The sequence below is a fragment of the Mesorhizobium sp. CA8 genome, from assembly GCF_020164955.1.
Lineage (GTDB): Bacteria > Pseudomonadota > Alphaproteobacteria > Rhizobiales > Rhizobiaceae > Mesorhizobium.
Genome location: NZ_JAIUHG010000024.1, coordinates 54832 through 106554 on the forward strand (window position 1 = coordinate 54832; position 51723 = coordinate 106554).

Annotated in this window: 48 protein-coding genes and 1 tRNA gene; 27 read left to right on the forward strand and 22 right to left on the reverse strand. The window is 64.4% G+C overall.

Features of this window, described 5'->3' with window-relative positions; genetic code table 11:
- Positions 1-11 precede the first annotated feature (11 nt).
- Entirely contained in the window at positions 12-863 is an 852-nt protein-coding gene (locus LB553_RS23210; protein WP_095767497.1) for a YihY/virulence factor BrkB family protein, read from the forward strand.
- Here LB553_RS23210 and LB553_RS23215 read toward each other — a convergent pair.
- The gene (locus LB553_RS23215) at positions 833-1735 is read right to left on the reverse strand and encodes a DMT family transporter (protein WP_224516627.1); all 903 of its coding nucleotides are present in this window, start codon (positions 1733-1735) and stop codon (positions 833-835) included. The genes LB553_RS23210 and LB553_RS23215 overlap by 31 nt on opposite strands.
- Positions 1736-1762: 27 nt before the next feature.
- Between LB553_RS23215 and LB553_RS23220 the strand changes: the two genes are divergently transcribed.
- A complete protein-coding gene (locus LB553_RS23220) occupies positions 1763-2173 on the forward strand; it encodes a hypothetical protein (RefSeq protein WP_224516628.1) in 411 nt (136 codons plus the stop codon).
- A 4-nt stretch (positions 2174-2177) separates the two neighbouring features.
- Here LB553_RS23220 and gluQRS read toward each other — a convergent pair whose 3' ends face one another.
- Complete coding sequence (gluQRS, locus tag LB553_RS23225; RefSeq protein WP_224516629.1) at positions 2178-3047, reverse strand: tRNA glutamyl-Q(34) synthetase GluQRS; 870 nt, start codon at positions 3045-3047, stop codon at positions 2178-2180.
- Between the two features lie 91 nt (positions 3048-3138).
- On the opposite strand from gluQRS, the gene LB553_RS23230 reads away from it, so the two are divergent.
- Both LB553_RS23230 and LB553_RS23235 read left to right on the forward strand, forming a co-directional pair.
- Positions 3139-3798, forward strand: coding sequence for a DNA-3-methyladenine glycosylase family protein (locus LB553_RS23230; protein ID WP_224516630.1), 660 nt, complete (start codon positions 3139-3141; stop codon positions 3796-3798).
- 111 nt (positions 3799-3909) lie between these two features.
- Positions 3910-4467: an HNH endonuclease gene (locus LB553_RS23235; protein WP_027167440.1), complete on the forward strand. Its 558-nt coding sequence runs from the start codon at positions 3910-3912 to the stop codon at positions 4465-4467.
- Positions 4468-4623: 156 nt separating this feature from the next.
- Here the strand turns inward: LB553_RS23235 and LB553_RS23240 are convergent, their stop codons facing one another.
- Together LB553_RS23240 and LB553_RS23245 are read right to left on the reverse strand one after the other, a co-directional pair.
- Positions 4624-5142, reverse strand: a complete 519-nt coding sequence (locus LB553_RS23240; protein WP_224516631.1) for a disulfide bond formation protein B — start codon at positions 5140-5142, stop codon at positions 4624-4626.
- Positions 5143-5165: 23 nt separating this feature from the next.
- Positions 5166-5756, reverse strand: coding sequence for a YqaA family protein (locus LB553_RS23245; RefSeq protein ID WP_224516632.1), 591 nt, complete (start codon positions 5754-5756; stop codon positions 5166-5168).
- 337 nt (positions 5757-6093) lie between these two features.
- On the opposite strand from LB553_RS23245, the gene LB553_RS23250 reads away from it, so the two are divergent.
- Positions 6094-6178 (forward strand) — tRNA-Leu (locus LB553_RS23250).
- Positions 6179-6440: 262 nt separating this feature from the next.
- Here the strand turns inward: LB553_RS23250 and LB553_RS23255 are convergent.
- From LB553_RS23255 to LB553_RS23305, 11 genes are all read right to left on the reverse strand, one after another.
- Positions 6441-7589 (reverse strand): MFS transporter, encoded by a 1149-nt coding sequence (locus tag LB553_RS23255; RefSeq protein ID WP_224516633.1) that lies wholly within the window; start codon positions 7587-7589, stop codon positions 6441-6443.
- Positions 7590-7655: 66 nt separating this feature from the next.
- Positions 7656-9044, reverse strand: a complete 1389-nt coding sequence (locus LB553_RS23260) for an FAD-dependent oxidoreductase (RefSeq protein ID WP_224516634.1) — start codon at positions 9042-9044, stop codon at positions 7656-7658.
- Between the two features lie 50 nt (positions 9045-9094).
- Positions 9095-9415: an ArsR/SmtB family transcription factor gene (locus LB553_RS23265; protein WP_224516635.1), complete on the reverse strand. Its 321-nt coding sequence runs from the start codon at positions 9413-9415 to the stop codon at positions 9095-9097.
- Between the two features lie 64 nt (positions 9416-9479).
- The gene (gene arsC / locus LB553_RS23270) at positions 9480-9902 is read right to left on the reverse strand and encodes an arsenate reductase (glutaredoxin) (protein ID WP_224516636.1); all 423 of its coding nucleotides are present in this window, start codon (positions 9900-9902) and stop codon (positions 9480-9482) included.
- A complete protein-coding gene (locus tag LB553_RS23275) occupies positions 9899-10588 on the reverse strand; it encodes an aquaporin (protein ID WP_224516637.1) in 690 nt (229 codons plus the stop codon). The genes arsC and LB553_RS23275 overlap by 4 nt, the downstream gene beginning before the upstream one ends.
- A 24-nt stretch (positions 10589-10612) precedes the next feature.
- On the reverse strand, positions 10613-10945 hold the full coding sequence (locus LB553_RS23280) for an ArsR/SmtB family transcription factor (RefSeq protein WP_224516638.1): 333 nt from the start codon (positions 10943-10945) through the stop codon (positions 10613-10615).
- 204 nt (positions 10946-11149) lie between these two features.
- On the reverse strand, positions 11150-12310 hold the full coding sequence (locus LB553_RS23285) for a YncE family protein (RefSeq protein WP_224516639.1): 1161 nt from the start codon (positions 12308-12310) through the stop codon (positions 11150-11152).
- Positions 12311-12381: 71 nt separating this feature from the next.
- Entirely contained in the window at positions 12382-13662 is a 1281-nt protein-coding gene (locus LB553_RS23290) for a GNAT family N-acetyltransferase (protein WP_224516640.1), read from the reverse strand.
- Positions 13662-15065 carry a lipopolysaccharide biosynthesis protein gene (locus LB553_RS23295; RefSeq protein WP_224516641.1) on the reverse strand — a complete coding sequence of 468 codons (1404 nt, stop codon included), beginning with the start codon at positions 15063-15065 and terminating at the stop codon, positions 13662-13664. Before LB553_RS23295 ends, LB553_RS23290 begins: the two co-directional genes overlap by 1 nt.
- A gap of 315 nt (positions 15066-15380) precedes the next feature.
- Positions 15381-15833 (reverse strand): hypothetical protein, encoded by a 453-nt coding sequence (locus LB553_RS23300; protein ID WP_224516673.1) that lies wholly within the window; start codon positions 15831-15833, stop codon positions 15381-15383.
- Positions 15834-16350: 517 nt separating this feature from the next.
- The gene (locus tag LB553_RS23305) at positions 16351-16623 is read right to left on the reverse strand and encodes a DUF4242 domain-containing protein (RefSeq protein ID WP_095767571.1); all 273 of its coding nucleotides are present in this window, start codon (positions 16621-16623) and stop codon (positions 16351-16353) included.
- 243 nt (positions 16624-16866) lie between these two features.
- Here LB553_RS23305 and LB553_RS23310 point away from each other — a divergent pair, with 243 nt between their 5' ends.
- The gene (locus LB553_RS23310) at positions 16867-19452 is read left to right on the forward strand and encodes a helix-turn-helix transcriptional regulator (protein ID WP_224516642.1); all 2586 of its coding nucleotides are present in this window, start codon (positions 16867-16869) and stop codon (positions 19450-19452) included.
- 209 nt (positions 19453-19661) lie between these two features.
- Here the strand turns inward: LB553_RS23310 and secA are convergent, their stop codons facing one another.
- A complete protein-coding gene (gene secA / locus LB553_RS23315) occupies positions 19662-22394 on the reverse strand; it encodes a preprotein translocase subunit SecA (protein ID WP_224516643.1) in 2733 nt (910 codons plus the stop codon).
- A gap of 262 nt (positions 22395-22656) precedes the next feature.
- On the opposite strand from secA, the gene LB553_RS23320 reads away from it, so the two are divergent.
- Positions 22657-23574, forward strand: a complete 918-nt coding sequence (locus LB553_RS23320; RefSeq protein ID WP_224516644.1) for a peptidylprolyl isomerase — start codon at positions 22657-22659, stop codon at positions 23572-23574.
- 59 nt (positions 23575-23633) lie between these two features.
- Here LB553_RS23320 and LB553_RS23325 read toward each other — a convergent pair whose 3' ends face one another.
- A complete protein-coding gene (locus LB553_RS23325) occupies positions 23634-24227 on the reverse strand; it encodes a TetR/AcrR family transcriptional regulator (RefSeq protein ID WP_224516645.1) in 594 nt (197 codons plus the stop codon).
- 187 nt (positions 24228-24414) lie between these two features.
- Between LB553_RS23325 and argJ the strand changes: the two genes are divergently transcribed.
- From argJ to LB553_RS23350, 5 genes are all read left to right on the forward strand, one after another.
- Positions 24415-25656 (forward strand): bifunctional glutamate N-acetyltransferase/amino-acid acetyltransferase ArgJ, encoded by a 1242-nt coding sequence (gene argJ / locus LB553_RS23330; RefSeq protein WP_224516646.1) that lies wholly within the window; start codon positions 24415-24417, stop codon positions 25654-25656.
- Complete coding sequence (locus tag LB553_RS23335; RefSeq protein WP_224516647.1) at positions 25656-26435, forward strand: GNAT family N-acetyltransferase; 780 nt, start codon at positions 25656-25658, stop codon at positions 26433-26435. The genes argJ and LB553_RS23335 overlap by 1 nt, the downstream gene beginning before the upstream one ends.
- Entirely contained in the window at positions 26432-26854 is a 423-nt protein-coding gene (locus LB553_RS23340) for a (deoxy)nucleoside triphosphate pyrophosphohydrolase (protein WP_224516648.1), read from the forward strand. Before LB553_RS23335 ends, LB553_RS23340 begins: the two co-directional genes overlap by 4 nt.
- Positions 26855-27020: 166 nt before the next feature.
- Positions 27021-27341: a hypothetical protein gene (locus LB553_RS23345; protein ID WP_224516649.1), complete on the forward strand. Its 321-nt coding sequence runs from the start codon at positions 27021-27023 to the stop codon at positions 27339-27341.
- Positions 27342-27451: 110 nt separating this feature from the next.
- Positions 27452-27631 (forward strand): Flp family type IVb pilin, encoded by a 180-nt coding sequence (locus tag LB553_RS23350; protein WP_411962280.1) that lies wholly within the window; start codon positions 27452-27454, stop codon positions 27629-27631.
- Between the two features lie 30 nt (positions 27632-27661).
- On the opposite strand, the gene LB553_RS23355 is transcribed toward LB553_RS23350, so the two are convergent.
- Positions 27662-28534, reverse strand: a complete 873-nt coding sequence (locus LB553_RS23355; RefSeq protein ID WP_224516651.1) for a methyltransferase domain-containing protein — start codon at positions 28532-28534, stop codon at positions 27662-27664.
- A 64-nt stretch (positions 28535-28598) separates the two neighbouring features.
- On the opposite strand from LB553_RS23355, the gene LB553_RS23360 reads away from it, so the two are divergent.
- The 4 genes from LB553_RS23360 (at position 28599) to LB553_RS23375 (ending at position 31036) form a co-directional block, all read left to right on the forward strand.
- Entirely contained in the window at positions 28599-29399 is an 801-nt protein-coding gene (locus LB553_RS23360) for a ComF family protein (RefSeq protein ID WP_224516652.1), read from the forward strand.
- Positions 29400-29475: 76 nt separating this feature from the next.
- Complete coding sequence (gene grxC, locus LB553_RS23365; RefSeq protein ID WP_224516653.1) at positions 29476-29745, forward strand: glutaredoxin 3; 270 nt, start codon at positions 29476-29478, stop codon at positions 29743-29745.
- A gap of 2 nt (positions 29746-29747) precedes the next feature.
- On the forward strand, positions 29748-30614 hold the full coding sequence (locus tag LB553_RS23370; RefSeq protein ID WP_224516654.1) for a carbon-nitrogen hydrolase family protein: 867 nt from the start codon (positions 29748-29750) through the stop codon (positions 30612-30614).
- Complete coding sequence (locus LB553_RS23375) at positions 30611-31036, forward strand: DUF1178 family protein (protein WP_224516655.1); 426 nt, start codon at positions 30611-30613, stop codon at positions 31034-31036. The genes LB553_RS23370 and LB553_RS23375 overlap by 4 nt, the downstream gene beginning before the upstream one ends.
- Here LB553_RS23375 and LB553_RS23380 read toward each other — a convergent pair.
- On the reverse strand, positions 31033-31527 hold the full coding sequence (locus LB553_RS23380) for a MarR family winged helix-turn-helix transcriptional regulator (protein WP_224516656.1): 495 nt from the start codon (positions 31525-31527) through the stop codon (positions 31033-31035). The genes LB553_RS23375 and LB553_RS23380 overlap by 4 nt on opposite strands.
- 99 nt (positions 31528-31626) lie before the next feature.
- On the opposite strand from LB553_RS23380, the gene LB553_RS23385 reads away from it, so the two are divergent.
- The gene (locus LB553_RS23385) at positions 31627-32559 is read left to right on the forward strand and encodes a DMT family transporter (protein WP_224516657.1); all 933 of its coding nucleotides are present in this window, start codon (positions 31627-31629) and stop codon (positions 32557-32559) included.
- A gap of 70 nt (positions 32560-32629) precedes the next feature.
- On the opposite strand, the gene ubiG is transcribed toward LB553_RS23385, so the two are convergent.
- Positions 32630-33379, reverse strand: a complete 750-nt coding sequence (gene ubiG, locus LB553_RS23390; RefSeq protein WP_224516658.1) for a bifunctional 2-polyprenyl-6-hydroxyphenol methylase/3-demethylubiquinol 3-O-methyltransferase UbiG — start codon at positions 33377-33379, stop codon at positions 32630-32632.
- Positions 33380-33681: 302 nt separating this feature from the next.
- Here ubiG and LB553_RS23395 point away from each other — a divergent pair, with 302 nt between their 5' ends.
- The 9 genes from LB553_RS23395 (at position 33682) to LB553_RS23435 (ending at position 46826) form a co-directional block, all read left to right on the forward strand.
- Positions 33682-34239, forward strand: a complete 558-nt coding sequence (locus LB553_RS23395) for a putative glycolipid-binding domain-containing protein (protein ID WP_224516659.1) — start codon at positions 33682-33684, stop codon at positions 34237-34239.
- Positions 34240-34784: 545 nt separating this feature from the next.
- Positions 34785-36038 (forward strand): aspartate kinase, encoded by a 1254-nt coding sequence (locus tag LB553_RS23400; RefSeq protein ID WP_224516660.1) that lies wholly within the window; start codon positions 34785-34787, stop codon positions 36036-36038.
- An 83-nt stretch (positions 36039-36121) separates the two neighbouring features.
- Positions 36122-38392, forward strand: coding sequence for a phosphoenolpyruvate--protein phosphotransferase (gene ptsP / locus LB553_RS23405; RefSeq protein ID WP_224516661.1), 2271 nt, complete (start codon positions 36122-36124; stop codon positions 38390-38392).
- Between the two features lie 140 nt (positions 38393-38532).
- Positions 38533-39612: a peptide chain release factor 1 gene (gene prfA, locus LB553_RS23410; protein ID WP_224516662.1), complete on the forward strand. Its 1080-nt coding sequence runs from the start codon at positions 38533-38535 to the stop codon at positions 39610-39612.
- Positions 39605-40474: a peptide chain release factor N(5)-glutamine methyltransferase gene (gene prmC / locus LB553_RS23415; protein ID WP_224516663.1), complete on the forward strand. Its 870-nt coding sequence runs from the start codon at positions 39605-39607 to the stop codon at positions 40472-40474. Before prfA ends, prmC begins: the two co-directional genes overlap by 8 nt.
- 313 nt (positions 40475-40787) lie before the next feature.
- Entirely contained in the window at positions 40788-41795 is a 1008-nt protein-coding gene (locus tag LB553_RS23420) for a DUF4167 domain-containing protein (RefSeq protein ID WP_224516664.1), read from the forward strand.
- Between the two features lie 223 nt (positions 41796-42018).
- Positions 42019-44625, forward strand: coding sequence for an ATP-dependent chaperone ClpB (gene clpB, locus LB553_RS23425; RefSeq protein ID WP_224516665.1), 2607 nt, complete (start codon positions 42019-42021; stop codon positions 44623-44625).
- Between the two features lie 116 nt (positions 44626-44741).
- The gene (locus tag LB553_RS23430; RefSeq protein WP_224516666.1) at positions 44742-45107 is read left to right on the forward strand and encodes an MmcQ/YjbR family DNA-binding protein; all 366 of its coding nucleotides are present in this window, start codon (positions 44742-44744) and stop codon (positions 45105-45107) included.
- 186 nt (positions 45108-45293) lie between these two features.
- Positions 45294-46826, forward strand: coding sequence for a L,D-transpeptidase family protein (locus tag LB553_RS23435; protein WP_224516667.1), 1533 nt, complete (start codon positions 45294-45296; stop codon positions 46824-46826).
- Here the strand turns inward: LB553_RS23435 and LB553_RS23440 are convergent.
- Positions 46800-47432: a TMEM175 family protein gene (locus LB553_RS23440; RefSeq protein ID WP_224516668.1), complete on the reverse strand. Its 633-nt coding sequence runs from the start codon at positions 47430-47432 to the stop codon at positions 46800-46802. The two genes, LB553_RS23435 and LB553_RS23440, sit on opposite strands and share 27 nt — an antisense overlap.
- A 213-nt stretch (positions 47433-47645) precedes the next feature.
- On the opposite strand from LB553_RS23440, the gene LB553_RS23445 reads away from it, so the two are divergent.
- Positions 47646-49199, forward strand: coding sequence for an MFS transporter (locus LB553_RS23445; protein ID WP_224516669.1), 1554 nt, complete (start codon positions 47646-47648; stop codon positions 49197-49199).
- A gap of 103 nt (positions 49200-49302) precedes the next feature.
- Here the strand turns inward: LB553_RS23445 and LB553_RS23450 are convergent, their stop codons facing one another.
- On the reverse strand, positions 49303-51282 hold the full coding sequence (locus LB553_RS23450; protein WP_224516670.1) for a M23 family metallopeptidase: 1980 nt from the start codon (positions 51280-51282) through the stop codon (positions 49303-49305).
- Positions 51283-51723: the final 441 nt, after the last annotated feature.

Genomic DNA, 51723 nt, shown 5'->3' on the forward strand with positions numbered 1-51723 from the left:
AGCGCGGGCCCTTGCTGCGGAATATCGTCGCCCTCAAGCGCGTGCTCTACGATGCGATAGGCCACTTCAACACTGATGACGGCTGGGCGATGGCCAGCCATCTGGCGATCACCTCGCTGATGGCGCTGTTTCCGTTCCTGATCTTCGCCACCACGCTTGCTAGCTTCCTCGGCGCGCGCGCCTTCGCCGACACGGCCGTGCATCTGGTCTTCGACACATGGCCGGAGCAGATCGCCAAGCCGATCGCGCATGAGGTGCTGAACGTGCTCACGGTGCGCCGCACCGACCTTCTGACCTATGGCGTGCTGCTTGCGGCCTATTTCGCTTCCAACGGCATCGAAGCCCTGCGCACGTCGCTCAACCGCGCCTATCGGGTCACCGAGACGCGCGGCATCATCCACCGCCGGGTGCAAAGCATCATCTTCGTCCTGATCGCCACCGCCTGCTTTCTCGCCATCAGCGTGCTTCTTGTGTTCGCGCCGCTGCTCGCGCGGCTGGCGGAAGCGCATCTGGAATGGATCAAGCCCTATATGGGCACGATCACCATCTGGCGTTACGTGATCGCCTCGACGGTCATCGTCATCGGGCTGTTCTCGGTGCATATCTGGCTGCCCGCCGGCAAGCGCCGCTTCGTCTCGATCATACCCGGCATCGTCTTCACGCTGGTCGCCTGGCTGGTCGGGTCGACGATCTTTGCCACCTATCTCGACCATTTCTCGTCCTATGTGACGACCTATGCCGGGCTCGCCTCGATCATGATCGCGGTCGTCTTCCTCTACATCATCTCGGCGATCTTCATCCTCGGCGGCGAACTCAACGCCGCGATCAGCCGCTATCTTGAGGCGCGCGCCCGCGTCGGCTGAGTCCCATTGGATCGCGCGGTCGCCAAGGCGACGCCAAGCGTGGCGATCGCCATGCCGGCGATCTGCAGCAGGTTGAGCTGCTCATTGAAAAGCACCCAGGCGATGACCGCGGTTACGGCCGGGACCAGGTAGAACAGCGAGGCAACCTTCGACATCTCGCCGTCCCTGATCATCACCATCAGCAGGAATATGGCGCCGACTGACAGCACCAGGACCAGCCAGGCCATGGCGAAGATCAGCTCGCCATTGACGGTGAGGGCGCGCGTCTCGAAGGCGAGCGAGCCCAGGATCATCACGACGGAGCCGCCGACATATTGCCACATCGTCGCCGACACCAGATCGCCGCCGGAGGCATAACGCTTCTGCCAGATGGTGCCGGCGCTCATGCCGAGCACCGAGACGAGCGAGGCGGTCAGCGTCGCCGTCGTGACGCCGCCGCCCAGCATGCCGAGCTTCGGCCAGAGCACGATGATGACGCCAAGCAGGCCGACGGCAAGGCCGGCCCAATGGCGCGGCAGGATCGCTTCGCCCAGGAATTTTCCGGCGAGCACGGCGGTGATCAGCGGCTGCAGGCCGACGATCAGCGCCGAAAACCCGGCCGGCATGCCCCTGTGGATAGCCCAGAAGACGGCGCCGAGATAGACGCCGTGCATGAGGACGCCGGCCACCGTCGCGTGCAGCGCCTCATCGCGCGTTGCCTTGCGCGAGCCGAGCAGAATGGTGAGGCCGGCAAACAGGATCGCCGCGATCGCGAAGCGGATGGCAAGGAAGGTGAAGGGTTCTGCCCAGGGCATGGCGTAGCGCGCGCCGATGAAGCCTGTCGCCCACAGAACGACGAAGGAGGCGGGAATGAACCGCTTGATGCTCTGCATGGGGGGAAGCTGCCGGGTGAACGGTTGATGACGGCAATTGCTCTAATGCCGATCAATCCCGCAAGCAAAACGAAACGGTTGATCCATAAGCTAAATCGAATTCAACAAACCGTGCCAACAGGGGCATGGCGCATCGCCGCGCCATGGTGGGGCATGTTTTTGCATCTGGACACGACCTGGCTGTTGGCCTTCGCGATCATCGCCGCCTTCGGCTTCTTCTTCGGCACGGCGCTCGACGCAATCATGAGGGAGAGCGGCTTCGGCCCGACCGGCAACACGCTGCTGTTCATCTTCGGCTTTTTCGTTGCGGTTGCGGTCGCCAACAAACAAGGCATCAGCCTGAGCGATCTGAAGCTGGCGGTTGCCTGCGGGCTCGGCGGCGCCTTTGTCTTCATCAGCGTGCTGGCGCTGATCAAGGCCGGGATGGCGCGCCTCTAGCCAGCTAAAAGCCGATCGATCTTCTGACGTCCTGCGGCGGCATGCCCGCCGCCCGGAGGGAGGCAAGGCCTGTGTCCTTGAAGCTCTTGGACAGTTTCCTGCCGTACGGGCCGAGGATCAGGCGGTGGTGGAAATAGCGTGGCTGCGGCAGGCCAAGCAGTTGCTGCAACAGGCGCTGCACGCTTGTCGCCGAATAAAGATCCTGGCCGCGCACGACATGGCTGACACTCTGCAGAGCGTCGTCGACGACGACGGCGAGATGGTAGCTGGTCGGGATGTCGCGGCGGGCGACGATGACGTCGCCCCAGGCCCGCGGTTGCGCTTCGATCGCTCGCGTCGCCGACATCGTCTCGTCGGTGAACTCCACCCATGACAGGCCGGCCGTGACGCGCGCCATCGCCGCCTCGACATCGAGCCGCCAGGCGAAGGGCATGTTGTCCGCAATGCGCCGCTTGCGCTCCCTGGCCGAAAGGGCCTTGTCGAGCGGGGGGTAGAGCGGCACGCCGTCCGGATCGCGGGGCCAGTCGCGGCCGCCCGTCTCGGCGATGAAGGCGCGGATCTCGCCCCGGCTCATGAAGGCCGGATAGACGAGTTCCTCGGCGATCAGCCGCTCGAGCACGTCGCGGTATTCGGCGAAATGCTCGGACTGGCGACGCACCGGCAGTTCCCAACGCAACCCCAGCCATTCCAGATCGCGAAAAATGCCGGCCTCGAATTCGGGCGTGCAGCGCAGGACATCAATATCCTCGATGCGCAGCAGCAGGCGCCCGCCGGCCTGCGCCGCCATGCGCTGGTTGAGCAAGGCCGAGTAGGCATGGCCGAGATGCAATTCGCCATTGGGGCTCGGCGCGAAGCGGAATGTCAGGAGTGTCATCTCTCGGGCGGTATTCGGGTTGAAAGGCGCTTCCGTCGGTTGCTAGTTAGCCATCAATTGCCACTTCGCGGGCGCCCTGGGAACAAGCAACGTGCAACGCATCGCCTCGCTCGACGACATTGCGGCAGGGCTCGACGCGCTCTGCCGGATCGATCCGCGGCTGGCGACCGTGCGCGGCCGGGCGGGCGAAGTGCCGCTCCGGCTCTCGGAACCTGGCTTTCAAAGCCTGACCTCGATCATCGTTTCGCAGCAAGTTTCCCGCGCCAGCGCCGACGCCATTTTCGGGCGACTGGTGAAGCTCGTAGACCCGCTGACGCCGCAAGCAATCCTTGCCGCCGGCGAGGGCGTATTTCGCGAGGCCGGGCTGTCGCGGCCGAAACAGCGCGGGCTGCTCGCCGTCGCCGAAGCGGTGGCCGGCGGGCTCGATCTCGATCACCTGTGCACGCTTGACGCCGGCGACGCGATCGCGGCGATGACGGCCGTGCCCGGCATCGGTCCATGGACGGCCGAATGCTACCTTTTGTTTGCCGCCGGCCACCCGGATGTGTTTCCCGCGCGCGACGTCGCGCTGCAGACGGCGGTCGGTCATGCGCTGGGCATCGACCCGCGTCCGCCGGAAAAAATGCTTATCCGGCTGGCCGAATCATGGAGCCCGTGGCGGGGTGTCGCGTCGCGGCTTTTCTGGGCCTATTACCGGGAATTGAAGGGCAGGGACGCGGCGCCCTCCGCCGAAATGACCGAAAAAGCCTGAAAATCATGCGGTTTTGGCGATTTCGACGCGCGACAATCCGCTTCACATCCCTGTCATGTCAGGCTTACAGTATCCGCGCCGTTCGGTTCTAGAAGCAAGGAGGCGAAGGACGTGACGGTTGCCGTGTCTCCGGATGGGCTTCCCGCGCTGGTGCTGAATGCGGACTACCGCCCGCTCAGCTATTACCCCCTGTCGCTCTGGTCGTGGCAGGATGCCATCAAGGCTGTCTTCCTCGACCGGGTCAACATTGTCGCCGAATACGAGCACGCCGTCTCCTCGCCGACCTTCTCGATGAAGCTGCCGAGCGTAGTCAGCCTGAAAGCCTATGTGAAGCCGTCCAGGCATCCCGCCTTCACCCGCTTCAACGTCTTCCTGCGCGACCGCTTCCAGTGCCAATATTGCGGAACGCCCGAGGATCTGACGTTCGACCATGTCATCCCGCGCCATCGCGGCGGGGCGACGACCTGGGAGAATGTCGTCGCCGCCTGCTCGCCCTGCAATCTTCGCAAGGGCGGTATGATGCCGGCCCAGGCCAAGATGTGGCCGCTGCAGAAGCCCTATCAGCCGACGGTGCACGACCTGCACAACAACGGCCGCCTGTTCCCGCCCAACCATCTGCATGAAAGCTGGATGGATTATCTCTACTGGGATGTCGAACTCGAACCTTGAGATCGTTCGAGAATTCGTCAGGCTGGCCGTATGGAGCGATTGTCTGCGCTTCCGATGCTCACGGACCTGAATGTCCGCTGCGCTTCGGTTCTCGACAATCACTCCATACGGCCAGCCTGACGAATTCTTTGAACGATCTCGCGTCGTTTGCGTGGCTCAGTCGCGAGACAACGCGCTGCGGAAGGCGACGGCGGCGAGGATGAGGCTGGCGATGGCGTTCCAGCCGGCGAGCGACAGGCCGAGGATGCGAAGCGCCGCCTTGTCGCAGGAGGGCGGCACGAATTTGTCGAGCGCGTCGAGCACGCCCTTGCCGCCGGTGTCGACCGGGCCGGCGCCGGCGGTGCAGTCAGCCGGACCTTGCCACCATGCCCATTCGACGCCCGAATGATAGACGCCGAGATAGAGGCCGTAGAGCATCAGCAGGCCGCCGATCGCGAGCAGCCCGCGCGTCACCCAGGCCGGCGCACGCAGCATCGAGGCGATCGCCGCCAGCAGCATCAGCGGCGCGCCGATATAGTAGGGCGTGCGTTGCTCGAGGCAGAGATGGCAGGGGATGTAGCCGCCGATATATTGGAAGGCGAGCGCAGAGCCGACCGTCGCGGCCATGGCGACGGCGAGAAAGAGCGCCGCGCGCGTGCGCTGGCGTCCGGTGTCGGCATTCATAGTCGCGGTCATCTATCGGGTCCGTTGCTGCGTCGCTATCCGTGGGCGTATCTGACGAGGATATAGAGCAAAATCAGGGCGGCGGCGCCGGCGCCGACAATCAATCCCAAGCGCTTTTCGATGAATTCCCTGATCGGTTCGCCGTAGCGGCGCAGCAACCAGGCAAGCAGCAGGAAACGGGCGCCGCGCGCCACGATCGCCAGTCCGATGAAGAGCAGGAGATTGACGCCGATGACGCCGGACAGGATCGTCACCACCTTGATCGGCGGCAGATGGGCCGCGCCCGAGGTGACCAGCATCAGGATGATGAAGCCGACGCCGGACGAGGTGCGCAACTGCTCGAACTCGTCATATTTGCCGTAGAATTCGAGCACCGGCTTGGCGACCGCCTCATAGGCATAGTGGCCGATGAACCATCCGGCGACGCCGCCCAGGACCGAAGCGACGGTGGCGATCAATGCATAACGATAGGCCCGCTCGGGTTTGGACAGCGCCATCGGCAGGAAGAGCACGTCGGCCGGCACGAGGAAGACCGAGCTTTCGACGAAGGCGATGAAGGCCAGCCACCATTCGGCCGATTTCCTCGCCGCCAGCGACAGGGTCCAGTCGTAAAGTCCGCGAAGCATCGGCTCTCCTAATGCGGTTGACGCAATTGCAGACGGAAAACCGCTGCGCACTTTTCCTGGAATCACCTAATTCATGTCACCCCAAACGGCGCAGCGGTTTTCGGCCACCGGCATGCACGAAACAAGGACCCAAAGCGCCGCAGCCGCCATTATCGACCGGGCACCTTAAAACATTCGCCTCTCTAAAAAGATTTCTCGCGGCGCACAATGTCCGGCGGTCCTCACAAGACCGCCGGATGCGGGTTGACCGAAGCGGCGCCGGCAAATCCGCAACAGGCCAGTTGACGAAAGGCCGTCCAACCGTATAGTCCGCGCCCATCCAGGCCGCCCGGCCTGAGCCCCTATGGCGGAATTGGTAGACGCGCTCGACTCAAAATCGAGTTCCGCAAGGAGTGCTGGTTCGATCCCGGCTAGGGGCACCATTTGGTTGATTTGAAGTCAGTAATCCAGCAGCTTCAAGGGTTTGTCATTCCTCCGAGGTACAACGGAAGGAACAGAAATGGGCACAGTGTCAGACAAGCATTCTTCAACGTAGGCGAAGCAAAAAAGACGGGAAGCACGTCCTACCGCTACCGGCGCGCTGTCGATGAGCCTTATCGGTCGTCAAAGCTGTTCCAAAAAGGGCAGCCGGCCGGCAGGGCTCATGGGGTCCAAACTCGTAACAGCCCGGCCGATAACTATGCATTATTGCATCTGCACCTGTAGCGTTCGACGACGGAAGATCAGCCAGCCCAAGCTGCAAGCGAGCCCGACGTTCAGCAGCGCCAAACCGGCGAGAACTGCAAGGGTGCCGTGGGGGCCGACTTGCTCCAACAACAAAGCTCCTAAAGACGGCGCTGCCGCTTGGGCGATCAAGCTGGGCATAGCAAGACGTCCCATCAGTCTCGCGTACCCCGACGGACCGAACAGAGCGAGCGGCAGCGTGCCTCTCGCTATTGTTTCGAGGCCGATGCCTGCACCGTAGAATGCCAGCGCCACGGGCACCACCGGAACCCCGACCCAGAGCGCGCCAATGCCGATGGCAACGAAGCTCACCGACGCGAACTTGGTCCAGATGGGATGATGGTAGCGGGCGATGACCATCTCGACGGCACGCGCCGACACCTGGGCGGGGCCGACCAGTGCCCCGAGCCCAACGGCAGCGGCGAGCGCCATGCCGCTGGCCTGCAAGATGGTGAGCAGATGAACTGACATCGTCGACGAAATGACCGCCGCCAAGGTCAGCGTGGCGGCTAGGACGACCATGATCGGAACTGAGGCCGGCTGAACGGCGGTGCCAACCTGCGCCTTTCCCGGTCGGTCTGTGACGCTCGGCAGCGGCACCCCACGCGGCAACATTGCGAGATAGAGGGGCAGGGCGAACAACAACTGGACCGAAGCATAGACGAGGCATGCGCCGCGCCAGCCCGTCTCGCCCATGAGGAAGGCCGAGACCGGCCAACAGAACGTGCTGGCGAAGCCGCCGAACAGCGAAAGGGTTGTGATAGCCGAGCGCGCGCTATGCCCGTAGAGCCGGCCGAGGGTCGCGAAGGCGGCATCGTACAAGCCCGCCCCCATCCCAAGTCCAACAATGAGCCACGCTGCGATATAGGCGGCGAGGTTCGGCGAGGCAGCGAGCCCGATCTGGCCGACGCCGATGCAGCCGGCGCTGAACGCAAGAACGTTCCGGCCGCCGTGGCGCTCGATGGAAGAGCCGACACGAGGCGAGATCAAACCGGCGACGAGCAAGCCGAGCGACAATCCGCCAACGACCCAAGTCAGTGGCCAGCCAGAGTCAGCGGCTATCTTGGGTGCGATGACCGCCGGCAGGTAGTAGGTGGACCCCCAGGCCATGATCTGGGTAGTCCCAAGGACGGTTATGATCGTTCGCCGACTGTGCTCCATCGCGGTTTGATTCGTTCATGCTGCTGCGTTGCAGCCGCAGCCGCTCTTGCCAGCGGCTTCCGCTTCAGCGTCGGCGACACAACAGGCGTCTGCCTCGGAAGGAGCTGGGTCACCACAACACCCGCCACCCGCCGCGCGTATGGTCGAGGGAGGGACCGTGCAGACGCCTGTTTCGGGTAGCACCAGTTGCACCGCATCCGCAGCCGCCATCTCGCCAGCGAGAGCTGCCGCGACCGACCGCACCTGTTCATACCCGGTCATCAGCAAGAAGGTCGGAGCGCGGCCGTAGCTCTTGACGCCGACAGTGTAGAAGTCGGGCTCGGGGTGGCTCAGTTCGCGATGGCCGTGCGGGGGAACATCGCCGCAGGAGTGTTCGTTGGGGTCGATCAGAGGCCCCAGCGCCTTGACACTCTCAAGCCACGGGTCAAGGTCCAGCCTAAGTTCGCGCGTGAGGGAGAGGTCGGGCCGCTGGCCGGTTGCGGCGATGATACGGTCAACAGGTCCCAGCACTTGTAAGCCGTCCCGCGTTTGACCTTCGACGGTTAGGCGGCCCTTTGAGTTGCGGATGGCTAGCGTCGCGAAGCCGGTCACCATCGTTGTGCCGCCGCTTTCCACCAATTCGCGAGCATCAGAGCCCAACTCGCCACGCGCGGGAAGTTGGTCGGCGTCTCCACCGCCGTAGATGCGCACAAGATCGGTACTGCGTGTCACCCAGAGAGAAGTGGTGCCCGGCTCATCAGCACCCAATCTATCGAGTTCCAGCAGTGCGTTGGCGGCCGAAAGGCCGGACCCTGCCACCAGGGTTGTGCGACCTGCATAGAGGCTGCGGTCGCGCCCGAGAATGTCGGGGATGCCGTAGGCGATCTTGTCAGCGAACTCGGCTTCGCCCTCCGCCGCGATACCACCGCCACCAAGCGGATTTGGCGTCTGCCATGTCCCAGACGCATCAACGACGGCACGCGCGCCGTCGCGTTTGATCCCCTCGGCGGTCTTCACGACCAACATGAAGGGCCGCGCCTGTCGATCCTTGCTCAAGACCTTGTCCGCGCCCCAGCGGGAGATGCCAACTACGTTTGCATTGGTCTCGATAGATGTTGAGAGTTCAGGGAGCCTCGCGAGCGGTTCAAGGTAGTGCGCGACCAGCTCATCAGCGGTTGGGAACGCTTCCGGATCGGGCATCGTCCAGCCACTGCGCTCAAGCAGCTTTACCGCCGTCCGATCAACACAGTAGCGCCAAGGCGTGAACACCCGGACATGACCCCAATCCCTGAGATTGGTGGCGATGCCATCGCCGGCCTCATAGACCTTCACCCGGAGTCCCCTTTGGATAAGCTGGACGGCGGCCGCCAAGCCGACCGGGCCGGCTCCGATGACGGCGACAGGGAGGACGTCACGGTCATTCATTGACATTTTCCATCCTTCCGGGATCATCGAAATACGAAACAAAAAAGACGCTATGCTGCCGCTTCGCCCTCGACGGCACCGCAAGCCGCGTCAGCGCAGCACTCGTCAGCCAGGAAGCCGATCAGATCTCGCATGATAGGGTAGTTGGCCCGGCAGATGAGGGTCGTCGCCTGCCGCTCCTGCGTCACGAGACCGGTCAGAATAAGGCGATGCAAATGATGGGACAGCGTCGAGGCTGCGATGCCAAGGCTGTCCTGCAAATACCCCACGGGCCGACCTGCCTCGCCGGCTCTGACCAGAGTGCGATAGAGCTTGAGCCGTGTCGGGTTGCCGATGGCTTCGAGCTGTTTTGCGGCTTGTTCGAGTTTCATGGAAATAAACTGCGCCCGCAGCCGCCACAGGTCAACACCTATTTCGACAATGATCGAAATATAGTCAGCCGACCCGTTTGCCGCTCGCGTCGATCACGACCTCACCGTCTTCCTTGGTGAAGGGGCCGATGTCGGGATTGGGTAAGATCGGCAGGACCGCCTCAGATGGTCGCGCTAAGACCGCACCCAGCGGGGTCACCACGATTGGGCGGTTGATCAGGATCGGATGCTTGACCATGGCGTCGATCAAATCGTCGTCTGACCACTTTGGGTCAGCAAGCCCAAGCTCCTCATAGGGCGTTCCCTTTTCCCGCAGCAGGGCACGCGGAGTGATACCCATGGCTGCGATCAGCTCAACCAGCTTGGCGCGCGAGGGGGGCGTCTTGAGGTATTCGATGATCTCGGGCTCTTCGCCGCTCTGCCTGATCATGGCGAGCGTGTTTCGCGAGGTGCCGCACTGGGGGTTGTGATAGATCGTGACGGTCATCCGGCGGATTCCACTTTCGTGAGGGCTTGGGGTTCCGCGAGCAGCCACCCAGCTAGTGCCATAGCGACCAGAGCGCCGGCGAGCTGAGCTGCGATGAATGCGGGGACGTCGAGCGGCCGGATACCCGCGAAGGTGTTGGAGAGGGCGCGGGCCACGGCCACTGCTGGGTTCGCGAACGATGTCGATGCGGTGAACCAGTAGGCGGCCACGATGTAGAGCCCAACCAGCCACGGGATGGCATCCGCTCGGAAGCGAAGACCCGCAAGGATGGTGAAGACGAGCCCGAAGGTCGCGACCGCCTCGGCGATCCACAGGCCAGACCCCGAGCGCACCGTGGTCGAGAGACTGAAGAGCGGCATGTCGAACATGGCATGAGCGACCAGTGTGCCGAGAATGCCTCCAGCGAGCTGGGCTGCCACGTAGGTCAGAGCGACGTCGAGGCCGATCTGGTGCCGCAAGCTGAACACGAGCGTGACAGCCGGGTTGAAGTGCGCACCGGAAGTCGGGCCGAGGACGGTGATCAGCACGACCAGTATCGCGCCGGTCGGCAAGGTGTTGCAGAGCAAGGCGAGTGCCGCATCATGGGTCAGCCGATCAGCCATAATGCCCGAACCGACCACAGCGGCGACCAGCATCGCGGTTCCAAGGCCTTCGGCAGCGAGCCGTCGCGACAGGTCAGCGGACATGGTGCCGATCCTCCTCCGAGATCATCAGCATTTGCAGGTCGCCGCTTGGATGACTGGCTGGCAAAACTCTGGGGCCTCCCTGCAGCAGTCTTCCATCAGATAGGCCAGCAGATCGCGAAAGGCGTTCATGTCCACGAGATAACGTATGATCCGTCCCTCCCGTTCGGCCCGAACCAGCCCGGCGCGGTCGAGGACCTTCAGATGCGCAGACATGGTGTTCTGCACCGTTCCCAGTTGCGACGCGATCTCGCCAGCTGGAACACCTTCGGCACCCGCCCGCACGAGCAGCCGGAAAGCCCCTAACCTTGTGTCCTGGCCAAGCGCGGCCAGCGCGAGCAGGGCTGCTGTCTTGTCCATGCATCCATCCATCCAGATTTGCGGATGTGTAGGTCCCCAGCATGACGGTTGGACGACAGGCTGAAAAGGGCGGAATTTTTTGGCCAAAGATTTGCGCGCCCAATCCGATCATCAGCACGCGCCTCCTTTCCCCCGGCCGGGTCTTCGGCCCATCAGGAGCGCATCGCGGCCTTGGGCGTAGGTGGCGGGCCACCCCAAAAGTACCTACCGCATATTCCCCGTATGCCCCTGCGAGTAGCGCCCCGGCTGCGGCCACACGGTGAGGCCATGCGGCTCCGCGCCGACGCGGATCTTGATCACCGCGCCGCTCATCGTGTCGATCATATAGACCTCGCTGTCGAAGCGGCCGGAGAGCCATAGCTGCCTGCCGTCGGCGCTGACATTGCCCATGTCGGGGCTGCCGCCGCCGGGAATCGGCCATTGCGCGACCACCGCGCGGGTGGCGAAGTCGATGACCGTGACGCTGCCCGGGCCCCTGGCCTTGCCCTGCTCCATCCTGTGCGAGCCGCGGTTCGAGACGTAGAGCCGCTTGCCGTCGCGGCTGACGACGAAGCCATGCGTGCCGATGCCGGTCGCAATGAAGCCGATTTCCCGAAAATTGTCGCCGTCGACCAGGAACACGCCGTCATTCATCATGTCGGCCACGTAGAAGACCTTGCCGTCGGGCGACAGGCGGATGTCCTGCGGCATGCCCATTTTCGAGAGGTCGAGGTGGCCCAGCACCCTCTGGTTCTTCAGGTCGATCTTGGCCAGGCCGCCGTCGCCATATTCGCAGGTGAAGATCGCGTAGGAGCCGTCGGCAGAGAAGTCGGCGTGGTTGATGCCGGGGCAGGTCGGCGTCGGCAGGCTCGATTTCAAGGCCATGGTGTGCGGGTCGCGGAAATCGAGCTGCTTCATCGCCTCGTCGACGATGATGGCGGCGCTGCCGTCCGGCATGAAATACAGATTGTAGGGGTCGTCGACCGGGATCTGCTGGCCGGGCTTGGCCGTCATCGGGTCGATCGGCGTCAGGCTGCCGTTCCTGCCGGTGCCGTTGTTGGCGACCCACAGCGTCTTGAGGTCCCAGGACGGCACGACATGCTGCGGCTCGCTGCCGACCGGGAAGCGGCCGACCTCCTTTAAGGTGACAGTATCGATCACCGAGACGCTGTTGGAGGAACGGTTCGGCACATAGACGCGCGACAGCGCGCCGGCCGTGGCGGGACTCAGATGGCCGGCCTTGGTCTGGCTGTAGATGTTGACCGGGGGAGGCGCCGGATCGGAGCAATCCTCCGGGCAGGTATCGGCCACGGCTCGAGCCGGAAACATGGCGAGCAGGACAAGCGGCGCACAAAGGTGGGCGAAGCGCAGGACGATATCGATCATTTGGAGTGCTTTGTGGTGAAGGCCGGCCGGGTCCGGCCGCCGCAAGCCATAGCCGGTGTCTCGCCGCCCCTCTAGCGTCTTTTCAGCAGGCTCCGCATGCGATTGCGCAGGATGCGCGCCATGTTGCGAGTCTCGCGGTAGAGATGCAGTTGCGAGGCGGCCTGCCGGGCCAGCCGGTCGGCGTCCGGCGTCAACCCAATCACCAGCGTGCCCGTCGGCTTGCGCTCGCTCCACAGGCGGCTCATCACCGGATGGTCCGGAACCGCGCAGGAATCGGTCATGACGATGTTTGGATCGTCGAGATGCTGCCTGGTCACCTCGATCATCAAAAGCGTGCCCGGCGAATAGGCGGAGAGCGTCTCGTCATAGGCCGTCTTCCAGGTATAGGCGACGCCGGCTTCGACGAAGACGATCAGGCAGGCGATGGTGCGGCCATCGAGCGTCAAAAGGTGGATGCGGCACATGTCCTGCTCGGCCAGCCGGTGCACGGCCTCGCGGGCGAAGGCGGCGCGGTAGCGGTCGATCGCCATCGCGGTGCGCTCGCGGCCTTTCCAGCCGGCCGCTTCCAGCGTCAGGAAGCTTTCGATGGCGTGGCGGATCTCATCCGGCCCGCGCGCCACGACGTGCTCGAGCCTGCCTTGATCGGCAAGGCGCCGCTTCAGGCGGCGGAATTCGCGGTAGTGATGCGCCCGCAGCGACGCCTTGAGGTAGTCCTCGCCGTCGGCGTCGCTCTCCAGCACCGGACGTTCGACCTTGCCGGTGGTCACCATGGTCAAGCCACGGCTGTCGGCAAAGGAGGTGAGCAGGCTCGCCACCGGACCGTCGAGGCGCATATCGGGCAGCACCAAGACCCTGGGCAGCTTGAGATGCGGCCTCGACAGCATCGAGAAGAAATCCTCGATGACGCCGATGGGATCGTCGCGGTCGACCAGCGGCGTGCCGAGCGGGCCGAACGGGCTCGACCATGTGCGCATCACCGGAACGCCGAGCGGGATCGCCGGCCGCTCGACCGAGAAGGGCACCAGAAGGCGCAGCCGGTTGCGATACTCGTCGCCGTCGCGGATGACGGCCAGCCGCACCTCGCGGTCTTCCAGCCGCGGCATGGCCGGCGCCAGGAAACGCGGGTTGAAGAAGACATTGGGCTCGATCGTGCGGGCGCTGAGATAGTCGAGCTCCTCGACAAGGTCGAAGCCGGCCGAGGCCGGGTAGATGGCTAGCTTGCGTTCCGGCCTGTTGCTGGCGAAGAGCTCGATATGGGCCGGGTCGGCCTCGCGCGCCAAGCCGGCAAGGTTGGAGACCATGGCGCCGGCGGGGCCGCCGCTGGTCTCTTCGAGCAACGGGACGGCGGCCATCAGGCGATTTCCTTCTTTGCAGGCACGAAGATCGCCATCACGATGCCGAGCTTGCGCCAGACAGTGAAGGAGAGCGCGCTGGCCTCGAAGACCATGGCGAGGCTGGTGGCGATGGCCGCGCCCCAGAGGCCGAACAGCGGAATGAGGACCACGTTGAGGCCGATATTGAGGGCAAGCGTCATGGCATAGACGGCGGCGCAGATGTTCTGGTTGCCGCTCATGGTGAGCAGGCTCTCGCAGGGGCCGACGGCGGCGCGCGCCACGACGCCCAGCACCAGCAGGAAGAGCAGCGGATAGCCGGCGGTGAATTCGGGACCGAACAGCACCAGCATCGGCTCGCCCAGCGCCAGCACCAGTAGCGCCATCAGCAGCGAGGGCCAGAAGGTCCAGGAGACGGTCTCGCGGGCGAAGGCGGCAAGCCGATGCGGCTCGCCATGGGTGAATTGGGCGTAGCGCTGGGCAACGCCGGCCTTGACCGCGAAATAAACGAAATGCACCAGCGCCAGCGTCTTCACCGTGGCGAAATAGACGGCAACATCATTGGGATCGAGATAGGCGCCCACCATCAGCACGTCGGCGTTGGTGAGCAGGAAGAAGAAGCCCTCGACCAGGAAGATCGGCAGCGAAACGAGGATCCACTGGCCGAAATGCACGGTCATTGGCCCGGGCAGGATTCTTTTGTCCATGCGCGAGGTGACGGCCATCAACTGGCCGAGCGTGGTGACATAGGTTGCGGCGATCGACGCGAAGATCGCGGTCTTGGCGTCGGGCACATAGTGCAGGCCAAGCATCAGCGCCATGAACATCAGGATCAGCACCGGGCGCACCAGATAGGTGGGCGACAGCGCCAGCAGCGCCCAGGAATTGGCGCGCGCCAGCCCCTGAAGAAGATCGCCGAGCGCGATCATCGGCAGGCAGATGACGCCGAGGATGAAAGGGATGACGTAGTAGTTCTCGATCCAGTCCGAGGCGAGCCACACGCCAAGCGCGCCAAGGCCTGCCACCAGAGTCGAGGCGACGAGCACGAAAAGGCGGCTCGCCTGCACGATGCCGCGCAGCTCGGCCAGCATGCCGCGCTCGCGATATTCGGGAATGAAACGGATGACCGAGGTGTGGAAGCCGAGGCAGGCGAGATTGCCGACGATGACCATCGTTACCCAGACCAGCACCGAGATACCGTATTCGAACGAGCCCATCCAGCGTGCCATCAGCACCTGGCTGACGAAGGCGATGAAGGCACTGATGATACGGATGGAAAAGGCGATCAGCGACATGCGCCCGGCTTCGCCGCGCTCGTCGGCGGTGAACAGAACGGCATCGATGCGGCCAAGCAACGGCCGCATGCGCAGCGCCCAGCGCTGCGGCAGGAACCGCCCGGCAGTCGTTGCCGCGGAAAAGCGCACCCCGAATACTCTCCGTTTTCCAGCCTCTTTCCAAGGTTTCGGTCTATCCGAAACACCTTAAGAAAGGGTGGGTGGGGTGCTTCCTTCTCCCCGGTCACGGGGAGCGGTGGCGGCAGGCGGATGAGAGGCAGAGCCGGCTTCGGAAATTTGGGATGAACCGCGTGTCGAAAAGGTTCTTTGCGGGAGGGGTCCTAAACAGGGTGATCATCCTCTGTCAGATACGAGGGGGCGGCCGATCGCAATCGCCGGCGCCGCCCCTCATCCGACCCTTCGGGCCACCTTCTCCCCGTGAAACGGGGAGAAGGAAAGGGTGTCTCACATCCCCTGCATCGCCTCGCAGGAGACGTTCGGGTTCATGTCGGCGAAGGCGCCGGTGGGGTTCTGCTTCCAGGCCCAGACATGCAGCTCATAGAAGGGGCCGAGGCCGTAGCGGTTGGGCGCGGTGTTGAAGTTGAACAGATGGCCCTCGAGCGAGGCGGGGCCCTTTGCGGTGATGTATTCGACGGCGATCAGCTTCAGCTTGCCGCCGGCCATCGGCTCGTACATCACCGCTTCAGGCTTGGCGACGTCAACGGCGTCGTCCTTCAGATAGGCCGCGTTGACGTAGTGGATGCCCATCGCGCCGCCGGTGAGGCCGCTGGCGCAGGGGATCGGCGCGTAGCCTTCAGCTTTCGCCACGGCGACGTCCTCGAAGCGGCTGTCCAGCGCCCGCACCTTTTCGGCAAGCGGATTGACGGTTTCTGCCGTGGCCGCGCCCGCCATCAGCATGATGATCGAGGCAGAAGCGCCGATAACGCATTTGGTCAAGGTCTGAATGTTCATTTGTCTCCCCAATTGAGGCGCGCAAGCGGCGGCAATCGGCCAGTAAGGCCAACTCCGAACGCCGGCAGCGCCTGGCGATAAAAAGGATGGTCGCTGATCCCGACCAGAGCGGTTCACCAAACGAACCGCTCCAAGTCTTTGTTTTGCGCAATTCCGGACGGAAAACCGCTCCGCACTTTCCTGGAATTGCCCGGTGCGGGATCAGCGGTGATGCCACCAATATTCCCAGTACTCGCGCGGGTTTTCCCGCTCATGCAGGTCGATGTCGCGCTTCAGGTAATCGTCCTGCGGTGGGAGGAGACGGCGCCGGCTTCGCAGGGGCGAAAGCAACGCCGACACAGCCCGTCGCATGAAGCCGCGCCGTGGCGGGACATTATCCGCTGCGGCGGATACACTCTCGCTATCCGGCACGGCGTCAGGTCCGCCGGCGATGGGTACGGTCTGCCCAACATGGTCTGCCCGATCAGCGATAAAAGTAGGGGTCGAGGACCCGGACCTCCGTGATCTTGTCGACGGGAAGCGAATTCTTCTGCGCGGTGCTGCGGATCGCCTCCGGCGAGGGCGCATCGTAAATGCAGAAGCTCTTGCTCTTGTCGGGCGAGACGAAGGATTGCACCCAGGTGACGCCTTTCTCGGCGTTGCGGGCGATGACGCCGCCCATCGCGGTTGCGCCGGCATCGTTCATCGGCACGTGCAGCCCATCGGGGAAGGTACGTTCAATCAGGTAACGAGGCACGATCGGTTTCCTTTCATTGGTGAATTGCGCTCGGTTCAAGCGCGACCCAGCAGAAATCACCTTCGCGGAAGGCGCGCATCGGAGCCATTCCCCATATTGGCCGGGACGATTCCCTATCTTTGCGACGTTTTATGTGGAAGATAGCACCTCAATGTGTGGGAAGTCACATTTCTGTGCCGTTTCCCACGCTATCGCGGCGGCGGCCGCCACGATGGAAAATTCTGGTTTCGCGAGAGAGTGACGATGCTTCTGGAACGGCAGACGCAACTGCAGCAAATGGATGCCTTGCTGGCAGATGCAACAGGCGGGCGCGGCCGCGTCGTGGTCCTGTCGGGGGAAGCCGGCGCCGGCAAGACGGCGCTGGCCGAGGCGTTCGCAAGTCGCTTGGGCGAGGGGCTGATCGTGCTTCGCAGCGCCTGCGAGGACCTCTCTATTCCCGATCCGCTGGGGCCGCTTTACGATCTGGCCCGCGAGGCGCACTGGGAGCCGCCGCGGGCGATCGACGACCGCCAGGTGCAGCGCCTGCCATTGTTTTCCGAGGCGCTCGACGTCTTCGAGGCGAAAGGCCCATGCCTGCTCGTCATCGAGGATCTGCACTGGGCCGATGACGCGACACTCGATTTCGTGCGTTTCCTCGGCCGGCGTATTGCAAACACGCACATCCTGCTTCTGATCACGGCGCGCACCGACCGCAGCGAAGGACAGATGCGTGTGCGCCGGGCGCTCGGCGAGATACCGGCGGGCAATATCCAACGCATAGAAGTGCCGCTGCTCAGCGAAAGCGCGGTGCTCTCGCTCGCCGCGGCTGCCGAGCGCGACGGCGACGCGATCTACCGCGCAACGGCGGGCAACGCCTTCTTCGTCACCGAGCTGCTCGCCGCCGCAGGCGATGGCGCGTTGCCGGCGAGCGTCCGCGACGCCGTGCTGGCGCGCGCCGAAAGATTGTCGCCGGGCGCCCGTTCGATGCTCGACGCTGTCTCGGTGTTTCCGCGCCGCGCCGATGCCTGGGCGCTGAGCGGCCTTTGCGGAATTGCCGCCGCCGGCCAACTCGCCGAATGCGTGGCCCACGGCCTGCTCGAGGATTTCGGCGACGGCTATGCCTTCCGGCACGAGATCGCCCGCACGGCCATCGAGATGGCGCTGACGCCCAGCAAACGGCGGGAGTACAATGAGCGTGCCCTGGCAGCCTTGCGGGACAATCCGCAGGTCGCCACCGCAAGGTTGGTGCATCATGCCGTGGAAGCGCAAAACCTGGACGTGGTGCGCGAGCTCGCGCCGGTCGCCGCGCGGGAGGCATCTCGCGTCGGCGCGCATCGCGATGCGGCGGGCTATTACGAGGTCGCCCTGCGCTACGCGGATACTCTGCCGATCGAGAAGCAGGCGGAGCTTTACGAAGGCCATGCGTTCGAGTGCCACCTGATCGGCCGCGTCGACACGGCGATGGAAGCACAAGGCCGGGCGCGCCAGCTGCGCCAGGCGCTGGGGGATCGGCTGAAGGAAGGCGACAGCCTCAGGTGCTTGTCACGCTTGGCCTATCTGCTCGGCGATCGCGAGTCGGCGGACCGGTTCGGATCACAGGCCATGGAGCTTTTGGAAACGGCTCCCGACAGTCCCGAACTCGCCATGGCCTATTCCAATCTCTCGCAGCTGGCGATGCTGGCCGAGCGGCTCGAGGAGACGCTTAGGTTCGGCGGCAAGGCCGTCGAACTGGCGGAGCGGCTCAACCGACCGGACATCCTTTGCCACGCCCTCAACAATGTCGGGGCGGCCGGGCAATGGCTGGATTTCGCCAAGGGGCGGCGCGATCTCGCCCGCAGTCTTGGAATTGCGCTGTCGGGCAACTTTCAGGAGCACGCCGCGCGGGCCTTCACCAACTGCGCCTGCGTCGAGATGAACAGGCTTAACTTCGATGAAGCGGCGGCGTTCCTGGATCGCGGCATCGGCTATTGCGTCGAGAACGATCTCGCGACCTGGCGCGACTATATGCGCGGCGTGCAGGCGCAGCTCCTGCTCAGGCTCGGCCATTGGGACGATGCCGCGGCCATGGCGCATGAGGTTGTCGACGATGAAGCAACGACGCCGTTGGTGCGCTATCCCTCACTCGTCGCGCTGGCCCGCTTGCGCATCCGCAGGGGAGACCCGTCGGCCGAGCCGGTTCTCGACGAGATGAGGCTGTTTCTCGACAAGGGCATGGAGCTGCAACGACTTGTGCCCTTCGCCTCGGTGATGGCCGAACTGGCATGGCTGGGCGAGGGGAACAGGGACGAAGCGCTGCGCCTCATCGCCCTTGCCGAAAGCCTTGCGCCGACGCGGGCGGTGTTCGGCGAACTGGCGATATGGCGGCAGCTTTTGTTGCCTGAAAGCGATCCCGGCGACACCGACGGAATGGCTGAGCCGCATCGCCTGCAACTGCTTGGCGACTGGCGTGCCGCCGCCGCGCTCTGGACGAAAATGGATGCCCCCTTCGAGCGGGCGCTCGCGTTGCTGAGGGGCGACGAGGCAGCGCGGCGCGAGGCGCTCGATGGTTTCGAGGCGCTCGGCGCAAGGCCGGTGGCGCAGCATGTGCGCGGCCTCATGCGGCAGAGCGGGTTGATTCATATCGCAAGAGGGCCAAGACAAGCGACGCGCGCCAACCAGGCCGGCCTCACGCAGCGCCAGATGGAAGTGCTGGAACTTCTCGAGCGAGGCTTTTCCAACAAGAAGATCGCCGCGCATCTGACAATTTCGCCCAAGACGGTCGATCACCATGTCTCGGCAGTGCTGGAGAAGCTGGAAGTCATCTCGCGCGGCGAGGCGGCGGCCGCGGCGCGCGCGTCGGGGCTGGTGTGAAGGCGGGAAGCTGAAATAAATCCGGGGTGCTAGATCAGGATGACGTTTCGTTGAATCGCCTGATCTAACTCTCTTGTAAGAGCATGATCTTCTCCGAAAACCGGTTCCCACTTTTCGGGATCATGCAATAACATCGCCGAACGCAGGCGCTGCCCCTCATCCGCCCTCCTGGCAGCTTCTCCCCGTTCAACGGGAGAAGGAAAAAGTGCTCAGGCGAAGGCGCCGTGGCAGTGCTTGTACTTCTTGCCGGAGCCGCAGGGGCAGAGCTCGTTGCGGCCGACCTTGCCCCAGCTCGCGGGGTTCTTCGGGTCGCGGTTTTCCGGCGCGACGACGGCGCTGGTGTCCTGTCGCATCAGAAGCGCGGTCTCGCCGCCCTGGAAATCGTCCTCGCCGGTGGAGCCGTCGATATGGCTGCCGAACATCTCGGGAGCTTCGGGCGGCGGCGCGTCGGCCGCCTGGCGCACCAGCTCCACGCGCATCAATTGCGCGGTGACCGCCTGGCGCAGATTGCCGAGCATGGCCTGGAACAGCTCGAAGGCTTCGCTCTTGTATTCCTGCAGCGGGTCACGCTGGGCATAGCCGCGGAAGCCGACGACCGAGCGCAGATGATCGAGATTGACGATGTGCTCGCGCCACAGATGGTCGAGCGTCTGCAGCACCACCGAACGTTCGACATAGTTCATCACGTCCGGACCGAAGCGGTCGGCACGCTCCTTGGCGGCCGCGTCCGCCGCGGCGGTGATGCGTTCGCGGATGTCGTCCTCTGCGATGCCTTCTTCCTTGACCCATTCCTCGATCGGCAGGTCGAGATTGAGATACTGCGCCACTTCCTCCTTGAGCCCGGCGACGTTCCACTGCTCGGCATAGGCATTCTCGGGGATGTTCTTGGTGACGATCTCTTCGATGACACCTTCGCGCATCTCGGCGATCGTCTCCGACAGGCCTTCGCCGTCCATCAGCTCGATGCGCTGCTCAAACACAACTTTGCGCTGGTCGTTGGCAACGTCGTCATATTTCAGAAGGTTCTTGCGGATGTCGAAGTTGCGCGCCTCGACCTTCTTCTGCGCCTTCTCCAGCGCCTTGTTGATCCAGGGGTGGATGATCGCCTCGTCCTCCTTGAGGCCGAGCTTCTGCAGCATCCCGTCCATGCGTTCTGAGCCGAAGATGCGCATTAGGTCATCCTGCAGCGACAGGAAGAATTTCGAGCGGCCCGGATCGCCCTGGCGGCCGGAGCGGCCACGCAGCTGGTTGTCGATGCGGCGCGATTCGTGACGTTCGGTGGCCAGAACATAGAGGCCGCCGGCGGCCAGCGCCTTTTCTTTCAGGCGCTCGACATCGTCTTGGATTTCCTTTTCCCGCGCCTCGCGCTCCGGCCCGGCCGGCATGTCGCCGAGTTCCTCGGCGATGCGCATCTCGGCATTGCCGCCGAGCTTGATGTCGGTGCCGCGGCCGGCCATGTTGGTGGCGATGGTGATAGCGCCGGGCTTGCCGGCCTGGGCGACGATGGACGCCTCCCGTTCATGGTGACGGGCGTTCAGCACCTCGAAGTCCTTGATGCCTTCCTTGCGCAAGCGCTCGGCAAGCAGCTCGGATTTCTCGATCGAGGTGGTGCCGACCAGGATCGGCTGGCCACGGTCGCGCGCGTCTTTGATTTCCTTGACGATCGCCTTGTATTTCTCTTCCACCGTCCGGTAGACCTCGTCGTCCTCGTCCTTGCGGGCGACCGGCAGGTTGGTCGGGATCTCGGTGACTTCGAGATTGTAGATGTTGGCGAATTCCTCGGCCTCGGTGAGCGCCGTGCCGGTCATGCCGGCAAGCTTCTTGTAGAGGCGGAAATAGTTCTGGAAGGTGACGGAGGCCAGCGTCTGGTTCTCCGGCTGGATCTGCACATGCTCCTTGGCTTCAAGGGCCTGGTGCAGGCCTTCCGAATAACGGCGTCCAGGCATCATGCGGCCGGTGAACTCGTCGATGATGACGATCTCGCCGTTGCGCACGATGTAGTCCCTGTCCTTCTGGAACAACAGATGCGCCTTTAGCGCGTTGTTGACATGGTGGACGATGGCGACGTTCTCGACGTCGTAGAGCGACTCGCCCTTCAACAGGCCGGCGTCGCGCAGCATGTTTTCCAGCTTCTCGGTGCCGTCCTCAGTGAAGATCGTCGTCTTCTGCTTCTCGTCCACCTCGTAATCGGCCGGGCCGAGCTTCAGCATGAAGGCGTCGATGGTGTTGTACATTTCCGAGCGGTCTTCGAGAGGACCGGAAATGATCAGCGGCGTGCGCGCTTCGTCGACCAGGATGGAATCGACCTCGTCGACGATGGCGTAGGAATGACCACGCTGCACCATTTGCGAGCGCTCATACTTCATGTTGTCGCGCAGATAGTCGAAGCCGAGCTCGTTGTTGGTGGCATAGGTGACGTCGCAGGCGTAGGCGTCGCGGCGTTCCTCGTCGGAAAGGCCGTGGACGATGATGCCAACCGTCAGGCCGAGGAATTTGTAGACGCGGCCCATCCATTCGGCGTCGCGCTTGGCGAGATAGTCGTTGACGGTGACGACATGCACGCCCTTGCCGGCGAGCGCATTGAGGTAGACCGGCAAGGTGGCGACCAGCGTCTTGCCCTCGCCGGTGCGCATCTCGGCGATGCCGCCATTGTGAAGCACCATGCCGCCGATCAACTGGACGTCGAAAGGCCGCATGCCGAGCACGCGGCGGGCCGCTTCGCGCACCGTGGCGAAGGCCGGAACCAAGAGATCTTCGAGCGAAGCGCCGTTGGCCAGATCCTGGCGGAATTTCTCCGTGCGCCCGGCGAGCTCGGCGTCGGAAAGCGCCCGCATCTCGTTTTCCATCGCGTTGATGGCTTCGACCCTGGGCCGGGTCGACTTGACGCGGCGGTCGTTGGAAGAACCGAAAACCTTACGGGCGAGACCGCCGAGACTGACCATCCAATGGTCCCTTTCGATAGCAATTTTGGCCGTTTGCGACAGGCACCTGGCGGGCCCATCAAATCCGCGTGAATGCGGACAAACGCAAAAAGCGCCCGGAAAACGGTTCTGGACGCCAAGTCGTTGGACAGATAAGAGGGGGCTCAATCGATGTCAACGCCGCGTTAGCCCTATGGGCAGCGCCAAATTCCGCCACAATCCGACTGATCTGGAACCCTTTCGCTCACGCGATCCTTATTGGCAATCCCTTGGAGTTATCTCGATGTCCCTGTCGTTCCGCCGCGCCTCGCTCGCCAGTCTCGGTCTGGCCTTCGGGCTCTCGGCTCTTTGCCTGTCGCCGCTGATGGCGCAGGAGACCAAGCCGGATGCAGCCGCGCCCGCCGCTGCGCCCGCGAAGCCGGTCGATCCCAATGCGGTGGTCGCCACCATCAATGGCGAGAAGCTGACCGAGGCCGATCTTCAGCTCGCCGAAGGCGAACTGTCGCAGCAGTTCGCGCAACTGCCGCCCGACCAGCGCCGCGCGGCCGCCCTTTCGGCGGCGATCGAAATCCGCGTCATGGCCAAGAAGGCGGTCGATGCTGGCCTCGACAAGGATGCCGACTTCCAGCGCCGCATGGCTTTCCTGCAGGCGCGCGCCCTGCATGGCGAGGTGGTCGAGAAGGAAGTGGTCGACAAGGTGACCGATGCCGAAGTGCGCGCCCGCTACGACCAGGAGATCGCCAACACGCCGCCGGTCAATGAAGTGCATGCGCGTCACATCCTTGTGAAGACGAAGGAAGAGGCCGAGGCGATCATCAAGCAGCTCGACGGCGGCGCCGACTTCCAGAAGCTCGCCAACGAACACACCAATGACCCCTCGGGCAAAACCAATGGCGGCGATCTCGGCTGGTTCGGACCGGGCCAGATGGTGCCGGAATTCGACAAGGCGGCCTTGGCGCTCGACGTCGGCAAGTACACTAAGGAGCCGGTGCAGACGCAATTCGGCTGGCATGTCATCAAGCTCGAGGACAAGCGCGCCAAGCAGCCGCCGGCCTTCGACGACGTCAAGGACCAGGCCAAGCAGGCGGTGATCCGCGACAAGTATTTCGCCATGGTCAAGGACCTGCGCGGAGCCGCCAAGGTCGAGATTCCGGACGAGAAACTCAAGAAGGACGTCGACGCGCTGGAAGGCAGCAAGTAGTCCGCTACCCGCTGGGTATCCTCCAAAGGGCGCCTTCGGGCGCCCTTTGCTTTTCTGGTTCAGGCGGTCACTATTCCCCGCGCGATATAGCGCACGGCCGCGCGGATCGCCGCCACGTCCTCGTCGAGCCGTTCGGTCAGCAGATGCCGCCAGGCGAAGGAAGCGATCAGGTCGGCGACGATCCCGGCATCGACATCGGCCGCGACCTCGCCCCGCGCCTTGGCGCGCTCGATCATCCGGCCGGTGTGGCTGCGGCGTCCGTTCGAATATTCGGCAAGCGCTGCGGCCGCTGTCTCGTCCGACTGGGCCTCTGCGATGAGCGAACGGAAGATGTTGCCCGACGGGGTGTCGCGCCAATGCGCGAAAAGATTTTCAAGGAAGCCGGCCAGATCGTCCTCGATGTTCCCAGTGTCGGGCGTCTCGACGCGCTTCTGCCGCTGGTAGATCTCGATCAGCAGCGCCGCCTTGCTCGGCCACCAGCGGTAGATGGTCGGCTTGCCCGCCCGCGCCCGCCGGGCGACGGCCTCGATCGAGAAGCCGGCATAGCCAGCCTCGCGCAGCACCGCCTCGGCGGCGTTGATGATGGCATCGGCGCTTTCGGGATTGCGTTTCGCGCCGATCGACTTGCGCCCGCGAACGGCGGTTTCGCCCATCGAGGTCTTCCTTAGCCGGTGAATCTGCCGCCGATCATATTGGCTTCGGCGATGAAACGAAACGACGCGTTTCCAACCGCAAAGCCCCCGGCCACGCCGCGAAGGCACGGCCAGAACGCCCCTTGCGCCGGCGCGCGCTATCGGGCAAACCGGCCTTCCTTTCGTGTTCTGCCGCTCCGGGGTCTCGATGTCCGCTACGATTTCGCCGCTCGCACCGAAGAAATATCCGAAGATGCCGGCCATCGAAGGTGTGCGCATCGCGACCGCCGAAGCCGGCATCAAGTACCGGAACAGAACCGACCTGCTGGCCATGGTCTTCGATCCCGGCACGGCTGTCGCCGGCGTGTTCACCAAGTCGAAATGTCCGTCGGCGCCGGTCGATTTCTGCCGCCAGAACCTGCCTGCCGGCAAGGCGCGCGTGCTGGTGGTCAATTCCGGCAACGCCAACGCCTTCACCGGCAAGAAGGGCAAGGCTTCGACCGCGCTGACCGGTGAGGCGGCAGCCAAGGCCGCAGGATGTTCGCAGAGCGAAGTGTTTCTGGCCTCGACCGGTGTCATCGGCGAGCCGCTCGACACCACCAAGTTCAGCCATCTGCTGGCCGGCCTGGTCAAGGACGGCAAGCCGGATTTGTGGACCGAGGCGGCGAAGGCCATCATGACCACGGACACCTATCCGAAAGTGGCGACGGCGACGGTCAAACTCGGCGATACCGACGTCACCATCAACGGCATCGCCAAGGGCGCGGGCATGATCGCGCCCGACATGGCGACGATGCTTTCCTTCATCGCCACCGACGCGCCGATCGCAGCCCCCGTGCTGCAGGACCTGTTGTCGCGCGGTACGGCCAAGACCTTCAATGCGGTGACCGTCGACAGCGACACCTCGACCAGCGACACGCTGCTTTTCTTCGCCACCGGCAAGGCCGCCGCGCGCGGCGCGCCGGCGATCAGCGATCCGAAGGATGCGCGGCTCGGCGCGTTCCGCCGGGCGCTCGGCAAGGTGTTGAAGTCGCTGGCGCTGCAAGTGGTGCGCGACGGCGAGGGCGCGCGCAAGCAGGTCGAAGTTACCGTCACCGGCGCCAAATCGGCGCGTTCGGCCAAACGGATCGCACTCTCGATCGCCAATTCGCCGCTGGTCAAGACGGCGGTCGCGGGCGAGGACGCCAATTGGGGCCGCGTGGTGATGGCCGTCGGCAAGGCCGGCGAGCCGGCCGACCGCGACCGGCTGTCGATCTGGTTCGGCGACAACCGCCTGGCGCATGAGGGCGAGCGCGATCCGGCTTATTCGGAGGAAGCGACCTCGGCCTATATGAAGCGCGACGACATCCGCATCCGCGCCGATCTCGGCATCGGCCGCGGCAAGGCGACGGTGTGGACCTGCGACCTCACCAAGGAATATGTCGCCATCAACGGCGATTACCGGAGCTGATGGCGCCGGTGTCCAGGCATCCGGCAAGCGTGCTGGCGGTCGTGCGCCGCTACGAGGCGGCGGGTTTTCGCGCCTGGCCGGCGGCGGCGGTTCATTATGACGGGACCTGGGTGGTGCGGCTCACGGCCGGGCACCCAGCCAAACGCCTGAACTCGGTCAATCCGCTCGATCCGGGCGACACGCACGCGATCGAGGAGCGCATCGGCCGCGCCGCGAGGCGCTTCGATGCCTATGGCCGGCCGCTGACCTTTCGCATGTCGCCGCTGTCGGGGCAGGTGCTGTCCGCGCATCTCGACAAGGCCGGCTGGAACAGGTTTGACGAATCCCTGGTCATGCGGCTGCCGCTGAAGGAGCTTGAGCTTGGCGCAGCCATGGACCAGATACCGCTCAAGGACATCAGCCGCTTCATCGGCGCGTCGCTGAGGACGAGCGGCTCGGACGCCTCGCTGCGGCCCGGCCTGTCCGAGGTCATCGGCGCCATCCAGCCGGAGGCGGGGCTGTTCGCGCTCGAAGACGGCAACGAGCCGCTGGCGACGCTGATCTGCGTCCACGACGGCGACCTCGCAGGTCTGTTCGAGGTCGCCACCGAAAAGGCGGCGCGCAACAAGGGCCATGGCCGCAATCTCATCCTGTCGGCGCTGAAATGGGCGCGGCTGCGCGGCGCGCGCGAGGCCTGGCTGCAGGTCGAGGCCGGCAACCTACCGGCGCTTTCGCTCTACCGGTCGCTCGGCTTCGAGGAAGTCTATCGCTACCACTATCGACGGCCGCCGGGCGCATGAGCGAGGTCAAGCCAACCGGAAAGCGCCTGCTCCTGGTCGCCGCCTGCGCGCTGGTCGACACCGACCGGCGCGTGCTCCTGGCGCAGCGCCCGGAAGGCAAGCAGCTTGCCGGCCTGTGGGAGTTTCCAGGCGGCAAGGTCGAGCCCGGCGAGACGCCGGAGGAGTGCCTGATCCGCGAATTGCATGAGGAGCTCGGTATCGAGACCGAAATTCCGTGCCTTGCGCCGCTCACCTTCGCCAGCCACTCCTATGACGATTTTCATCTCCTGATGCCGCTCTACGTCTGCCGCCGCTTCCGCGGGATCGCGCAGCCCAGGGAAGGGCAGGGGCTCAAATGGGTCAGGCCGCGGCAGATGCGCGACTATCCGATGCCCCCGGCCGACGCGCCGCTGATCCAGTTCCTCATCGATCTTTTGTAGATTCACGGCCGACTTCGCCGCAGCTCGCCGTTGCCCGGAAACGGTGAATGTTTTCGCACGTTTGCCGGGGCTGCGTAGCCAGCGTTAATGCAAGATTTATCTCGACGTGAAAAATTGCCCGAGGCCGTTTCGCGCGGCGATATCGTCGATGATTGGGAAACACGGCATGAGCCTTGAAAGAGACTGGCACTCGATCCGGCCCGACCGAGGCTTCCGCGTCGTGGACGCCGGCATGGGTATCCTGCGGGTCACGCTTCTCTTCGGCTCGGCCGCGGTGGCGCTGGCGCTGATCGCAACGCCTTTCCTGGACAACCAGACCCGGCCGCAAAGCGCCCGCGATGGCTTCGCCGGCGGGCTCGATATGACGGCGACCGGATCGATCGGCCATCGCCTCAATACATATACGCTGCGCCGTAGCGTGCTGCAGCCATTGCCCAGTTCAATCTGCGTCATCCGCAATGATGGCAGCCGCAGCGGCGGGTGCTGACTTGGTTAATGATTTTTTGGCACAGCGGCATTTCATTCGCTGTTAAGCTTTTACCGTTAACCTTTCTTAACGGGTAGGACATTAGAATTTCTGCATAAGGGGTGATGGCCATGAAGAACCTGCTGCAGCAATTCATTAAAGATGAGACGGGCGCCACGGCTATCGAATATGGCCTAATCGTCACGGTGCTGTCGCTCGTGATCATCGGCGGGGTCGGCAAGGCGGCGGATGCGCTCCAGTGGTTGTTTAGCGATAACAACAGCAGACTGGTCCAAGCTTTCTCCCCCTGAGCGTGCCGGTCAGGCAATCAGAGGCGGCAGTCAACGCTTCCGCACGTCCTCCAGGACAGTTTTCAGCGAAACCTTGGCCGATCCTGGCCTGAGCGGTTTTTGCTGCGAGGCGTCGGGCGCCCAGCCGGACATCCAGACAACCGAAAAACTCGCGCGCACACGGCCGTCCGGGTCCGAGAACCGTTCCGCATAGATTTCCGCGGCGCGGGCAAAGAGCCGTCTGCCGGCCGGCCGGCGGCTGCGATCGACGAGAACGCTGGTTTCGCCCATCGCGCGCAGATCGGCAGCGAGATCGAACAGCGTGTCGTAGCGCACCGCGACCGTTTCGACATCGGCGACAGGCAAGGCCAGGCCGGCGCGCTGCAACAGCGCGCCCGCGTCGCGCACGTCGGTGAAGGGAAGGATGCGCGGGCTTGCGCCGCCGTACAGCTCCGTCTCGGCCGCAAGCATGCTTTCGCGCAATTCAGCCAACGTGCCCGCGCCGGCGAGAGCGCCCAGGAACAGGCCGTCCGGTTTCAGCGCCCGGCGGATTTGCGCGAGCACGCCGGGAATGTCGTTCATCGCGTGCAACGAGAGCAGGGAAACGACGAGATCGAGGCTGCCTTCCTCGAACGGCACGGTTTCCGGCGGCGCCACCAGGCCGGGGCTGCCGGCCAGAAGCGCGTCGTCCATCTCGACGCGCACGATCTCGCCGACCTTGCCGCTGTCGGCAAGCACGTCCGCCGCCCCCGACGTCTGACAGAACAGCGCGGCCGCCCTGTCGAAGCGGCGTTCGACGGCACCCAGCCGGTCGGCAAGATCCTCCGCGGCGCGGCGCATCAGGAAATCGGAGCCTTCGACGGGGCGCGAGAGCGCCCGGCGCTTGCGCGCGAGCCAGAGCTCAGTGTCAATCAAGGGCTGCAATGAAAAGCTTCCTGTTGTCCGCACATGCCGCAGTGGTGTTAAGGTAGCGCGGGTTTCCTTTCACGTGGCCGATCCGGTGCACAAGATCAAGACCATAGCGGTCCAGGATATGGCCCGGCAGGCGCTGGCCTGGCCGGCGCGTCTGTTGTTCCCGCCGGTTTGCGCAGGCTGCCGTCGCCATGTGTCGCAGCCCGGCGTCTTGTGCGGCGCCTGTTGGCCGAAGCTCAGACTGCTGGAAAAACCCTGGTGCCCGGTGATGGGCACGCCCTTCACCCACGACATGGGCGAAGGGTTTCTTTCCGCTGAGGCGATCGCCGATCCGCCGCCCTTCGAGCGGGCGCGGGCCGCTGTCATCTATTCGGGCGTCGCGCGGCAGATGGTGCAAGGGCTGAAATATCAGGATCGCACCGACCTCTCGCCCTGGATGGCGAAGTGGATGATGCGTGCCGGCGCGGAGCTGATCGCGGAGGCCGAGCTGGTCGTGCCGGTGCCGCTGCATTGGCGACGCTTCTTCCGGCGCCAGTTCAACCAATCGGCGGAGCTCGGACGGGCCGTTGCAAAACTCGGTGGGCTGCCCTTTTCGCCCTCCGCGATCAGGCGCGTGAGGCTGACGCGCCAGCAGGTGGGGCTCGAACGGCACGAGCGCGAGGAGAATGTGCGCGCCGCCTTTCGCGTGCCGCCGGAAGGTGAAATCGAGATAGCGGGCCGCCGGCTGCTGGTCGTGGACGATGTCTACACCACCGGCGCCACGGTGCGGGCTGTGGCCAAGGCGCTGAAGAGGGGCGGCGCCGGCGCGGTCGACGTGCTGACCTTCGCGCGCGTCCTGCCGGGGGACTTCCGGGCCGATGAGTCTGCAACTATATAGTGCTTAAGTTGTTGTTTTGGTGCATGTCGCCTTCGCGCAACTGATAAGCGATGTGCACAGGCAGGATTGCTGATCGATGGTCGATGTGACGATCTATACGCGTATGATGTGCGGTTATTGCACGGCCGCCAAGCGGTTGCTCGAGCGCAAGGGCGTGACCTATACTGAGCACGACGCTTCATTCTCGCCGGAATTGCGCCAGGAAATGATTTCACGGGCGCATGGGCGCACCACCTTTCCGCAGATATTCATCGGCGGCACGCATGTCGGCGGCTGCGATGACCTCCATGAATTGGAGTCGCAGGGCCGGCTGGACGCGCTGCTTGCAAACGGAGCGAGGGTTTGATCATGGGCGTTTTCAAGGCGGCGGCGGTGCAGATGCGTTCGGGGACCAGCCCGGAGCGCAATGCGGCCGGCATGGAAAAGCTGGTCCGCGATGCCGCACATCAGGGCGCCACCTATGTGCAGACGCCGGAAATGACCGGCGCGCTGATCCGCGACAAGCAGGCGGGGACAGCCGCCTTCACCACCGAGGACAAGGACGTGGTCGTCGCCACCGCGCGCAGGCTGGCGAAGGAGCTCGGCATCTATCTGCATATCGGCTCGACGGCGATCCGGCGCGCCGACGGCAAGCTCGCCAACCGGGCGTTCCTGTTTTCACCTGACGGCCAGCTGATCGCCGGCTACGACAAGATCCATATGTTCGATGTCGATCTCGACAATGGCGAGAGCTGGCGCGAATCCGCGTCTTACGAACCGGGAACGGAAGCGGCCGTGACCGAGATCAACGGAACGAGGCTGGGCTTTGCCGTCTGCTACGACCTGCGCTTTCCGCAGCTGTTCCGCGCCGAGGCGATGGCCGGGGCCGAGGTGCTGACGGTGCCCGCCGCTTTCACGCGCCAGACCGGGGAGGCGCATTGGCATGTGCTGCTGCGCGCCCGCGCCATCGAGAACGGCGCCTATGTCATCGCCGCCGCGCAAGGCGGCCTGCATGAGGACGGGCGCGAGACCTATGGCCATTCGCTGATCGTCGATCCGTGGGGGCGCATCGTCGCCGAGGCCGCGCATCACGAGCCAGGCGTGATCGTCGCCGAGATCGATCCGGCCCAGTCGCTTGCCGCGCGCCGCAAGATCCCCAATCTGAAGAATGCGCGGGATTTCACCGTGAATGCGGGGACAAGCGAAGCGCCGCGTCTCAGGGGTGCTGCCTCTTGATCCGTTTTTCCCTGATCTGCGAAAACGAGCATGAATTCGAAGCCTGGTTCCGCAGCAATGACGATTTCGATACCCAGAAGAAGCGCGGCTTTGTCGATTGCCCGAGCTGCGGCTCGCACAAGGTCGAGAAGGCGCTGATGGCGCCGGCCGTCTCCACGTCCCGCAGCCGAGAGAAGGTCGCCTTGGCCATGGGCGAGGCACAGAGGCAGGCGCTGGCTCAGTTGAAGGCGCTGGCCGAGAAGGTGCGCGAGAATGCCGACTATGTCGGCGACAAGTTCGCAGAGGAAGCGCGCAAGATCCATTTCGGCGAGACCGACCCGCGCGGCATCTATGGCGAAGCGACGCCGGAGGAGGCGCAAAGCCTTGTCGAGGACGGCATCGAGTTCATGCCGATCCCGAGCTTTCCGGACGACCGGAACTAGGACGGCGAGCTCAAGCTGACGATCAGTTTTTCCAGCAGTTTCGCCAGCACTTCCCGGTCTTCGCCCGTCAGACCTGAAAGGATCTGGTGCTCGTTGGCGACATGGGCCGCAAGGGCCTCGTCGGCGAGCTCGCGGCCTTTAGCAGTGAGCGCGACGACGACACCTCGCCTGTCGCTGGGGTGCGGCGCGCGCTGGATCAGTCCGGCCTTTTCCAGGCGGTCGAGCCGGGCGGTCATGGCGCCGGACGTGACCATCGTCGCCTCATAGAGCTCGGTCGGCGTCAGCGCGCAAGGCGCGCCGGAACGGCGCAATGTCGCCAGCACGTCGAATTCGCCGGATTGCAAACCGAAGCGGGCGAAGACCGGCGCCAGCCGGTCGCGCGCGATGAGCGCGGAGGCTTCGTTCAGGCGCCCGATGACGCCCATCGGCGACACGTCGAGATCCGGCCGCTCCCGCCGCCACTGTTCCATGGCCCTGCCCGCTCGATCCATATTGCTCACCGCAAAGTATCTTGACATAAAGAATCTTTACGCTATATTATCGCAAGAAGAACCGGCCGCCAAGCGGTCACGCAGCGACAGGACAGCCCGATGAAATTTCTCTGGGATTCCGCGATTGGCCTTCTGGTCGTGACCGGTAGTCTGCTCGGCATGACGCTGCCGTTCGGCAAGCTCGCCACCGCTGCCGGCGTACCGGCCATGGTCTGGGCCTTCGTCATCTCGCTGGGCGCCGGCGGCGTGCTGTTGCTTGCGCTTCTTCTGCGCGGCGAACGCATCCGGCTGACACCGCACAAGCTGCGCTACTTCTTTGTCACCGCGGCGATTTCCTACGCCATCCCTAATCTGTTGATGTTTTCGGCTATCCCGCATCTCGGCGCCGGCTACACCGGCATTATGTTCACGCTGTCGCCGGTCATCACACTGGTGTTTTCGATCCTGCTCGGTGTCAGGCGCCCCAATCTGCTTGGCGTTGTCGGCATCGCCGTCGGCTTCGTCGGCGCGGTGATGGTCGCGCTCACCCGCGGCGAGGCCGGTCAGCCGGCCGACTATTTCTGGGTCGCGGTCGGCTTGCTCATCCCGGTCAGCCTTGCCGCCGGCAACATCTACCGCACCGTCGACTGGCCGGAAGGCACCGGGCCTATCGAGTTGGCGGTCGGCAGCCATCTGGCCTCGGCCACGCTGCTTCTAATCGGCATCGTCGGCTTTTTGGGTACGCAAGCCTTCGCTCCGCTCGGCGCCGTGCCGCTTGTCGTCGTCGGCCAGGTTGCGTCGGCCTCGGCGATGTTCGCCTTCTTCTTTCGCCTGCAGGCGGTCGGCGGCCCGGTCTATCTCAGCCAGATCGGCTATGTCGCGGCGGCCGTCGGCCTGTTCGCCGGCACGCTGTTCCTGGGCGAGCATTACCGGCTTCTGACCTGGCTGGGGGCGGCCATCATCACCGCCGGCGTCTTCATCACGACCAAGGCGCAAAGCCAGGCCGGCGCGCCTGCGCCGGCTCGGATCGAGCCGGCGGCGTCGCGGGGCTGATCCTCCTTGCCGCCGGCTGGTCCTATTGGCGGGGTACCATCGGACCTTGGAAGCCTGAGGTCTGACGCGATCAGACCGAGGCTTTCTCGGCCAGCACCATGTAGTTAACGTCCATGTCCCTGGACTTCTGCCAGCGGTCGGCCAGCGGATGATAGATGACGCCGGTGCGGTCGATCACCCTGAGCCCGGCGGCGCCCAGCGCCTTTTCCAGTTCCTCCGGCCGCACCAGCTTGCCGAAGTGATGCGTGCCGCGCGGCAGCCAGCGCAGGATATATTCGGCGCCGATGATGGCAAGGCCGAGCGCTTTCAGCGTGCGGTTGATGGTGGCGACGAACATGATGCCGCCGGGACGGACCATCTGGGCGCATTTGGCGAGGAACAGGTCGACATCGGCGACATGCTCGACCACCTCCATGTTGAGGACGACGTCGAAGGTCTCGCCGGCATCGGCCAGCGCCTCGGCCGTGGTGGCGCGATAATCGACACTGACGCCGGCCTCCGCCGCGTGCAGCTTCGCCACTTCGATGTTGGTCGCGGAAGCGTCGGCGCCGACCACTTCGGCGCCAAGCCTGGCCATCGGCTCGCATAAAAGCCCGCCGCCGCAGCCGATGTCGAGGAAGCGCAGGCCTTCGAAAGGTCGCGCAGCGCGCGGATCGCGGCCGAAACGCGCCGCCACCTGGTCGCGGATATAGGCAAGCCGCACCGGATTGAGCTTGTGGAGCGGACGGAACTTGCCGTTCGGGTTCCACCATTCGGCGGCAAGGGCGGAAAAGCGCTCGACTTCTCCGGCATCGATGGTCGATCGGCGGGGCTCTGGCATAGGCGGCTCTCCAGCGCACGACCCCGAAAATCGGTGCCGATCATGCGCAAAGTCAAAGTGCCACAGCGTCCTCTGCGCGTCCCGAAGGACGCGCGGCGCTGTGGAACGCTAGGAAGTCGGGTCCTTGGCGCCAAAAGTCAAGGCAGGGTTTTCGGCTGCTGCCACACGCGTTGCCAGCAAGCATCCGCGCATGCCGGTTGTCGTCGGATGTCAGCACATGGCAGCTTGATCCGGCCGCCGCGGAAACGCGATCGCCATGTCGGACGAATGGAAGGCATGATGTCCAGGAAGGAGGCCCGATCATGCAACCCCACTCATCGATCCTCTGGCGCCGTCTCGATCTTGAGGGCCATGATGCCTGCCTGCTCAGCGCGACCGACCGGGGTTGGCGCCTCGAGGGCCATGCACTCTTCGCCCATGACGGTAGGGCCTGCAGCCTCGCCTATGCGGTGGAATGCGATGTCGGCTGGAGCACACGCTCCGCGTGCGTCGACGGTTTTGTCGGCGCGCAGGAGCTGCATTGCGAGATCGAGCGGCTTGCCGATGGCCAGTGGATGCTGAACGGCGTGGGCCACGCCGAGGTCGCGGGCCTCGTCGATATCGACCTTGGCTTCACGCCGGCCACGAACCTGGTAGCGGTCCGCCGCTTCAATCTTGGCATCGGCATGGCGACGCCGGCTCCCGCCGCCTACCTGGCTTTTCCCGAGCTCAGGCTCACGCGCCTCGACCAGACCTATCGGCGGCTTGACGAAAACCGCTACGCCTATGCCGCGCCGGCCTTTGGCTATGAGGCCATCCTGACGGTCTCGTCGGCCGGTTTCGTCCTCGATTGTCCGGGCCTATGGCAAAGCGCTGCCTGAGCCGGTTGCCCGCCGGAAGGTATGAGCGGGTGTCGGACCTCCGCGATAGGACAATTTTGGCATGGCTCATGGCGACGCTGGCCGGCTCGATCGCCTGCATGGCCTCGCTGTCGCCGATCTCGGCCATGATGCGGTCGGCCGCCGCCTGGGCCTGTTCCATGCTCTGCCAGCGCACGCCGTCCACCCAGCTTCCATCCTCACGCCGGCCGAGATGCCGGCTGAGGAAGCCCGGCTGCCGGGTGAGCCAGTCGGTCTGGCCCCGTCATTGGCGATAAAACCGGCTTCGGTGCCGGGCTTGAGGCGGAAGGTGACGATTTCCAGGATTTCGGTCATGACAATCTCCAACGGGCCGTTTCATCAATCGTGTGGCATATCGGCGACAAGATTCTGTCAGGATAGACGGTGCCGGACCGCTGACAGACGCGCTCGCTTGCGAAGCCTTGCTGTTTTGGCTAAGGAGGCCGCGCATTCCGGCGCCGGGCTTAAACCGGCGTTTCCTCTCGTTCCGGCCTCGAACCGGCTTCAGTCAAAGGCATTTCGCTTCCATGGCGCGCATCGTGATGAAATTCGGCGGAACCTCGGTCGCCGACATCGCCCGCATCCGCAATGTGGCGCGTCATGTCAAACGCGAGGTCGATGCCGGTCACGACGTTGCCGTGGTGGTCTCGGCCATGGCCGGCAAGACTAACGAGCTGGTCGCCTGGACACGCGAAGCCTCGCCGATGCACGACGCGCGCGAATATGACGCTGTTGTTGCTTCCGGCGAGCAGGTCACGGCCGGTCTTCTGGCGATCACGCTGCAGAATATGGGCATCCATGCACGGTCCTGGCAGGGCTGGCAGATCCCGATCAAGACCGACAATGCGCATGGCGCGGCGCGCATCCTCGACATCGACGGCTCCTTCCTGGTCAAGCGTTTCGGTGAGGGCCAGGTGGCGGTGATTGCCGGCTTCCAGGGCATCGGACCGGACAACCGCATCGCCACGCTCGGCCGCGGCGGCTCCGACACGAGCGCCGTGGCGATCGCCGCGGCGGTCAAGGCCGACCGCTGCGATATCTACACCGACGTCGACGGCGTCTATACCACCGATCCGCGCATCGAGCCGAAGGCGCGGCGGCTGGCCAAGATTTCGTTCGAGGAAATGCTCGAAATGGCCTCTCTCGGCGCCAAGGTGCTGCAGGTGCGCTCGGTCGAGCTTGCCATGGTACACAGGGTGCGTACCTTCGTGCGGTCGTCCTTCGACGATCCCGATGCGCCCGGAATGGGGGATTTGCTCAATCCGCCCGGAACGCTCATTTGCGACGAGGAAGAGATCGTGGAACAGCAGGTCGTCACCGGAATTGCTTACGCCAAGGACGAAGCGCAAATCTCGCTGCGCCGCGTTGGCGACCGCCCAGGCGTCGCCGCCGGCATCTTCGGCCCGCTGGCCGAGGCCAACATCAATGTCGACATGATCGTCCAGAACATCTCCGAGGACGGCAAGTTCACCGACATGACCTTCACCGTGCCGTCCGGCGATGTCGACAAGGCGCTTGCCGTTCTGGAGAAGCTGAAGCCGGAAGTCGGCTATGACGTCGTGCAGTCGGAAGCCGGCATGTCGAAGGTCTCGGTCATCGGCATCGGCATGAGGAGCCACGCCGGCGTCGCCGCCACCGCTTTCAAGGCGCTGGCCGACAAGGCGATCAACATCCGCGCCATCACCACTTCCGAGATCAAAATTTCGATATTGATCGACGGTCCCTATACGGAACTTGCAGTTCGTACTTTGCATTCCGTCTACGGGCTCGATAAGCAATAGCAAGAACTGAGTCAGTTGTTGCGTGAACGCCGGCCGCGGGAGAAACTGCGGCGGGCGGAATGCCCATTGGAGAACAAGCCGCGATGCGTGATACGGCCAGTGGCCCGCGCGTTCTGCTCAAACGGCTTCGCGAGCTCATGCAGGAGCCGCTGGAGCCGCAGGAGCGGCTCGACCGCATCGTGCGTGACATCGCCTCCAACATGGTCGCCGAAGTCTGCTCGCTCTATGTGCTGCGCGCGGACTCGGTGCTCGAACTCTACGCAACCGAAGGTCTGAACCCCAACGCCGTCCACCTGGCGCAGCTCAGGCTCGGGCAGGGCCTAGTCGGCACGATCGCCGCCAGCGCGCGGCCGCTCAACCTCTCCAACGCGCAGGAGCATCCGGCCTTCGCCTACCTGCCGGAGACGGGCGAAGAGATCTACAATTCCTTCCTCGGCGTGCCGGTGCTGAGGGCAGGGCGCACGCTGGGCGTGCTGGTGGTGCAGAACAAGACCATGCGCCACTATCGCGACGACGAGGTCGAGGCGCTTGAAACCACGGCGATGGTGATCGCCGAAATGATCGCCACCGGCGATCTCGCGCGCCTCACCCGGCCTGGGCTGGAGCTCGACCTGCGCCGCCCGGTGAGCTTCACCGGCCTTTCCTTCAACGAAGGCGTCGGGCTCGGCCATGTCGTGCTGCACGAGCCGCGCATCGTCGTCACCAACCTGTTCAACGAGGACAGCGAGGAGGAGGTGCGCCGGCTGCAGTCCTCGCTCGGCTCGCTCAGGCTCTCCATCGACGACATGCTGGAGCGGCGCGAGGTCGCCTTCGAAGGCGAGCACCGCGAGGTGCTCGAGGCCTATCGTATGTTCGCCAATGACAGCGGTTGGGTGCGCCGGCTGGAAGAGGCGATCCGCAACGGCCTGACGGCGGAAGCAGCGGTCGAGAAGGTGCAGAGCGACATGCGCGCCCGCATGCTGCACATGACAGACCCCTATCTGCGCGAGCGGATGAGCGATTTCGACGACCTCGCAAACCGATTGCTGCGCCAGCTGATGGGGCGTGGCCCGGAGGATGTCGCGACCTCGCTGCCCAAGGACGCCATCATCGTCGCCCGCTCGATGGGCGCGGCCGAACTGCTCGACTATCCGCGCGACAAGCTGCGTGGCCTGGTGCTGGAGGACGGCGCCGCCACCAGTCATGTCGTCATCGTCGCGCGCGCCATGGGCATTCCTGTCGCCGGCCAGATGAAGGGCGCGGTGTCGATGGCGGAAAACGGCGATGCTATCATCGTCGACGGCGAAGAAGGCATCATCCACCTGCGACCGCAGTCGGACCTCGAGGCCGCCTATGCCGAAAAAGTCCGCTTCCGGGCCAGGCGGCAGGAAGTCTACCGCGAGCTGCGCAAGAAGCCGTCGCTGACCAAGGACGGAGTTCCGGTCGATCTCCTGATGAATGCCGGTCTAGCCGTCGACCTGCCGCAGCTGACCGAGTCAGGCGCCGCTGGCATCGGACTCTTCCGCACCGAATTGCAGTTCATGGTTGCCTCGACCTTCCCGCGCGCCGAGGCTCAGGAGCGGCTTTACCGCGACGTGCTCGAGGCGGCGCGCGGCAAGCCGGTGACGTTCCGCACCATCGACATCGGCGGCGACAAGGTGCTGCCTTACTTTAAGGGCGCGATCCAGGAAGAGAACCCGGCGCTCGGCTGGCGGGCGATCCGGTTGACGCTCGACCGCCCCGGCCTGCTCAGAACTCAGATCCGGGCGCTGCTGAAGGCATGCGGCGGCCGCGAGCTGAAGCTGATGCTGCCGATGGTGACCGAGCTGTCGGAAATCGCGCAGGCGCGCGAGATCATCGACCGCGAGGTCCGGCATCTGTCGCGCTTCGCGCATCATCTGCCCACAAGCCTCAAGCTCGGCGCGATGCTGGAAGTGCCCTCACTCTTGTTCCAGCTCGACGAGTTGATGAAGGCGGTGGACTTCGTCTCGGTCGGCTCCAACGATCTCTTCCAGTTCGTCATGGCCGTCGATCGCGGCAACACCCAGCTCGCCGACCGCTTCGACACTCTGTCGACGCCGTTCCTACGGGTGCTGAAGACGATCACCGATGCCGGCGTGCGCAACAACACGCCGGTCACGCTCTGCGGCGAACTTGCCGGCAAGCCGATCTCGGCCATGGCGCTGATCGGCCTGGGCTTCCGGTCGATCTCGATGTCGCCGGCCTCGATCGGCCCGGTCAAGGCGATGCTGACGGAGCTGCCGCTGCAGGAACTGAAAGACTTCTTCAGGGACAATCTGATGGCGCCCAGCCAGGGGACGCCGATGCGGGCCTTGCTACAGGCCTTTGCAGACGATCGTTCGATTCCGCTCTAGATTCACGTGAGGGCGGTTCTGCAAATGGCGATTTTCTGCGCTTCCGGTGCTCATGTACCCAAATGTACATTCCGCTCCGGTTCTCGAAACTCCCCATTTTCGACTCGCCCTGACGTGAATTCCATCGAAGTTCGAAGACCATGATCAACCTGCCCCGCGACCGTATGGATCAAGTCGTCAAGCGTTTCGACATGCTCGAAGCGCAGATGTCGGCCGGACCCGCCGCCGATCAATATGTGAAGATGGCTTCGGAATATGCCGACATCCAGGAGATGGTTGGCAAGATCCGGGCGTTGCGCGCCGCCGAGCAGGAACAGGCGGACCTCGAGGCGATGCTGGCCGACAAGGCGACCGACGGCGACATGCGGGCGCTGGCCGAGGCGGACCTGCCAGAGGTCGAGAGCCGCATCGAGGCGTTGCAGAAAGACATCCAGATCCTGCTTCTGCCCAAGGACGCGGCCGACGAGAGGAACGCCATCCTTGAAATCCGCGCCGGCACCGGCGGCGATGAGGCGGCCTTGTTCGCCGGCGACCTGTTCCGCATGTATGAGCGCTATGCCGCCTCGCGCGGCTGGCGCTTCGAGGTGGTATCGGCCAGCGATGGCGAGGTCGGCGGCTACAAGGAAATCATCGCCTCGGTGTCGGGCAAGGGCGTCTTCGCGCATCTGAAGTTCGAATCCGGCGTGCACCGCGTCCAGCGCGTGCCGGAAACCGAAGCCGGCGGGCGCATCCACACCTCGGCGGCGACGGTAGCCGTGCTGCCCGAAGCCGAGGAGGTCGATATTGAGATCCGGGCGGAAGACATCCGTATCGACACGATGCGCGCCTCGGGCTCCGGCGGCCAGCACGTCAACACCACCGATTCGGCGGTGCGCATCACCCATTTGCCGACCGGCATCATGGTGGTGCAGGCGGAGAAGTCGCAGCACCAGAACCGGGCGCGCGCGATGCAGATCCTGAGGGCCCGACTTTACGATCTCGAGCGCAGCCGCGCGGATGAGGAGCGCTCGTCGTCGCGCAAATCGCAGGTCGGGTCGGGCGACCGGTCGGAGCGCATCCGCACCTATAACTTCCCGCAAGGGCGCGTCACCGACCACCGCATCAATCTCACGCTCTATAAGCTCGACCGGGTGATGATGGGCGAGCTCGACGAGATTATCGACGCGCTGATCGCCGACCATCAGTCTAAACTGCTTGCCGATATGAGCCTCGATGGCTGATCGACTGCCTGCCGCGCTAGGGCCGCTGCTCAGGGCGGCGCGCGAGCGTCTGGCCGCCGCCGGCATCGACGATCCGGCGCTCGATTCCCGGCTGATCGTCGAACATTTCTCCGGCACGACCCGCGCCCGGGCGATTGCCGAGCCGGGGCACGAGGTGGGTTCGGCGGCGCTTTCGGCCGTTGAAGCGGCCCTGAGGCGTCGCGTCGCAGGCGAGCCGGTGCACCGCATCCTCGGCTACCGCGAATTCTACGGTTTGCGCCTGTCGCTGTCGCCGGAGACGCTGGAGCCCCGGCCGGACACCGAGACGCTGGTCGACGCCGTCTTGCCCTTCGCCCGGGCAACGGCCGAAAGGCTGGGCGAATGCCGTATTCTCGATCTTGGCACGGGCACCGGCGCCATCGCGCTGGCGCTGCTCAGCGCCGTTCCGGCGGCGACCGCGACAGGCGTCGACATTTCGCCCGACGCATTGGCGACTGCAACCGGAAATGCCCAGGATCTGGGGCTTGGCGAGCGCTTCAAAGCCTCGCATTCCAACTGGTTCGAAAAAGTTTCGGGCCGCTACCATGCAATTGCCTCGAACCCTCCCTATATACCTAGTCGAGAGATCGGAAATCTGCAGGACGAGGTCCGCGATTTCGATCCCCATCAGGCCCTGGACGGCGGTGTGGATGGTTTGGACCCCTATAGGGTCATCGCCGCCGGCGCGGCAGGATTTCTGGAAACGCAAGGCAAGGTAGCGGTCGAGATCGGCTACACGCAGAAAAACGAAGTCAGCGGGATTTTCGCGGCAGCCGGCTACAGGCTTGCCGGCGCCTACCTGGACCTCGGCGGCAATGACAGAGTTCTGGTGTTCGAGCGTTGAAAGCCCTGATGCAGTGCGAAAAAACCGCTTGGCAATACCAGGGAATGCAGCTAGGGTCCGGCTCAACCGGATGAGACGAAGCAGGCAGTGCTCCCAGCGATTCGGTTTTCCTTGGAAATAGCTGCCTTCTTGCGCAAACGACGCCCAAGCTTCGTGCGGGAATCATTCGGCAAGTGATGTAACCGGAACAGGATGGCACGTGGCGCCAACGCAATTGATGCGGGCGAACGCCGGTGAAGAGACGAAACGGCTGGCTGCATGAGCGCCTCCGTTCGTGAAGAGTTTTTCGAAAATTCACTATGAAGAGAGTCTAATGAGGCCACAACAGCAGAACAGGCGCATGCGCGGTCGCAACAACAATGGCGGCGGTGGCAACAACAACAACCGCAAGGGGCCGAATCCCCTGACCCGCACTTACGAGAGCAACGGCCCGGACGTGAAGATCCGCGGATCGGCTCAGCAGATCGCCGAAAAATACGCCACACTCGCCCGTGACGCGCAAAGCTCCGGCGACAGAGTAATGGCGGAGAACTATCTCCAGCACGCCGAACACTACAATCGCATCATTGCCGCCGCACAGGCGCAGATGCCGATCCAGAACGTCCCGCAGAACCGCGACGACTTCGACGACGATCTCGATGAGGATCGCGACGAGTTCGACAATGCCGGCAATAGCGGCGGCGCCGAGGCGCCGGCGAACGGCTCCGGGCCGCAGCCAGTGATCGAAGGGACGCCGGCGGAACTCGCCTACAACCCGGAAGGCGGCCGCGACAACAACAATCGCCGCGACAACAACCAGCGCGACAACGGCGGCCGCGACCGGCATCGCGACCGCCGCAACGGCGGCTACGGCCAGAGCGGCCAGCGTGGCGAAAACGCCCAGCGCGGCGAGCAGGGCGGCCAGCAGTTCGATCAGAACCGCCGCAACGAGGCGCAGCCCGAGGCAGCCGGCGAGGCCGGACCCCAGGGTGAGCAGGCGCCGCAGTTCGACGGTTTCTCGCCGGCCGCGCTCGCAGCCCAGGCCGAGCTCAACGAAGCCGCGAATGGCGGTCGCCGGCCACGGCGTCCGCGGCGCCAGCGCGGCAGCTATGCCGAGCAGGCCGGCAGTGACGAGCAGGGCAAACAGCCGGAGGGCTTGAACCCCGAAGCCGGCAGCCCCGAAAGTTCAAACGAAACGCGCAACGCGGCGGGCAATGGCGACCCCGCCGGCGCCAGGCCGGCCGAGGAAGCGGACCGGGCGATCGGGCCTGTCGCCAGCGAGCCGACGCCCGTTGCCGGCGAAGCTCCCGGCGAGCCTGTCGCCGCCGACGCGAACGACTGATCCGGGCCCCATTTCAGGCATTGCGAACGGCGGAGAGCGATCTCCGCCGTTTTCGTTTGTGCGCGCCCTGGAATATTCTGCTTTGATGACATCAAGGCGCCTTGAGCGAGCGCAGCCCATACACCATATCTCGGCTGAACAGGGCTCGGCTCTCATGGGCGGGTTCCGTCACCGCAATCTGATCCGGTGCCGCAAAGCGGGCCGGTGATGGAAGGAGACAGGCATGAATCTTGAAAAATACTCAGAGCGCGTGCGCGGCTTCATCCAGTCTGCGCAGACCATGGCGCTCTCCCGCAATCACCAGCAATTCACCCCCGAACATATACTCAAGGTGCTCGTCGACGATGACGAGGGCCTTGCCGCGTCCCTGATCGAGCGCGCCGGCGGCGGCGTCCGCGACGTCAAGCTCGGCGTCGAGGCCGCACTCGAAGCCATGCCCAAGGTCGAAGGCGGCAATGGCCAGCTCTATCTGGCCCAGCCTCTCGCCAAGGTGTTTTCCACCGCCGAGGACCTTGCCAAGAAGGCCGGCGACAGCTTCGTCACCGTGGAGCGGTTGCTGCAGGCGCTCGCCATGGAGAAGTCGGCCAAGACCGCCGACATTCTGTCCAAGGCAGGTGTGACCGCGCAAGCGCTCAACCAGGCCATCAACGATATCCGCAAGGGCCGCACTGCCGACTCGGCTAGCGCCGAGCAGGGCTATGACGCGCTGAAGAAATACGCGCGCGACCTGACCGCCGACGCCCGTGCCGGCAAGCTCGACCCGGTCATCGGCCGCGACGACGAGATACGCCGCACCATCCAGGTGCTGTCGCGGCGCACCAAGAACAATCCCGTGCTGATCGGCGAGCCGGGCGTCGGCAAGACGGCGATCGCCGAGGGCCTGGCGCTGCGCATCGTCAATGGCGACGTGCCGGAATCACTGAAGGACAAGCAGTTGATGGCGCTCGACATGGGCGCGCTGATTGCCGGCGCCAAATATCGCGGCGAGTTCGAGGAGCGGCTAAAGGCCGTGCTCAACGAGGTCACCTCGGCCAGCGGCAACATCATCCTGTTCATCGACGAGATGCACACACTGGTCGGCGCCGGCAAGGCGGACGGTGCGATGGACGCGTCGAACCTTTTGAAGCCGGCGCTTGCACGCGGCGAGCTGCACTGCGTCGGCGCCACCACGCTCGACGAATACCGCAAGCATGTCGAAAAGGATCCCGCCCTTGCCCGCCGTTTCCAGCCCGTCTTCGTCGACGAGCCGACGGTTGAGGACACCGTCTCGATCCTGCGCGGCCTGAAGGAGAAATACGAGCAGCACCACAAGGTGCGCATCTCCGATTCCGCGCTGGTGTCGGCGGCGGCGCTTTCCAACCGCTACATCGCCGACCGCTTCCTGCCGGACAAGGCCATCGACCTGGTCGATGAGGCGGCGTCCAGGCTGCGCATGCAGGTCGATTCCAAGCCCGAGGCGCTGGACGAGATCGACCGCCGCATCATGCAGCTCAAGATCGAGCGCGAGGCACTGAAGGTGGAGAAGGACGAGGCCTCGAAGGACCGCCTTGCCCGGCTGGAGAAGGAACTCGCCAGCCTTGAGGAGGAATCGAGCGAGCTGACCGCGAAATGGCAGGCCGAAAAGCAGAAGCTCGGCCTTGCCGCCGACCTGAAGAAGCAGCTCGACGAGTCGCGCAACGAACTGGCGATCGCGCAGCGCAAGGGCGAGTTCCAGCGCGCCGGCGAGCTTGCCTACGGCAAGATCCCGGAGCTCGAGAAGAAGCTCAAGGAGGCCGAAGCGCAGGACGGCAAGACCGGCATGGTGGAAGAGGTGGTCACGCCCGACCATGTCGCGCATGTCGTGTCCCGCTGGACCGGCATTCCGGTCGACAAGATGCTGGAAGGGCAGCGCGAGAAGCTCTTGCGCATGGAAGACGAGATCGGCAAGCGGGTCGTCGGCCAGGGCGAAGCCGTGCAGGCGGTGTCCAAGGCCGTGCGCCGCGCCCGCGCCGGACTGCAGGACCCGAACCGGCCGATCGGCTCGTTCATGTTCCTCGGACCGACCGGCGTCGGCAAGACCGAACTCACCAAGGCGCTGGCCAGCTTCCTGTTCGACGACGAGACCGCGCTGGTGCGCATCGACATGTCGGAGTTCATGGAGAAGCACTCCGTCGCCCGGCTGATCGGCGCGCCTCCCGGCTATGTCGGCTATGAGGAAGGCGGTGCGCTGACCGAAGCGGTGTGGCGCCGGCCCTATCAGGTTGTGCTGTTCGACGAGATCGAGAAGGCACATCCGGACGTGTTCAACGTGCTCCTGCAGGTGCTCGACGACGGCCGGCTGACCGATGGCCAAGGCCGCACGGTCGACTTCCGCAACACGCTGATCATCATGACGTCGAACCTCGGCGCCGAATATCTGGTCAATCTCGGCGACGACCAGGATGTCGACGCCGTGCGCGACGAAGTGATGGCCGTGGTGAAGGCCTCGTTCCGGCCGGAGTTCCTCAACCGCGTCGACGAGGTGATCCTGTTCCACCGGCTGCGCCGTCTGGATATGGACCGTATCGTCGAGATCCAGCTCAAGCGGCTGGAGAACCTGCTTACCGATCGCAAGATCACGCTGGCGCTGGATCATGACGCGATCGAGTGGCTGGCGTCGAAGGGCTACGATCCGGCTTACGGCGCCAGGCCGCTGAAGCGGGTGATGCAGAAGGAGCTGCAGGACCCGCTGGCGGAGAAGATCCTGCTCGGCGAGATCCTCGACGGTTCGACCGTCAAGGTCACCGCGGGCTCCGACCGGTTGAACTTCCGCTCGAAGCCGACCGTGGTGGCGACGGAGGCCGCCGCCTGATTCGGGCGAGCTTGAATGAACGCGAAGCGCGTCGCACCGGACTGGTGCGGCGCGCTTTTTTATTGTCAGTGACTGCGCATAATCAGCTGCCGATTCGGATGACAGGGAAGAACTCGATGAAGCTCGACGATTACAACGGCTTCTGCGCGTCATTGCCCGCCACGACGCATGTCGTTCAGTGGGGCGGCGCCCATGTCTGGAAAGTCGGCGGCAAGGTGTTCGCCATCGGCGGCTGGAACGAGGGCGGGCAGCTTTTCGTCACCTTCAAATGTTCCGAGATGGCCTATGATGTGCTGAAGGATCAGCCGGGCTGCCGGCCGGCGCCCTATCTTGCCTCGCGCGGCATGAAATGGATCCAGCGTCAGACAAGCCAAAGCATGGATGATGCGGCGCTCGAGGACTATCTGCGCGAAAGCCACCGCCTGGTCGCCTGCAAGCTGACCAAACAGGCGCGCAAGGAATTGGGGCTTGCCGCGCCCTAAGGATCTTATGCATGTCGTTCTCGCAAACCGCGCACTTTTGCCTGACATGCACCAGCGGATATTCCTCGAGGCACCGGAAAACCGCCATCTTCATGCCCGGTTCATATTGGAACCTTAGTCTGGGTAACTGGTTTGCTGGCAAAGGTTCGCCCGCCAGGAGCCTCGTCGACCGGAGAGCTAGACCCCATGCTGCGCTTGATCTTTTCCCTTTCGGCACTCGCGGCCGGGCTGGTGTCTTCCAGTGCGTTCGCCACGCCGGGCGTGGACGGTGGGCCGAGTGCGCGTCCGGCCGAGCGCGGTGCGCTGGTGCTGGCGCAGGAAGGCAATATCGACATCTATTACGACGCCAGGGGCAACCGCGTGCTGGTCGATGCCGACACCGGCAAGGTGATCGCCATCCAGCCGCCGGGGAGTAGGCTCGATCGCCGCGCGCTTCGCCGGCAGCTGCGCATGCAGGAACTGGGCCGCGCGCCGGCCGAGGACGACGACCGCTATTATCTCGACAACCCCGAGGACATGGCGCGCTTCCGCCGTCGGCAATTGGAAGAGAACGGCCGTGTCATCCCGCCGCCGGTCGATGAATACGACGACAATTCCGTCGATGCCTATCCGCCGGCGCCCAACAATGATGAAGGCTACGCCACCACCTATCCGGAGTCGCCGAAGTCCGACACCATCAAGCGCCAGCCGCTGAACGAAGCGTCGATCGACCCGGAGCAGCCGGGCCAGGGCGAAGTGCTTCAGACCAATCCCGACGCCCAGCCGTCGCTGCCGCCGGACACCGGCGGCAAGGCCGCGGTCGATCCGTCGCTGTCGCTAGGGGTGCGCCAGGACGTTGCCGCGCTGCAGGTGCTGCTCGATCGCGGCGGCGCTTCGCCGGGCGTGATCGACGGGCGCTTCGGCTCGAATGTCGACAAGGCGCTGGCCGCCTACAACGAAATAAACGGCACCAATCTGAAATCCACCGATGCAGTCGGCATCCAGGCGGCGCTTGCCAAGTCGGGCGGCGACGCCTTCGCCTCCTACACGATCACGCCGGAAGATGTCGCCGGCCCTTACGTCGCTTCGATACCGGAGGACTACAGCCAGAAGGCCAAGCTCAACTGCATGTGCTACACCTCGGTCACCGAAGCGCTGGCCGAACGCTTCCACATGGACGAGACCTACCTGAAGTCGATCAACAAGGGCGTGGACTTCAATCGCCCGGGCACGATGATCAAGGTCGCCAATTTCGGCAAGCTGGTCTCGACGCCGGTAACGCGTATCATCGCCGACAAGACCAAGAAGGAAGTCTACGCCTATGATGGCAGCGGCAAGCTGGTCGCGGCCTATCCGGCGACCATCGGCTCGGCCGACACGCCGTCGCCGACCGGCATCCATGCCGTCTCGCGCATCGCGCTCGACCCGAACTACACCTACAACCCGAACATCAATTTCAAGCAGGGCCAGAACGACAAGATCCTGACCGTGCCGCCAGGACCGAACGGTCCGGTCGGCTCGGTCTGGATCGCGCTTGACAAGCCGACCTACGGCATTCACGGCACGCCCGATCCCTCAAAGATCGGCAAGACCGAGAGCCATGGCTGCGTGCGCCTGACCAACTGGGATGCACGCGAGCTTGCCAAGCTGGTGTCGCCGGGCGTCACCGTGGAGTTCGTCGGCGGATCAACAATCGCGGATGTCGGCGGGACCTCAACCGATGAGTTTACGCAGCAGTAAGGTTCGCGGCGCCGCGGCATAGATGAGCTGCACCAGCAGGATGAAGCCTATGCTGAGCAGCGGCGTGATCAGGCAAAGCGCCGCGCCGACCGCCCACAGGATCTGCGCCTTGACGATGCGATTATAGACGGTGCGTCGCGTCTCCGCATCGACATCCTCGGCGATCATGCCGTTCTTGTCGGCATACCACCAGCTCGCGAACAGCGTGCCGCCCAGCATCAGCAGATTCAGCCAGTAGACCAGCACCGCGATCCTGAACTCGAGGAAATCGGCCAGGAGGTCGGTCGAGAAGGGCAGCAGGGCGATGAAGGCGAGAAAGCACAGGTTCAATGTCGCGAGCCTGCGGTCCGACTTTGCGATCAAGCCATGTTGGGCCTGCTGGCCGAACCAGAAGATGGTCAGCGTCAGGAAACTCAGCGCATAGGTCAGAAAGCGTGGCGCCAGCGTCAGGATCGCGGCAAGGAGTTCGCCTTCCGAATGCACAGCCTCATGCGGCGGCACCCTGATCTCCAGCACGATCAGGGTCAACGCGATGGCGAAGACGCCGTCGGTTATGCCGACGATGCGTCCGCGTCCTTCCGCCGACGGTTCGAGCGGTCGCTTCATGGCTTCCCCCTTCCTTCACGCGCAACGTTGGAACCTAGCACGTGATCGGCGGTTTGCATCAGGATTGGCGTCTCCCATGGGGCTCCGGTCAAAAGAGATAGATGTCGCCGAAACCGCTTCACAGTTTCGGCATGCTCCAATGTCATCTGGTTTCAAGAACAGCGATGCTCTGGCTTGTTGTTGCGCAACGGCCGGAGGGCTAAGCAGAGATTCATGTCATCCGCGAACGAAACCACTGCCGATTCGCATTCGCCCGCGCGGGCGAACGGTACGTTCTGTCCTCAGGCGCGGCGAAAATTCGTGCTGGTGGCGGCAATCCTCGCTTCGGCGCTCGGTTTCATCGACGGGTCGATCCTGGCGATCGCCATGCCGGCGCTGCGCGCGGATCTCGGCGCCAGCCTGGCCGAGGCGCAGTGGATTTCCAACGCCTATGCGCTGACGCTCTCGGCGCTCATCCTGGCGGGGGGCGCTGCCGGCGACCGGTTTGGCCTGCGGCGCGCCTTCGTGACCGGCATCGCGCTGTTCATCGCCGCCTCGCTCGCCTGCGCGGTGGCGCCGGATCCGGCCATATTGATCGCCTTCCGCGCCATCCAGGGCATCGGCGCGGCGATCATGGTGCCGGGCAGCCTTGCCATCATCGCCAAAGCCTATCCGAAGAAGGAGCGCGGCCGGGCGATCGGCATCTGGGCCGCCGCATCGGCGCTGACCACGGCGCTCGGTCCCGTTCTGGGCGGCTTCGTCCTGACGACTTTCGGCAATGGGGTCTGGCGCGCGATCTTCGCCATCAACCTGCCGCTTGGACTGATCTCGATCTATCTGCTGCTGGCCAAGGTGCCGGCCGATAAGCCGACCGAAAAACGCAGCCTCGATCTTGGGGGCGCGGGGCTGGCGACGCTTGCGTTCGGCCTGCTCGCCTACGGGCTGACGGCCATGAATGCTGAAAGCGGCGGAATGCTGTCGACACCTGCGATCGTTGCCGGTGTGGTTCTGCTCTTCGTCTTCATCCTTTACGAGTTCAGGCAGCGCGATCCGATGATCGATCTCGGCCTATTCCGGGCCAGGGCCTTTGCCGGCGCCAATCTGGCGACGTTCTTCCTCTATTTCGCGCTGTCGGCCGATCTGTTCTACCTGCCGATGCTTTTGATCGCCGGCTGGAGACTAAGCGAGGCCGAGGTCGGTTTTATCTTCCTGCCGCTGTCGGCGTCGATCGCGCTTTTGTCGGGGCCGGTCGGCCAGTGGTCGGATCGGATCGGTCCGCGTTTCCCGATCGCCAGCGGCAGCATGGTCGTCGCCGTCGCCTTCGGCGGGCTCGCGCTGCTTGCTCATTTCGGCATCCACCATTTCTGGGCCGGGACCTTTCCGCTGATGGCGCTGATGGGGCTCGGCATGGCGCAGGTCGTGTCGCCGCTATCGACCGCGGTCATGACGTCCGTCGAGGACAAAGATACCGGCGCAGCTTCCGGCATCAACAATGCGGTCTCGCGCGTTGGCGGCCTGATTGCGGTGGCGGCGATGGGCTCGCTGGCGGCCTGGGTTTATGCGCGGATGACCGGCCGTGCCCCCGGCATGCCCGGTTTCGGCGAGCCGCCCGCATCCGGACTTGCCGCCAGTCTCGACGCGGCCAGGGTCGCGGCAAGCGATTCGGCGTTCGCCGCAGTCGCGGCGGTCACGGCTCTCCTTTGCGTGCTTGCTTCCCTCACCGCCTGGTTCACAGTACCCGGACAGGCATCGCCATGGCCGCGGCAGACAGACGATTCGCGCGATTAGCTAGAGCAATCCGAGGCAAAGTGGGAGCGGTTAAGCCGACTTCGCCCTAGCCTTCCGTCCGCTATTGCGTCGAAACAAAGAGGTAGAGCGGTTCCGGAACGGCTCAGTTCGGAAGCTGCGAATCAGTCTTGGCGCTGGCAACCTTCAGCGCATTGCCGTCTTCCTGCTTCAGAAGATCGTCGATGCGCTCGCGCTCTTTCTTGAAGGCGACGAGATCGTCGCCCTTCAAGACCTTGCCGACCGGCAGGCGCACGCGCATCGAATCGACCTTGGTGCCGTTGACGATCAGTTCGTAGTGAAGGTGCGGGCCGGTAGAGAGGCCGGTCTGGCCGAGATAGCCGATGACCTGCCCCTGCCGGACATGAACGCCTTCCTCGATGCCTTTGGCGAAAGCGCTCTGGTGGTTGTAGGAGGTCTCGTAACCATTGGCGTGGCGGATGATGATCTGCTTGCCGTAGCCGCCGGCCCAGCCGGCCTTCTCGACGACGCCGTTGCCGGCGGCGATGATCGGCGTGCCGATCGGCGCTGCCCAGTCAGTGCCGGTGTGCATCCGGACGTAGCCAAGGATCGGGTGCCGGCGTGCCCCGAAGCCGGAGGTGAAGCGCCCATTGGGCAGCGGATTGCGCAGCAGGAACTGCTTGGCGCTGCTGCCGTTCTCGTCGAAATAGTCGACGCTGCCGTCCTGCATCTGGAAGCGATAGAAGTTGCGTGTTTGTCCGCCGAAGGTCGACGAGACGTAGAGAAGCTCGGAGCCGTCGGAAGCTTGGTCGTCGCCGTCAGGTTGCGAGAACAGCACTTCGAGGCGGTCGGAAGGCGAGAGCCGCGACTGGAAATCCACCTCGGAAGCGAGCAGCTTGATCAGCTTCTGCGTCATCGCTTTCGACATGCCGTAGGAATAGGCGGTGCGGTAGATGCCGTCATAGACATTGGGCAGGTTGCCGCGCACCACGACGGGCTGCGAATCATCGAACGCCGTCAAAAGCTCGGGATTTGGCTCGGGCTCCTGCGCCGGCACATACTGGCCGCGATCGTCGAGCGCGATGGTCACGATATGCGTGGTCTTGTCATAGACGCTGGTGCGCACGACCTTGGCTATGTCGCCGCGCACCTCGAGGCCGACGCGCAGCACCGTTCCGGCCTTCAGCGCCGGGGCGTTCAAGAGCTTGCCGATCGCCTCGGCCATGCCAGTCGCGTCATCGCCGGTGTAGCCCGAATCGGCAAAGGCCTCGGCGATGTCGGTATCCCTGGTGAAGGGGATGATCTCCTCGGCGAAGGCCGGCGCCTGATCGTCCTGCATGGCGCGCGGCGCCACCGAAACATTTTCCTGCGTGATCTTCACGTCGTAGGAGCCGGCCATCGATTCGGCGAAGGCATCGCCGAATCGCTGCGGGTCGACATAATGCAGCGCGGCGACCTGAACGGCGCCGTCGCTCAAGCCGTTGCTGGCGTCCCGCACCACCTTTTCCACCTCATTGGCGGAAAGGTCGCTCTTTTCGTCGAAGGAAGCCGTCTCGATCGGAAAATCGACCGTCTTCAGGCTCATCTCGCTTTCGACCTTGGCGCCGTAGATCTGTCCGGCGGCCGCGGTGGCCGTTGCCGGCTGCGCATTGTCGTCGCCGTCGTCGCCGAACACCTGCATCGGGTCGAATGGCGGGTAGGGGCGGTTGGTGGTGTGGCCGGCGGCCAAGGCCATCTTGATCTGCACGAACGGCATGGTGTGGATAACATCGCGGTCGCCGACTTTGGTGACCATCGATACTTCCATGCGGCGCCGATCCTTGGCCCGGGCGATCTGGCGGGGTGCTACCAGCCTTGTGGTCTTTGCCTGCTCGCCGGAATCGTCGCCGTCACCGGCAAGGCCGATGAGCTCGGCGATTTCCGGCGGGGTCGCCAATTGCTGGCGGCCATCAAGGGCGGCGAACAAGGCCACGCCCATCAAGACACTCGACGTAACGCCGGTGAGGAACGTGCCCGACAGCCAGCGGGCCGAGACCTCGCGGCGGTCGGGCGGACCGCTGCGGCCGTCCGCGATCAGCGGCGGCTCGTTGCCGAGTTCGGCTATGACATCTTCCGTGTCTGGCATCCAGAAAGGCTGCTTCTTCCCCGGGCGAACGGCTTGTCGTTATCGTTGCGGCCATGACATTTGCCTGTCACGGCGGTTGAAGTCAACGAAACGGCAGGCCGGGGCCGATATCCCCAATCATGCGTTCTGCGCGCGGCGCTCTTGTCGTCTGTTGCGGTCGTCTGTCCTGGGGCGCCTCGCGCATACGCGCGCGCCTTCCTTGTACGGGCCGGTTTCACGCCCCAATGCGGCGGCAATAGGGCCTCGTTGTGGATGACCCAAGGGCTGCCGCAAGGGCAGTCGGCTACCGAAAAGGCGCTTCGCAAAATTCGTCGCAAAAAATTCAAAAAAGTTGGAAATCGGTGTTGACGCGTCGAGGGAGGTCCGACTATATACGGCCCACGAACGAGGGCGGTGCGCCGCTGGCGACGAAGAAGTTTGCTTCTAGGTCTGCCCTCTGCG

Bases quoted from the DNA above. Each gene is read 5' to 3' on its own strand.
- LB553_RS23440 (WP_224516668.1), bottom strand. From the start codon at position 47,432: ATGAAGCGACCGCTCGAACCGTCGGCGGAAGGACGCGGACGCATCGTC.
- secA (WP_224516643.1), bottom strand. From the start codon at position 22,394: ATGGTCAGTCTCGGCGGTCTCGCCCGTAAGGTTTTCGGTTCTTCCAAC.
- LB553_RS23260 (WP_224516634.1), bottom strand. From the start codon at position 9,044: ATGAATGACCGTGACGTCCTCCCTGTCGCCGTCATCGGAGCCGGCCCG.
- LB553_RS23435 (WP_224516667.1), top strand. From the start codon at position 45,294: ATGCTGCGCTTGATCTTTTCCCTTTCGGCACTCGCGGCCGGGCTGGTG.
- LB553_RS23215 (WP_224516627.1), bottom strand. From the start codon at position 1,735: ATGCAGAGCATCAAGCGGTTCATTCCCGCCTCCTTCGTCGTTCTGTGG.
- LB553_RS23400 (WP_224516660.1), top strand. From the start codon at position 34,785: ATGGCGCGCATCGTGATGAAATTCGGCGGAACCTCGGTCGCCGACATC.
- LB553_RS23450 (WP_224516670.1), bottom strand. From the start codon at position 51,282: ATGCCAGACACGGAAGATGTCATAGCCGAACTCGGCAACGAGCCGCCG.
- clpB (WP_224516665.1), top strand. From the start codon at position 42,019: ATGAATCTTGAAAAATACTCAGAGCGCGTGCGCGGCTTCATCCAGTCT.
- LB553_RS23290 (WP_224516640.1), bottom strand. From the start codon at position 13,662: ATGGCCGCCGTCCCGTTGCTCGAAGAGACCAGCGGCGGCCCCGCCGGC.
- LB553_RS23275 (WP_224516637.1), bottom strand. From the start codon at position 10,588: ATGTCCGCTGACCTGTCGCGACGGCTCGCTGCCGAAGGCCTTGGAACC.
- LB553_RS23255 (WP_224516633.1), bottom strand. From the start codon at position 7,589: ATGGCCTGGGGGTCCACCTACTACCTGCCGGCGGTCATCGCACCCAAG.
- LB553_RS23300 (WP_224516673.1), bottom strand. From the start codon at position 15,833: ATGCTGATGGCGGGCGCGGCCACGGCAGAAACCGTCAATCCGCTTGCC.
- LB553_RS23340 (WP_224516648.1), top strand. From the start codon at position 26,432: ATGAGCGAGGTCAAGCCAACCGGAAAGCGCCTGCTCCTGGTCGCCGCC.
- LB553_RS23310 (WP_224516642.1), top strand. From the start codon at position 16,867: ATGCTTCTGGAACGGCAGACGCAACTGCAGCAAATGGATGCCTTGCTG.
- LB553_RS23320 (WP_224516644.1), top strand. From the start codon at position 22,657: ATGTCCCTGTCGTTCCGCCGCGCCTCGCTCGCCAGTCTCGGTCTGGCC.
- argJ (WP_224516646.1), top strand. From the start codon at position 24,415: ATGTCCGCTACGATTTCGCCGCTCGCACCGAAGAAATATCCGAAGATG.
- LB553_RS23380 (WP_224516656.1), bottom strand. From the start codon at position 31,527: ATGGATCGAGCGGGCAGGGCCATGGAACAGTGGCGGCGGGAGCGGCCG.
- LB553_RS23335 (WP_224516647.1), top strand. From the start codon at position 25,656: ATGGCGCCGGTGTCCAGGCATCCGGCAAGCGTGCTGGCGGTCGTGCGC.
- LB553_RS23385 (WP_224516657.1), top strand. From the start codon at position 31,627: ATGAAATTTCTCTGGGATTCCGCGATTGGCCTTCTGGTCGTGACCGGT.
- ubiG (WP_224516658.1), bottom strand. From the start codon at position 33,379: ATGCCAGAGCCCCGCCGATCGACCATCGATGCCGGAGAAGTCGAGCGC.
- LB553_RS23240 (WP_224516631.1), bottom strand. From the start codon at position 5,142: ATGACCGCGACTATGAATGCCGACACCGGACGCCAGCGCACGCGCGCG.
- gluQRS (WP_224516629.1), bottom strand. From the start codon at position 3,047: ATGACACTCCTGACATTCCGCTTCGCGCCGAGCCCCAATGGCGAATTG.
- LB553_RS23445 (WP_224516669.1), top strand. From the start codon at position 47,646: ATGTCATCCGCGAACGAAACCACTGCCGATTCGCATTCGCCCGCGCGG.
- LB553_RS23430 (WP_224516666.1), top strand. From the start codon at position 44,742: ATGAAGCTCGACGATTACAACGGCTTCTGCGCGTCATTGCCCGCCACG.
- ptsP (WP_224516661.1), top strand. From the start codon at position 36,122: ATGCGTGATACGGCCAGTGGCCCGCGCGTTCTGCTCAAACGGCTTCGC.
- LB553_RS23325 (WP_224516645.1), bottom strand. From the start codon at position 24,227: ATGGGCGAAACCGCCGTTCGCGGGCGCAAGTCGATCGGCGCGAAACGC.
- LB553_RS23245 (WP_224516632.1), bottom strand. From the start codon at position 5,756: ATGCTTCGCGGACTTTACGACTGGACCCTGTCGCTGGCGGCGAGGAAA.
- LB553_RS23285 (WP_224516639.1), bottom strand. From the start codon at position 12,310: ATGATCGATATCGTCCTGCGCTTCGCCCACCTTTGTGCGCCGCTTGTC.
- arsC (WP_224516636.1), bottom strand. From the start codon at position 9,902: ATGACCGTCACGATCTATCACAACCCCCAGTGCGGCACCTCGCGAAAC.
- grxC (WP_224516653.1), top strand. From the start codon at position 29,476: ATGGTCGATGTGACGATCTATACGCGTATGATGTGCGGTTATTGCACG.
- LB553_RS23280 (WP_224516638.1), bottom strand. From the start codon at position 10,945: ATGGACAAGACAGCAGCCCTGCTCGCGCTGGCCGCGCTTGGCCAGGAC.
- LB553_RS23220 (WP_224516628.1), top strand. From the start codon at position 1,763: ATGACGGCAATTGCTCTAATGCCGATCAATCCCGCAAGCAAAACGAAA.
- LB553_RS23265 (WP_224516635.1), bottom strand. From the start codon at position 9,415: ATGAAACTCGAACAAGCCGCAAAACAGCTCGAAGCCATCGGCAACCCG.
- LB553_RS23420 (WP_224516664.1), top strand. From the start codon at position 40,788: ATGAGGCCACAACAGCAGAACAGGCGCATGCGCGGTCGCAACAACAAT.
- LB553_RS23345 (WP_224516649.1), top strand. From the start codon at position 27,021: ATGAGCCTTGAAAGAGACTGGCACTCGATCCGGCCCGACCGAGGCTTC.
- prmC (WP_224516663.1), top strand. From the start codon at position 39,605: ATGGCTGATCGACTGCCTGCCGCGCTAGGGCCGCTGCTCAGGGCGGCG.
- LB553_RS23395 (WP_224516659.1), top strand. From the start codon at position 33,682: ATGCAACCCCACTCATCGATCCTCTGGCGCCGTCTCGATCTTGAGGGC.
- LB553_RS23350 (WP_411962280.1), top strand. From the start codon at position 27,452: ATGAAGAACCTGCTGCAGCAATTCATTAAAGATGAGACGGGCGCCACG.
- LB553_RS23370 (WP_224516654.1), top strand. From the start codon at position 29,748: ATGGGCGTTTTCAAGGCGGCGGCGGTGCAGATGCGTTCGGGGACCAGC.
- prfA (WP_224516662.1), top strand. From the start codon at position 38,533: ATGATCAACCTGCCCCGCGACCGTATGGATCAAGTCGTCAAGCGTTTC.